General features: G+C 71.6%; 50 protein-coding genes and 1 pseudogene (1 of these 51 cut by a window edge). 23 read left to right on the top strand and 28 right to left on the bottom strand.

Annotation, left to right across the window (positions count from 1 at the left end; all coding sequences use genetic code 11):
- A protein-coding gene (locus tag ACFQPS_RS20375; protein ID WP_377361228.1) for a chorismate mutase crosses the window boundary here: on the bottom strand, positions 1–40 show its beginning. It extends 818 nt beyond the left edge of the window; only the first 40 of its 858 coding nucleotides appear in the window; its start codon is at positions 38–40; its stop codon lies off the left edge, out of view.
- Between the two features lie 145 nt (positions 41–185).
- Between ACFQPS_RS20375 and metX the strand changes: the two genes are divergently transcribed.
- The 3 genes from metX to ACFQPS_RS20360 all read left to right on the top strand — a co-directional run bounded on the left by metX (position 186) and on the right by ACFQPS_RS20360 (position 2982).
- Positions 186–1394 carry a homoserine O-acetyltransferase MetX gene (metX, locus tag ACFQPS_RS20370; protein WP_377361227.1) on the top strand — a complete coding sequence of 403 codons (1209 nt, stop codon included), beginning with the start codon at positions 186–188 and terminating at the stop codon, positions 1392–1394.
- 73 nt (positions 1395–1467) lie between these two features.
- Positions 1468–2115: a methionine biosynthesis protein MetW gene (gene metW, locus ACFQPS_RS20365; RefSeq protein ID WP_377361225.1), complete on the top strand. Its 648-nt coding sequence runs from the start codon at positions 1468–1470 to the stop codon at positions 2113–2115.
- Positions 2116–2244: 129 nt separating this feature from the next.
- Entirely contained in the window at positions 2245–2982 is a 738-nt protein-coding gene (locus ACFQPS_RS20360) for a PRC-barrel domain-containing protein (RefSeq protein WP_377361223.1), read from the top strand.
- 72 nt (positions 2983–3054) lie between these two features.
- On the opposite strand, the gene mdh is transcribed toward ACFQPS_RS20360, so the two are convergent.
- Complete coding sequence (gene mdh, locus ACFQPS_RS20355) at positions 3055–4014, bottom strand: malate dehydrogenase (protein ID WP_377361221.1); 960 nt, start codon at positions 4012–4014, stop codon at positions 3055–3057.
- Between the two features lie 302 nt (positions 4015–4316).
- Between mdh and ACFQPS_RS20350 the strand changes: the two genes are divergently transcribed.
- A complete protein-coding gene (locus ACFQPS_RS20350) occupies positions 4317–4796 on the top strand; it encodes a hypothetical protein (protein ID WP_377361219.1) in 480 nt (159 codons plus the stop codon).
- 18 nt (positions 4797–4814) lie between these two features.
- On the opposite strand, the gene ACFQPS_RS20345 is transcribed toward ACFQPS_RS20350, so the two are convergent.
- Positions 4815–6041 (bottom strand): DUF2336 domain-containing protein, encoded by a 1227-nt coding sequence (locus ACFQPS_RS20345; RefSeq protein WP_377361217.1) that lies wholly within the window; start codon positions 6039–6041, stop codon positions 4815–4817.
- 204 nt (positions 6042–6245) lie between these two features.
- On the opposite strand from ACFQPS_RS20345, the gene ACFQPS_RS20340 reads away from it, so the two are divergent.
- Together ACFQPS_RS20340 and ACFQPS_RS20335 are read left to right on the top strand one after the other, a co-directional pair.
- Positions 6246–7076 carry a substrate-binding periplasmic protein gene (locus tag ACFQPS_RS20340; RefSeq protein WP_377361215.1) on the top strand — a complete coding sequence of 277 codons (831 nt, stop codon included), beginning with the start codon at positions 6246–6248 and terminating at the stop codon, positions 7074–7076.
- Between the two features lie 138 nt (positions 7077–7214).
- Positions 7215–7976, top strand: a complete 762-nt coding sequence (locus ACFQPS_RS20335) for a substrate-binding periplasmic protein (RefSeq protein ID WP_377361213.1) — start codon at positions 7215–7217, stop codon at positions 7974–7976.
- A 75-nt stretch (positions 7977–8051) separates the two neighbouring features.
- Here the strand turns inward: ACFQPS_RS20335 and ACFQPS_RS20330 are convergent, their stop codons facing one another.
- Positions 8052–10175, bottom strand: coding sequence for a glycosyltransferase (locus ACFQPS_RS20330; protein WP_377361212.1), 2124 nt, complete (start codon positions 10173–10175; stop codon positions 8052–8054).
- Positions 10176–10376: 201 nt separating this feature from the next.
- On the opposite strand from ACFQPS_RS20330, the gene rfbC reads away from it, so the two are divergent.
- From rfbC to purT, 3 genes are all read left to right on the top strand, one after another.
- On the top strand, positions 10377–10952 hold the full coding sequence (rfbC, locus tag ACFQPS_RS20325; RefSeq protein ID WP_377361210.1) for a dTDP-4-dehydrorhamnose 3,5-epimerase: 576 nt from the start codon (positions 10377–10379) through the stop codon (positions 10950–10952).
- A 4-nt stretch (positions 10953–10956) separates the two neighbouring features.
- Entirely contained in the window at positions 10957–11871 is a 915-nt protein-coding gene (gene rfbD / locus ACFQPS_RS20320; RefSeq protein WP_377361209.1) for a dTDP-4-dehydrorhamnose reductase, read from the top strand.
- Between the two features lie 104 nt (positions 11872–11975).
- Positions 11976–13163, top strand: a complete 1188-nt coding sequence (gene purT / locus ACFQPS_RS20315) for a formate-dependent phosphoribosylglycinamide formyltransferase (protein WP_377361207.1) — start codon at positions 11976–11978, stop codon at positions 13161–13163.
- A gap of 32 nt (positions 13164–13195) precedes the next feature.
- Here the strand turns inward: purT and ACFQPS_RS20310 are convergent, their stop codons facing one another.
- From ACFQPS_RS20310 to ACFQPS_RS20265, 10 genes are all read right to left on the bottom strand, one after another.
- Positions 13196–13942 (bottom strand): HAD-IA family hydrolase, encoded by a 747-nt coding sequence (locus ACFQPS_RS20310; RefSeq protein WP_377361205.1) that lies wholly within the window; start codon positions 13940–13942, stop codon positions 13196–13198.
- 31 nt (positions 13943–13973) lie between these two features.
- Positions 13974–14678: a phosphoglycolate phosphatase gene (gene gph / locus ACFQPS_RS20305; protein ID WP_377361203.1), complete on the bottom strand. Its 705-nt coding sequence runs from the start codon at positions 14676–14678 to the stop codon at positions 13974–13976.
- Positions 14679–14692: 14 nt separating this feature from the next.
- On the bottom strand, positions 14693–15748 hold the full coding sequence (gene fba / locus ACFQPS_RS20300) for a class II fructose-bisphosphate aldolase (RefSeq protein ID WP_377361201.1): 1056 nt from the start codon (positions 15746–15748) through the stop codon (positions 14693–14695).
- Positions 15749–15804: 56 nt separating this feature from the next.
- A complete protein-coding gene (gene tkt / locus ACFQPS_RS20295; RefSeq protein WP_377361198.1) occupies positions 15805–17868 on the bottom strand; it encodes a transketolase in 2064 nt (687 codons plus the stop codon).
- A 55-nt stretch (positions 17869–17923) separates the two neighbouring features.
- Positions 17924–18799 (bottom strand): phosphoribulokinase, encoded by an 876-nt coding sequence (locus tag ACFQPS_RS20290; RefSeq protein WP_377361196.1) that lies wholly within the window; start codon positions 18797–18799, stop codon positions 17924–17926.
- A gap of 22 nt (positions 18800–18821) precedes the next feature.
- Positions 18822–19934 carry a class 1 fructose-bisphosphatase gene (locus tag ACFQPS_RS20285; RefSeq protein WP_377361194.1) on the bottom strand — a complete coding sequence of 371 codons (1113 nt, stop codon included), beginning with the start codon at positions 19932–19934 and terminating at the stop codon, positions 18822–18824.
- A gap of 74 nt (positions 19935–20008) precedes the next feature.
- A complete protein-coding gene (cbbX, locus tag ACFQPS_RS20280) occupies positions 20009–20935 on the bottom strand; it encodes a CbbX protein (protein WP_377361192.1) in 927 nt (308 codons plus the stop codon).
- The gene (rpe, locus tag ACFQPS_RS20275; RefSeq protein ID WP_377361190.1) at positions 20932–21663 is read right to left on the bottom strand and encodes a ribulose-phosphate 3-epimerase; all 732 of its coding nucleotides are present in this window, start codon (positions 21661–21663) and stop codon (positions 20932–20934) included. Before rpe ends, cbbX begins: the two co-directional genes overlap by 4 nt.
- Positions 21653–22093, bottom strand: a complete 441-nt coding sequence (locus tag ACFQPS_RS20270; protein WP_012569174.1) for a ribulose bisphosphate carboxylase small subunit — start codon at positions 22091–22093, stop codon at positions 21653–21655. Before ACFQPS_RS20270 ends, rpe begins: the two co-directional genes overlap by 11 nt.
- 31 nt (positions 22094–22124) lie before the next feature.
- Positions 22125–23588, bottom strand: a complete 1464-nt coding sequence (locus ACFQPS_RS20265) for a form I ribulose bisphosphate carboxylase large subunit (protein WP_012569173.1) — start codon at positions 23586–23588, stop codon at positions 22125–22127.
- Between the two features lie 129 nt (positions 23589–23717).
- On the opposite strand from ACFQPS_RS20265, the gene ACFQPS_RS20260 reads away from it, so the two are divergent.
- Positions 23718–24662: a LysR family transcriptional regulator gene (locus ACFQPS_RS20260; RefSeq protein ID WP_377361188.1), complete on the top strand. Its 945-nt coding sequence runs from the start codon at positions 23718–23720 to the stop codon at positions 24660–24662.
- Between the two features lie 51 nt (positions 24663–24713).
- Here the strand turns inward: ACFQPS_RS20260 and ACFQPS_RS20255 are convergent, their stop codons facing one another.
- From ACFQPS_RS20255 to ACFQPS_RS20245, 3 genes are all read right to left on the bottom strand, one after another.
- Positions 24714–26390, bottom strand: a complete 1677-nt coding sequence (locus tag ACFQPS_RS20255) for a methyl-accepting chemotaxis protein (RefSeq protein WP_377361186.1) — start codon at positions 26388–26390, stop codon at positions 24714–24716.
- 223 nt (positions 26391–26613) lie between these two features.
- Positions 26614–26982, bottom strand: coding sequence for a response regulator (locus ACFQPS_RS20250; RefSeq protein ID WP_377361184.1), 369 nt, complete (start codon positions 26980–26982; stop codon positions 26614–26616).
- A 71-nt stretch (positions 26983–27053) separates the two neighbouring features.
- A complete protein-coding gene (locus ACFQPS_RS20245; RefSeq protein ID WP_377361183.1) occupies positions 27054–29393 on the bottom strand; it encodes an ATP-binding protein in 2340 nt (779 codons plus the stop codon).
- Positions 29394–29569: 176 nt separating this feature from the next.
- On the opposite strand from ACFQPS_RS20245, the gene ACFQPS_RS20240 reads away from it, so the two are divergent.
- The 5 genes from ACFQPS_RS20240 to ACFQPS_RS20220 all read left to right on the top strand — a co-directional run bounded on the left by ACFQPS_RS20240 (position 29570) and on the right by ACFQPS_RS20220 (position 34507).
- Entirely contained in the window at positions 29570–29959 is a 390-nt protein-coding gene (locus ACFQPS_RS20240) for a response regulator (RefSeq protein ID WP_377361181.1), read from the top strand.
- Positions 29956–30975 carry an HD domain-containing phosphohydrolase gene (locus ACFQPS_RS20235; protein WP_377361179.1) on the top strand — a complete coding sequence of 340 codons (1020 nt, stop codon included), beginning with the start codon at positions 29956–29958 and terminating at the stop codon, positions 30973–30975. The genes ACFQPS_RS20240 and ACFQPS_RS20235 overlap by 4 nt, the downstream gene beginning before the upstream one ends.
- Positions 30976–31038: 63 nt before the next feature.
- Entirely contained in the window at positions 31039–31815 is a 777-nt protein-coding gene (locus ACFQPS_RS20230) for a response regulator transcription factor (RefSeq protein WP_377361177.1), read from the top strand.
- 183 nt (positions 31816–31998) lie between these two features.
- A complete protein-coding gene (locus ACFQPS_RS20225; protein ID WP_377361175.1) occupies positions 31999–33006 on the top strand; it encodes an alpha/beta hydrolase in 1008 nt (335 codons plus the stop codon).
- Between the two features lie 46 nt (positions 33007–33052).
- The gene (locus ACFQPS_RS20220) at positions 33053–34507 is read left to right on the top strand and encodes an FAD/NAD(P)-binding protein (RefSeq protein WP_377361173.1); all 1455 of its coding nucleotides are present in this window, start codon (positions 33053–33055) and stop codon (positions 34505–34507) included.
- Positions 34508–34532: 25 nt separating this feature from the next.
- Here ACFQPS_RS20220 and ACFQPS_RS20215 read toward each other — a convergent pair whose 3' ends face one another.
- From ACFQPS_RS20215 to ACFQPS_RS20205, 3 genes are read right to left on the bottom strand one after another with little or no spacing between them, the layout of a single operon-like run.
- Positions 34533–36056, bottom strand: a complete 1524-nt coding sequence (locus ACFQPS_RS20215; RefSeq protein WP_377361171.1) for a DHA2 family efflux MFS transporter permease subunit — start codon at positions 36054–36056, stop codon at positions 34533–34535.
- Between the two features lie 10 nt (positions 36057–36066).
- Positions 36067–37221: an HlyD family secretion protein gene (locus tag ACFQPS_RS20210; protein WP_377361169.1), complete on the bottom strand. Its 1155-nt coding sequence runs from the start codon at positions 37219–37221 to the stop codon at positions 36067–36069.
- 26 nt (positions 37222–37247) lie between these two features.
- The gene (locus ACFQPS_RS20205) at positions 37248–38678 is read right to left on the bottom strand and encodes an efflux transporter outer membrane subunit (RefSeq protein WP_377361167.1); all 1431 of its coding nucleotides are present in this window, start codon (positions 38676–38678) and stop codon (positions 37248–37250) included.
- A gap of 84 nt (positions 38679–38762) precedes the next feature.
- Here ACFQPS_RS20205 and ACFQPS_RS20200 point away from each other — a divergent pair, with 84 nt between their 5' ends.
- Entirely contained in the window at positions 38763–39425 is a 663-nt protein-coding gene (locus ACFQPS_RS20200) for a TetR/AcrR family transcriptional regulator C-terminal domain-containing protein (protein WP_377361165.1), read from the top strand.
- A 23-nt stretch (positions 39426–39448) separates the two neighbouring features.
- Here the strand turns inward: ACFQPS_RS20200 and ACFQPS_RS20195 are convergent, their stop codons facing one another.
- Complete coding sequence (locus ACFQPS_RS20195; RefSeq protein WP_377361163.1) at positions 39449–39745, bottom strand: DUF1330 domain-containing protein; 297 nt, start codon at positions 39743–39745, stop codon at positions 39449–39451.
- A gap of 54 nt (positions 39746–39799) precedes the next feature.
- Positions 39800–40252: a PaaI family thioesterase gene (locus ACFQPS_RS20190; protein WP_377361161.1), complete on the bottom strand. Its 453-nt coding sequence runs from the start codon at positions 40250–40252 to the stop codon at positions 39800–39802.
- A gap of 307 nt (positions 40253–40559) precedes the next feature.
- On the opposite strand from ACFQPS_RS20190, the gene ACFQPS_RS20185 reads away from it, so the two are divergent.
- From ACFQPS_RS20185 to ACFQPS_RS20175, 3 genes are all read left to right on the top strand, one after another.
- Complete coding sequence (locus ACFQPS_RS20185; RefSeq protein ID WP_377361159.1) at positions 40560–41042, top strand: glutathione peroxidase; 483 nt, start codon at positions 40560–40562, stop codon at positions 41040–41042.
- The gene (locus ACFQPS_RS20180; protein WP_377361158.1) at positions 41017–41505 is read left to right on the top strand and encodes a MarR family winged helix-turn-helix transcriptional regulator; all 489 of its coding nucleotides are present in this window, start codon (positions 41017–41019) and stop codon (positions 41503–41505) included. Before ACFQPS_RS20185 ends, ACFQPS_RS20180 begins: the two co-directional genes overlap by 26 nt.
- Before the next feature lie 76 nt (positions 41506–41581).
- Entirely contained in the window at positions 41582–41956 is a 375-nt protein-coding gene (locus ACFQPS_RS20175) for a hypothetical protein (RefSeq protein WP_377361157.1), read from the top strand.
- Positions 41957–42031: 75 nt separating this feature from the next.
- Here ACFQPS_RS20175 and ACFQPS_RS20170 read toward each other — a convergent pair whose 3' ends face one another.
- Together ACFQPS_RS20170 and ACFQPS_RS20165 are read right to left on the bottom strand one after the other, a co-directional pair.
- Positions 42032–44089 carry an alkaline phosphatase D family protein gene (locus ACFQPS_RS20170; RefSeq protein WP_377361155.1) on the bottom strand — a complete coding sequence of 686 codons (2058 nt, stop codon included), beginning with the start codon at positions 44087–44089 and terminating at the stop codon, positions 42032–42034.
- Between the two features lie 56 nt (positions 44090–44145).
- Positions 44146–46482 (bottom strand): TonB-dependent receptor, encoded by a 2337-nt coding sequence (locus ACFQPS_RS20165; protein ID WP_377361153.1) that lies wholly within the window; start codon positions 46480–46482, stop codon positions 44146–44148.
- Positions 46483–46715: 233 nt separating this feature from the next.
- Between ACFQPS_RS20165 and ACFQPS_RS20160 the strand changes: the two genes are divergently transcribed.
- Positions 46716–47972 (top strand): TetR family transcriptional regulator, encoded by a 1257-nt coding sequence (locus ACFQPS_RS20160; protein ID WP_377361152.1) that lies wholly within the window; start codon positions 46716–46718, stop codon positions 47970–47972.
- A 46-nt stretch (positions 47973–48018) separates the two neighbouring features.
- Here the strand turns inward: ACFQPS_RS20160 and cydC are convergent, their stop codons facing one another.
- Positions 48019–49707, bottom strand: coding sequence for a thiol reductant ABC exporter subunit CydC (cydC, locus tag ACFQPS_RS20155; protein ID WP_377361150.1), 1689 nt, complete (start codon positions 49705–49707; stop codon positions 48019–48021).
- A complete protein-coding gene (gene cydD / locus ACFQPS_RS20150; RefSeq protein ID WP_377361148.1) occupies positions 49704–51470 on the bottom strand; it encodes a thiol reductant ABC exporter subunit CydD in 1767 nt (588 codons plus the stop codon). The genes cydC and cydD overlap by 4 nt, the downstream gene beginning before the upstream one ends.
- A 324-nt stretch (positions 51471–51794) precedes the next feature.
- Between cydD and ACFQPS_RS20145 the strand changes: the two genes are divergently transcribed.
- From ACFQPS_RS20145 to cydX, 3 genes are read left to right on the top strand one after another with little or no spacing between them, the layout of a single operon-like run.
- Positions 51795–53366, top strand: a complete 1572-nt coding sequence (locus tag ACFQPS_RS20145; protein ID WP_377361146.1) for a cytochrome ubiquinol oxidase subunit I — start codon at positions 51795–51797, stop codon at positions 53364–53366.
- Positions 53367–53371: 5 nt separating this feature from the next.
- A complete protein-coding gene (gene cydB / locus ACFQPS_RS20140; RefSeq protein ID WP_377361144.1) occupies positions 53372–54526 on the top strand; it encodes a cytochrome d ubiquinol oxidase subunit II in 1155 nt (384 codons plus the stop codon).
- Positions 54527–54564: 38 nt separating this feature from the next.
- Positions 54565–54687: a cytochrome bd-I oxidase subunit CydX gene (gene cydX, locus ACFQPS_RS20135; protein ID WP_377361142.1), complete on the top strand. Its 123-nt coding sequence runs from the start codon at positions 54565–54567 to the stop codon at positions 54685–54687.
- 58 nt (positions 54688–54745) lie between these two features.
- On the opposite strand, the gene ACFQPS_RS20130 is transcribed toward cydX, so the two are convergent.
- Together ACFQPS_RS20130 and ACFQPS_RS20125 are read right to left on the bottom strand one after the other, a co-directional pair.
- Positions 54746–55249: a cupin domain-containing protein gene (locus ACFQPS_RS20130; RefSeq protein WP_377361141.1), complete on the bottom strand. Its 504-nt coding sequence runs from the start codon at positions 55247–55249 to the stop codon at positions 54746–54748.
- Positions 55250–55331: 82 nt separating this feature from the next.
- Positions 55332–55648: pseudogene (locus ACFQPS_RS20125) on the bottom strand (UDP-glucose 4-epimerase GalE); the annotation flags it as partial.

The following is a 55648-nucleotide window of genomic DNA, read 5'->3' as shown; positions in this document are numbered from 1 at the left end:
CGCTGCGCAACTCGTTCAACGTCTGGGAAGCGGGGACCATAGAATGCCGGGAGTCAAACGTGCGGGGAGGCTTAGTGTTAGTCGGCCCCCGGCCCAAAATCAAAGAAAACATTGACAGCCCATACCCCCCTCCCTAGCTGTAGCCATCCGACGAAACCGCCGGAACCGTCCCGCCGGGCTGCCGCATGACCCTGCCCTCCGTCCAGCCGTCCGCCGCCCCGCCGGCCAGCCCCGCGCTGCCCGGGCACCGGCTGCTGCTGGGCACGGCAGAGCCGATGCCGCTGGACAATGGCGGCACGCTGGGACCCTTCCACCTGGCCTACCAGACCTACGGCACGCTGAACGCCGACCGCTCGAACGCGGTGCTGGTCTGCCACGCCCTGACCGGCGATCAGTACGTGGCGGAGCGCCATCCGATCACCGGCAAGCCGGGCTGGTGGGACCTGATGGTCGGCCCCGGACGGCCGATCGACACCGACCGCTATTTCGTCATCTGCTCCAACGTCATCGGCGGCTGCATGGGCAGCGAGGGACCGAAGGAGACCGACCCGGCGACGGGACGCCCCTGGGGCCTGTCCTTCCCGGTCGTGACCATCGCGGACATGGTGCGGGCGCAGAAACTGCTGATCGACCATCTGGGCATCGACCAGCTTTTCTGCGTCATCGGCGGGTCCATGGGCGGGATGCAGGTGCTGGAGTGGGCCGCGGCCTATCCGGAGCGGGTCTTCGCCGCGGTCCCGATCGCCACCGCGGCCCGGCATTCGGCCCAGAACATCGCCTTCCACGAGGTCGGCCGGCAGTCGATCATGGCCGATCCGGACTGGCACGGCGGCGACTACCTGAACCGCGGCACGCGGCCGAAGCGCGGGCTGGCGGTGGCGCGCATGGCGGCGCACATCACCTATCTGTCGGAGCCGGCGCTGCACCGCAAGTTCGGCCGCAACCTCCAGGACCGCAGCCGGATCAGCTTCGGGTTCGACGCCGACTTCCAGGTGGAGAGCTATCTGCGCCACCAGGGCATCAGCTTCGTCGAGCGGTTCGACGCCAACTCCTATCTCTACATCACCCGCGCGATGGACTATTTCGACCTCGCGGCGGAGCATGGCGGCGTGCTGGCCAACGCCTTCCGCACGCCAGGGCCGAAGGGCGGGACGGCCACGCCGGTCCGCTTCTGCCTTGTCAGCTTCTCCAGCGACTGGCTGTTCCCGACCTGCGAGAGCCGGGCCGTGGTGCATGCGCTGAACGCCGTCGCGGCCAATGTCAGCTTCGTGGAGATCGAGAGCGACAAGGGCCACGACGCCTTCCTGCTGGACGAGCCGGAGTTCTACCAGGTTGTGCGCGGCTTCCTGGAGGGCTGCGCCGAACACCGCGGGCTGCCGCGGAGGGTGGGCTGAGATGCCGGACGGCAGCCGCTTCAGCGCCGGACGGCCGGCCGCTCCGCACGGACCCGGAACACAGGCACCGGCCATGCGGGAAGCGGACACGCGCACGGCCTCGGCCCGGAGTGCCGGCCGCATCCGCGCCGACCTGCGCCGCATCGCCGACTGGGTGGAGCCCGGGGCGCGGGTGCTGGACGTGGGCTGCGGCGATGGCGAGCTGCTGGGCTATCTGGTGCGGGAGAAGGGCGTGGACGGCCGCGGTCTGGAGCTGTCCATGGACGGGGTGCGCGCCGGCGTCGCCCGCGGCCTGCCGATCATCCAGGGCGACGCCGATACCGACCTGAAGGACTATCCCAGCGACAGCTTCGACTACGTGATCCTGTCGCAGACCCTCCAGGCCATGCGCCGGCCGCGCGAGGTGCTGGACCATCTGGTCCGCATCGGCCGGCACGCCATCGTCTCCGTCCCCAACTTCGCCTACTGGCGGGTGCGGCTCTATCTGATGTTCCGCGGCCGCATGCCGGTGACGGAGACGCTGGGCCATGCCTGGTGGGACACGCCCAACATCCATTTCTGCACCATCGCGGATTTCATCGACCTCTGCCGCGGGCTGGGCGTCGTCATCGAGCATGGCGAGATCCTGGGGGCGAAGGGCCGCCCGATCCCGGCGGCGCCGGACAGCCTGACCTCCAACCTGCTGGGCGAACAGGCCGTCTTCCTGCTGCGTCGGGGCTGACCCGGCCCGGCGACGGCCGGGAGATGGCCGGGAGCGCATGGCGGCGGACACCCGTCCGGCGGAAAGGGGCGGAACCGGCCGTGCTGGCGGTGCGTTTCCCGCACACACCCCAGAAACGGGACACGCCCCATGCGCAGCCTGCCCACCGTCGCCGCTCTGACGGCCGCGGTCGTCGCCCTGTCCCCGGCCGTCGCCCGGACGGCGCCCCAGGACGCCCCCCAGGACACCCCCCAGGGCGCCCCGACGGAAGACAGGCCGCCCGCCGCGCCGGCCGCCCCGCTGCGGACCGTTCCCGCACCGGCACCGGACACCGCCACGCCGCCCGTGCCGCCCCCCCGAACCGACGACCGGCCTGTGCAGGCCCCGCTGACCACCGGGGCGCGGGACGGCGACATCGCCACCACGACCCCGGTCCCGGTGCAGCCGGGTCCGGACGGGGATGCCCCCGACGCCGGCGCCCCCGCCCTGGCCGATGCCCTGCGCACCGCGCCGGCGCAGGGCGATCCCGAGATCGCCCTGACCCCCGGGGCGGCGGCCGGACTGGCCCGGCTGACGGCGCGCGAGGCGGAGGCCCTGATCGGCCGCGCCGCCGTGAGCCGGGAGGGCGAGCGCATCGGGACCGTGCGCGACTTCGTGGTGCAGGGCACGGATGCGCGGGTCGAGGCCGTGATCCTGGGCCGCGGCGGCGTGCTGGGGCTGGGCGAAGGGCTGCTGCGGGTGCCGGCGGAGGCGCTGAAGCTGGACCCCGCCGGTGCGGCCGACGGCAAGCGCCCGGTCACCCTGGACCTGCCGGCGGCGGAAGTGGAGCGGATGCCGGGCTTCACCTACGCCGACGGCGCCACCACCCTGTCGGGCCCGCGGCGGTAGGGAGCGCGTAATGAAAAACCCCGCGCCGGGGGGCCGGCGCGGGGTTCCGGAACGACGCCGGGCCGGCCGGCGTCAGCCGGCGACCTTGGCCGTGACCTCGACGAGGGTCTTCACGGCCGCGACCGACTTGTCGAACATGGCCTTCTCCTCGGCGTTCAGCTCGATCTCCACGATCTTCTCGACGCCGCCGGAACCGATCACCACCGGCACGCCGATATAGAGACCGTCCACGCCGTACTGGCCGGTCAGCCTGGCGGCGCAGGGCATGACGCGCTTCTTGTCCTTCAGGTAGCTCTCCGCCATGGCGATGGCCGAGGCCGCCGGGGCGTAGAAGGCGGAGCCGGTCTTCAGCAGGCCGACGATCTCCGCCCCGCCGTCACGGGTGCGCTGCACGATGCTGTCCAGCTTCTCCTGCGTGGTCCAGCCCATCTTCACGAGGTCCGGCAGCGGGATGCCGGCGACGGTGCTGTAGCGCACCGACGGCACCATGGTGTCGCCATGGCCGCCGAGCACGAAGGCGGTCACGTCCTCGACGCTGACCTTGAACTCCTCGGCCAGGAACCAGCGGAAGCGGGCGCTGTCCAGCACGCCGGCCATGCCGACCACCTTGGCCGGGTCGAAGCCGGTGACCTGCTGCATCAGGCCGACCATGGCGTCGAGCGGGTTGGTGATGACGATGACGAAGGCGTTCGGGGCATGGGTGCGGATGCCCTCACCCACCGCCTTGATGATCTTGGCGTTGATTCCGACCAGGTCATCGCGGCTCATGCCCGGCTTGCGCGGCACGCCCGCCGTGACGATCACGACGTCGGCGCCGGCAAGGTCGGCATAGTTCGAGGTGCCGGTGTAGCCCGCGTCGAAACCCTCGACCGGCGACGCCTCCGCGATGTCGAGGGCCTTGCCCTTGGCCACGCCCTCGGCGTCGGGAATGTCGAGCAGGACGATGTCGCCCAGCTCCTTCTGGCCGGCGAGCAAAGCCAGCGTGCCGCCGATCTGGCCGGCGCCGACGAGTGCGATCTTCTTGCGTGCCATGGGTTTGCGTCCTCGATTATGCCGTTCTGGGAACGGGTTGTGCGAAACGGAAGGACCCGTCGGGACGGACGCGCGTCCCCCGCGCGCTCCCGGCCGCAGCCGGACCCTGCCGGGGCACCGGGGCTGCGGCGATCTGTCCGCGGAGCCGGTGCTTAGCCTGATTCGCCCGCCGGGGCAAGCCGCCACCCGGTTAGGTCCCGGCGGGAACAGCCGGCCCGGATGCGGGGTTGCTTCTCCCGGAGGGTGGCCCGCCGACGGCAGGCCCCAGCGCCCAGGCCCCAGCGACGACGAGAGGACCCCCGATGCGCCATGCTGCCCGCCCCCGACCGGCCGGCCGACCGCCCCGCCTGTCCCCCGCCGGCCTTGCGGTCCTGCTGGCCGTGCCACTGACCCTGCCGGCCACCGCCGGCCCCGCCCGGGCGCAGGCGGACAGCTCAGGTCCGCGGGCGGAGCGGGAACTGCCGCAGACGGCGCCCGAGCCGCTGGGGGACTGCCGGCTGAACGCCAACCTGCTGGAGATCATGATCGACCCCGCGATGGAGTCGATCCCGCTCTGGGTCCGGCCCTTCACCTCCTGCTGCGGCCCGGCGCCGGAGCTGGTGGCCCTGCGCGAGCGCTGTGCGGTGGAGGAGTGGCGCCGCGTCCTGGTGGACTGGACCGGCCGCGGCCCCGGCGTCCGCCCCCGCGGCGAGGACAGCGACCGGCTGATCGAGAAGGAGCCCCGGCGCCCGGGCCTGGACGAGCCGGCCCCGGGCCGGACGGGTCCTGCGGGTCTGCGCTGACCCCCGGCCAGGGGTATCTCAGCCGGGAATGTCGAACAGCGCCAGCAGCGTCCGCATCTCCGCCTCCGTCAGGGGATAGTCGGTGCCGTGGCGGGCATTCAGGACGCTGCGCAGGGGAATGCGGGCCGCCTTCGCCTGCACGACCCGGGCAGCCCGCATGGAAAGCCCGGCTCGCCAGCACAGCGCCGTCACGCTCTTGGGCCGCTGTGTCTCCAGGATGCGGTGGACGACCTCCACCGCGATGCCGGCACGCAGGGCCAGCGCGATCTCCACGAAGGGACGGTCGCCCCAGGCGAGCGCGTCCAGCACCGCCGCCTCGTCCAGCGCGCCGTCCGCGTGCAGGCGGCGGGCGCGGACCTCCGGCGGCTCGCGCCGGGAATACTCGCGGGCCCAGTCGATACGCCGCCGCGCCGTGCCGGCGATGGCCTCCAGCGTCTCCGGATCGAACTCGCCCTGCTCCGCCAGCGCCTGGTGCAGGCTGTCCTGCACCGCCTCGGACAGACGCCCGGCCAGGGCCTCGGGCACGGCCGGGCGGACGGCCAGAACCTGCCCGGGCAGGGCCGGCGGCTGGGCGACGGGCTCCGGCGCGTCCGGCAGCGGGGTGGGTTCCGGCGCCGGGCCGGGAGGCGCCTCACCGACCGGGACGGCATCGCTGATCCCCGGACCGGTGGCCTGCCGGCGGGCGATGGCTTCGGCCACCCAGGGCTGGGGCTGCGCCTTCAGGATGGCGATCAGGTCCTCGTCGGACAGGGTGGCGCAGGTGCGCAGGATCGGCTCCGCCACCTCGCGGGCGACATCGCGGGCCAGCCGGGCGACAAGGCCGGGCGGGGCGCAGTCCACGTCCTTCAGCGCGCTGGCCACGGCCGCCCGCACCCGCACCACCTGATCGGCCGCCAGAAGCTCCAGCGCATGCTGGGCGACATCGCGCAGGGCGGCCTGCTCGGCCGCGGTCAGGCCCGGCAGGGCGCGGGCCAGCTTGCCCGCCAGCAGCACGCGCACGTCATCGTCGCGGTCGCGCGCCAGCCGGGCCGAGGCCCGCAACGGCGTGGCCGCGTTCGCCGCCACCGCCCGCCGCACCGCCGGGCTGTCGTCGTCGGCCAGATAATAGAGCAGCTCCGGCCGCGCGTCGGCGCGCGCCGCCAGCCCCGCCCGCACCGCCGGATCGGGATCGGCAGCCAGGGCCTTGGCCGTGTCGTAGTCCAGCGGCGGCAGCGCCGGTGGCGGACTCTCCGGAGGGCGGGTCATGGCACGGGGCGGAAACGGTCGGACATGCCGCCACCATCGCCGAACCGGCCCGGCACGGCAACGCCCGCCATCTTCCGGCGGCCGGATGTCCCGGGCCGGAGCGGGCCACCCCGACCGACCCGTGCCGCTGTCCCGATAGCTTCACTTTTCCCCAGGCCGGACAGGGTTATCCTGCCGGACGGACAGGTTCCTGGGAGGACTCGGATGCGGACGTGGCTGTTCACGCGGATGCGGTTTTCCGGACTGGTCGTGCTTCTGCTCGCCGGCGTGCCCGGCGCCCTGCCGGCGCGGGCGGAGACCATCACCCTGCGCGCCGACGCCTGGTGCCCGTACAACTGCGCCCCGGGCAGTGCCCGCCCGGGCTATGTGGTGGAGATCGCCCGCGAGGTCTTCGCCGCCCACGGCATCACGGTGGACTATGCCCTGATGCCCTGGGCCCGCGCCCTGGAATCGGTGCGGCAGGGCAAGGTCACCGGGGTCATCGGCGCCACCCGGCAGGAGGGCGAGGATCTGGTCTTCGGGCAGGAGGCCGTGGGCTTCTCCTCCGACGCACTGGCCGCCCGCCGGGGCTACGGCTTCACCTACCGGGGCGTCGGCAGCCTGGACGGCCAGCGGCTGGCCGCCGTGCGCGACTACAGCTACGAACCGGAGATCGACGCCTACATCGCCGCCCATGCCGAGGCGGGCGAGGCCGTCAGCCTTGCGTCCGGCGAGGACGTGACCGTGCAGAACCTGCGCAAGCTGCTGGCGGGCCGGGTCGATCTGGTGCTGGAGGACCGCAACGTACTGGACTACACGCTGGCCGCCGAAGGGCTGACGGGGCTGGCGGAGAGTCAGGCGATCAGCGCGCCGGAGGTGATCCACATCGCCTTCTCCCCCGCCGATCCGAAGGCGGCGGACCATGCGGCGATGCTGGATGCCGGCCTGCGCGAGATGCGCCGGAGCGGCCGGCTGGCGGAAATCCTGAGCCGCTACGGCCTGACGGACTGGACGGTCGGGCATGCCGCGGCCGTGGCGCCCCCGACCGGACCGTGACGGTCGGTCCCGCTCGCCGGTCCGGAAGGCCGGGCAGGACGGCTGCGAACCAGTAAGGGAACCGATGCGTCGCAATTTATCGTCAACACAGATCCGTTAGGATAGGGCGCACCACCACGGTTGCAGGACAGAACAACCATGCGCCACCTTGCGGTCTTTTTTCTCGGCCTGTGCCTGGCGTTGCCGGCGCGGGCGGAAACCATCACCCTGCGGGCTGATCTCTGGTGCCCCTACAACTGCGAGCCGGGGCAGGAGCCGGCCGGCTATCTGATCGATCTGGCGAAGGCCGTGTTCGAGCCGGCCGGCATCACCGTCGATTACCAGCTCATGGCCTATGAGGACGCCATCCAGGCGGTGCGGGCCGGAACGGTGACGGCCGTCGTGGGCGCGGCGAAGAAGGACGCACCCGACCTGATCTTCACCGGCACGGCGGAGGGCTATTCCTCCTATGCCTTCGCCTCGGCCAAGGGCAGCGGCTTCCGCTACAGCGGCCCGGACTCGCTCAAGGGCAAGCGGCTGGGGATGATCGCCGACTACACCTACGACGACGCGCTGGACGCCTACATCGCGGCGAACAAGGACACGCCGGCCGTGGTCGCCGTGTCCGGCGACGCCGCCACGCACGATCTGGTGATGCTGCTGGCCCAGGGGAAGGTGGACGTCATCATCGAGAGCGACGCCGTGCTGGAGTACACGATCGAGCAGATGAAGCTGTCCAACCTGTTCGAACTGAACGTCGCCAGCGAAGGCGCGCCGGTCTATGTCGCCTTCTCCCCGGCCGATCCCAAGGGGGCGGAGCATGCGAAGCGGCTGGAGGACGGCATCGCCGCCCTGCGCCAGAGCGGCCGGCTGGCGGATATCCTGAAGAAGTACGGGCTGAAGGACTGGGTGAAGAAGTAGCGGCCACCTCACGGCTGCCGCAGCCCCCCGCGCGCCGTCCGCACGACGGCGCGCGGGGGGGGGCATCCGCCGCCCTCAGTCCAGCAGGGCCGCGACGGCAGCGCGGAAGCGGTCGGGGCCGCAGTCCCGTGTCACCGCCGCCAGCGCCGCCGTCCGCACGGAGCGCCACAGCCCGTCATCGGTCAGGAGCCGCGTGCAGGCCAGGGCGATCTCGGCCGGGTTTTCGCCCGTCAGCAGCTCCTGGCCCGGCTCCCAGCCCAGTTGCCGGGCCAGGAGCGGCGTGCCGACGACCGGCAGGCCGTGCGCCGCCGCCTCATGGACCTTGTGCGGGATGCCGGCGGCGAAGCGGGTCGGGGCAATGAAGACCCGGTGCCGGTCGTAGAACGGCTCCAGCGCCGGCTGCCGCCCCGCCACCACGGCCCGGCCGCCCACGCGGGCGGCCAGCCGGGCACTGCCCGCCGAGCCGACCAGGGTGACGGCGGCCCGGTCCCGCACCGCCTCGGGCAGCAGCGGCAGTACCTCGTCCAGGAACCAGAGGACCCCGTCCACATTGGGGGACAGGTCGGCATCCATGTTGCCGACGAACAGCAGGCCCGAGCGCGCCTCCGGTCCGGCGGGCGTGGGCGCCGCATCAAGCGCATGGCCGATCACGCGCACATCGGCAACGCCGGCCCGGCGCATCGCGTCGGCGTCCAGCGGGCTGACGGCGATCACCGTGTCGGCCTGCCGCGCCAGCGCCATCTCGCGCGCCCGCAGGGCCGCCTCCCGCGCCGCCGGCAGGGGCCGGCCGGCCAGCGCCGCCTCTCCCGCCAGCCGGTCGGTGAAGATCGCCTCGGCATCGTAGACGAGCCGCGCAGAACCGATCCGGCGCCGGCCGCCGGCCGCCAGGAAGGCGCGCATGTTGTGCGGACGGCTGACCAGGACCAGGTCGAAACAGCCGCCCCGCCCGGCCAGGAAGCGCTCGGCCAGGAAACGGTCAAGGGAGGGACAGTCGTCGCCCTGCACCACCTCCACCTCCCAGGGGACATGGCGGCGGATCGCCTCCCAGCCATAGGTCTCGGGCGCCGTGGTGACCAGGGTGACGGCCGCGCCGGAGCCCTGGATCTGCCTGAGGATGGCGAGGGCGCGGGGGAACCCGGCGCCCAGCTCCGGGGCCGGCGGCCGGTCGTCCACGATCAGCACCCGGCGGACGGGCGGCGGCCAGACGCGGCCGGCAAGGTCCGCCCCCGGCGGCTGCCGCCGGGCCAGGGCGTCGCGGTGCTTCGCCGCGAACAGGCCGCGGTTGCGGCGTTGCAGCTCCAGCGCATGGTCGCGCTTCTCGGAACTGCCGAATTCCAGATGGTTGACCCGCACCCGCGGGTCGTAGACCACCGCCAGCCCGGCCGCCCAGAGGCGCAGGCAGAAATCCGTCTCCTCATAGTAGGCCGGGCTGAAGGCGGTGTCGAACCGGCCCAGCCGCTCGAACACCTCCCGGCGGAACAGCAGGAAGGCACCGGAGCAGTAGTCCACCGTCCGCCGGAACATGTAGGGACCGGCAAGCGGATGGCCGCCGCGGCCGTAGCCCTTGCAGGTGCCGTCGTTCCAGACGATGGAGCCGGCCTCCTGCAAGCTGCCGTCGGGCAGCACGATGCGCCCACCGACGGCGCCGACCGCCGGATCGGAAGCCGTCTCCAGGGCCAGCCGCACGGCGTCGGGGGCGAGGAAGGCATCGCTGTTCAGGAGCAGCAGGAAGCGGCCCCGCGCCACCTCCGCCGCCTGGTTGACGGCCTGGAGGAAGCCGAGATTGTCGCCGTTGCGGATGATCCGCGCCCCGGCGCAGCACTCCAGCAGCCGGCCGGTGTCGTCGGCGGAGGCGTTGTCGACGACGATCAGTTCCCAGGCCGGCAGATCGGCGGCGACCAGGTGGCGCAGACACTCGAAGCTCAGCTCCGCGTTGTTGAACAGGATCAGCACGACGCTGACCTCCGGCGCCGCGGCCGGGGGCACGGTGAAGCGCCCCTGCCCCGCCAGGAAATCCTCCATGCGCGCCCGCGCCTCGCGCCGGAACTCCTCGCGGCTGCGGGCGAAGGCATGGTCGGCGGTGGACCGCTGGCGGCCGGCCCGCAGCCGGCGCAGCCGGTGGACCCAGCCCTGGAGCCCCGGGATGGAGGCCAGGGACCGTTTCAGGGTGGCGAGGAAGGGTCTGCCCGCTGGGGTCACGCTCGGTCTCCGGGCCGTCGGTCTTGCGCCGCCGCGTCAGGTCGGCGGCGGCCGGTATCGGCGACGATCAGTACAGGGCCGCGCGGCCGGAAGGCAATCCCGGGCGGCGGGGAGGCTTTGCCGCGCCGGTGCCGCTGTGCTACCAGCGGGCGGTGACGCCGGAGGCCGGCGCGGACAAGGGCTAAGGACCGGGGGACCGGGATGCAGGTGGAGACGACTCCGATCGACGGCGTGCTGCTGATCACGCCGCGGCGGTTCTTCGACGACCGCGGCTATTTCGCGGAACTCTACCAGGAGGAGCGTTACCGCGCCGCCGGGGTGGAGGTGCGCTTCATGCAGGACAACAAGTCCCTGTCGCGCCCGGTCTACACCGTGCGCGGCCTGCACTTCCAGCGCCCCCCCGTCGCCCAGGCGAAGCTGGTCCAGGTGCTGCGCGGCAGCATCGTGGACGTGGCGGTGGACATCCGCCACGGCTCCCCGACCTTCGGCCGGCATGTCGCCGTCACCCTGTCGGCGGAGGCGGGCAACCAGCTCTATGTCCCCGCCGGCTTCGCCCACGGCTTCTGCACGCTCGAACCGGATACGGAGGTCCATTACAAGGTCTCTGCCCCCTACTCCCGGGAGCATGACGGCGGCATCCACTGGGCCGACCCGGCGCTGGGCATCGAGTGGCCGGCCGGCCCCGACCGAGCCGTCGTCTCCGACAAGGACCGCGTGCTCCCCCGTCTCGCCGATCTCGGCCCGCTGTTCCATTACGAGGGCGGAACGGATGTCTGAGCCGATGGCACGGCGCCGCCTGCTCCTGCTCGGCGGCACGGGGCAGGTGGGCACCGCCCTGCGCCGGCTGGCGCCTGAGCGCGACTGGTCCGTTTCGGCACCGGAACGGTCTGCGCTGGACCTGGCGACGGCGGACAGGGACAGTCTCCGGCAGGCGGTCGCGGCGGCGGATCTGGTGCTGAACGCCGCCGCCTACACCCGCGTGGACCAGGCGGAGACGGACCGCGACGCAGCCGTCGCCGCCAATGCGACAGGGCCGGGTCTGCTGGCCCGTGTCTGTGCGGAGGCGGAACGGCCGCTGCTGCACCTCTCCACCGACTATGTCTTCGACGGCAGCGGCACCCGGCCCTACCGGGAAGACGATCCGGTGGCCCCGCTGGGCGTCTATGGCGCCAGCAAGGCGGCCGGGGAGGCGGCGGTGCGGGCGGCGGGACCGCGGCATGTGATCCTGCGGACGGCCTGGGTCTTCTCCCCCGACGGCGCCAACTTCCTGCGCACCATGCTGCGCCTGGGGCGGGAGCGGCCGGAGGTGCGGGTGGTGGACGACCAGCGGGGCTGCCCCACCGCGGCGGACGACATCGCCGCCGCCTGCCTGGGCATCGCCGACAGGCTGGCCGCGGACGGGCGGACTGCGGACCGGCCGGACGACGCCTCCCCCCTGTGGGGCACCTTCCACTTCGCCGGCGCCCCGGCGACGACCTGGCACGGCTTCGCCGCCGCGATCTTTGCGGAAGCGGAACGTCGGGGCCTGCCGGTGCCGCGGCTGCTGCCGATCACGACGGCGGACTATCCCACCCCGACCCGCCGCCCGGCCTTCTCGGTGCTGGACTGTACCCGCATCGAAACGACCTACGGGATCGCAGCGCCGGACTGGCGGGCCGGGGTACGGCGCTGTCTGGACCGGCTGACGGCGCACTGACGCGGCCCTGGCGGCACGCGCGGCCCTTGCGCCCCGGCGGCGGCCGATGCACACATCCGCGACCGGCCGCCGTCGGGCCGGATCTTGAGACAAGGGGACTGCGCATGGCCTTCACCGCCCGGATTCTGCTGCTCGGCTCCGGCGAGCTGGGTCGGGAGTTCACCATCTCGGCCAAGCGGCTGGGCTGCCATGTCGTGGCCTGCGACAGCTATGCCGGCGCGCCCGCCATGCAGGTGGCCGACGCGGCGGAGGTCTTCCCCATGCTGGATGCTGACCGGCTGCGCGCCGCCATCGAGCGCCACCGGCCGGACTTCATCGTGCCGGAGGTGGAGGCGATCCGCACCGAGGTGTTGCAGGAGGTGGAGGCCCGGGGCTTCACCGTCGTGCCCTCCGCCCGCGCCACCTACATGACCATGAACCGCGACCGCATCCGCGAGGTCGCGGCGGTGGAACTGGGGCTGCGTACCTCCCGCTACCGCTATGCCGAGAGCCTGGAGGAGGTCGAGGCGGCCGCGGCCCACACCGGCCTGCCCTGCGTCATCAAGCCGGTGATGTCCTCCTCCGGCAAGGGCCAGAGCACGGTGGAGACGCCGGAAAAGCTGGCCGCCGCCTGGGAGTATGCCGTCGCCAACATGCGTGGCGACCGCCGCAAGGTGATCGTCGAGGAGTTCATCCGCTTCGAGTACGAGATCACCCTGCTGACCGTGCGGACGCGGCAGGGCGTGCTGTTCTGCGAGCCGATCGGCCACCGGCAGGAGCGCGGCGACTACCAGGAATCCTGGCAGCCCGTGGGCATGGCCCCCGCCCTGCTGGCCGCCGCGCAGGAGATGGCGCGCAAGGTGGTGGACAATCTGGGCGGCTACGGCATCTTCGGCGTGGAGTTCTTCGTCACGAAGGACGAGGTGATCTTCTCCGAACTGAGCCCGCGGCCGCACGACACCGGCATGGTGACGCTGCTGTCGCAGACCCTGTCGGAATTCGACCTGCACGCCCGCGCCATCCTGGGCCTGCCGATCCCCGCCATCGACCTGCGCGGGCCGACCGCCTCGGCCGTCATCCTGGCCGACCGCGATTCCGACCGCTTCGGCTTCGAGGGGCTGGCCGAGGCGCTGGCCGCGGGCCGCCCAGACCGGAAAGTGCCGGACCAGACGGTCGATGTGCGCCTGTTCGGCAAGCCGACGACGCGCCCCTACCGCCGCATGGGCGTGGCGCTCGCCACCGGGACGACCGCCGACGAGGCACGCCGCACCGCGACCGAGGCCGCGGCACGGGTGCGCATCCGCTACGAATAGGGGCCGGCGCTCCGACCGGAAGCCGGGGCGGATCAGTCCGCCAGCCAGCGCCGCAGCAGGTCGAGGGTGACCATACCCTCCCCCTCCCGGTCGCCGGCCAGACGGACGAAGGGGGCGTCCGGCTCGCCCAGGTCGCTCAGCACGCAGAGCACCCGCTCCGCCGGGCCGGGCTCGGTGAAGGCGGAACGGGTGATGACGGTGGGCAGGCCGGCCGCCAGGGCGGCCTCCGCCCCCGCCGCCGAATCCTCGATGGCGACGCAGTCCGCCGCCGCGCAGCCGAGCCGCTCCAGGGCGTAGTGATAGACGTCCGGCGCCGGCTTCTTGTTCGGCACCATGTCGCCGGCCGCGATGACGGCGACGGTATGGGCGACGTCCCGCCCCGCCGTCGCCAGCAGCGCCTCCACATTCTCCGGGCTGGTGGTGGTGGCGATGGCAACCGGGATGCCGGCCGCGTGCGCCTCCAGCATCAGCCGCGCCACGCCGGGCCGCAGCCGAGCCTCCCCCGCCGTGATCAGGTCGGCATAGGTCCGGGTCTTCGCCGCGTGCAGCTCCGCCAGCGACGCCTCGGCCCGCGCCGCGTCGGGCGGGTCATAGGCCGCGATGTAGTGGAGCAGCCGCTCCTTGCCACCGGCCACCGCCAGGAGATCGCGGTAGAGGGCGGGGTCCCAGTCCCAGTCCAGGCCGAACTCCCGGAAGGTCCGGTTGAAGGCCTGACGGTGCAGTTCCTCCGTCTCGGCCAGGGTGCCGTCCACGTCGAAGAGGATGGCCTTCGGGCGCATGGGTTCCCTTTCTGCGGGGATGGGTGCCGGGTCAGGCCCGCCGCGACGCCAGGGTGGCGAGCGCGCCGGGCAACGCGTCGAAGTGGTCGATCACATGGTCGGCCCCCAGTTCGGGGACCGGCACACGGGAATAGCCGTAGGTCACGGCGATGACGGGCACCCCGGCAGCGCGCGCCGTGGCGACATCGTTCTCGCTGTCGCCCACCATCAGGGCCCCGGCCGGCGATGCTCCCATGCCCGCGATCGCCGCCAGCAGCGGCTCCGGCGCCGGCTTGCGCTGGGGCAGCGTGTCGCCGCCGACGACGGCGGCCAGCAGCTCCAGCAGGCCGAGATCGCGCAGCAGCTCGCGCGTGATCGCCTCGGGCTTGTTGGTGCAGACGGCAAGGCTGTGCCCCGCCCCGGCCAGCGCCCGCAGGGTGTCCAGCACCCCGGGGAAGATGCAGGCCGGATCGGCGGGGATGGCGCCGTAGATGGCCATGAAGCGGTCGAGGGCGGCGTCCTGCGCCGCCGCGTCGGGCAGGCCGCCGGTCGCCTCCAGCCCGCGCTCCACCAGCCGGCGCACGCCGTCGCCGACGAAGCGCCGCACCTGGGCCGCCGACACGGTCGGCCGGCCCAGATCCGTCAGCGTGCGGTTCAGCGCCTGCCCGATGTCGGGGACGCTGTCCAGCAGGGTCCCGTCCAGATCGAAGACCAGGGCCGGGAAGGCCTGGACGGTCCGGTCCGGACGGGAGGTCATCGCCGTGCTCCCGCTCACGCCGCAGCGCGCCCGGAGGCGTAGAAGGCGGCCATCTTCTCCAGCGGCAGCGGCTTGATGCGCGAGGCCTGGCCGGCCGTGCCGAACTGCTCGAAGCGCTCCTGGCAGAGCGCCTTGGCGGCCTTGGTCGCCTCGGCCATGAACTTGCGCGGGTCGAACTCGTCCGGCTTCTTCGCCATCAGGCGGCGGATGGCGCCGGTCATCACCAGACGCACGTCGGTGTCGATGTTGACCTTGCGCACGCCGTAGCGGATGCCCTGCTGGATCTCCTCCACCGGCACGCCGTAGGTCTCCTTGATGGCCCCGCCGTTCTCCCGGATGATCTCCAGCCAGTCCTGCGGCACGGAGGAGGAGCCGTGCATCACGAGGTGGGTGTTCGGGATGCGCTCGTGGATCTCCTTCACCCGGCCGATGGCGAGGATGTCGCCCGACGGCTTGCGGGTGAACTTGTAGGCGCCGTGGCTGGTGCCGATGGCGATGGCCAGCGCGTCCACGCCGGTGGCGGCGACGAACTGGGCCGCCTGCTCCGGATCGGTCAGGAGCTGGTCGTGCGAGAGCACGCCCTCGGCGCCGGAGCCGTCCTCCTCACCCGCCTGCCCGCTCTCCAGCGAGCCGAGGCAGCCCAGCTCACCCTCGACCGAGACGCCGACGGCGTGGGCGAACTCCACCACCTTGGCCGTGACCGCGACATTGTACTCGTAGCTGGAGGGGGTCTTCATGTCCTCCTTCAGCGAGCCGTCCATCATCACGCTGGTGAAGCCGGAGCGGATCGACTGCTGGCAGACGGCCGGGCTGCCGCCATGGTCCTGGTGCATGCAGATCGGAATGTGCGGCCACATCTCCACCGCCGCCTCGACCATGCGGCGCAGGAACGGCTCGCCGGCGTACTTGCGGGCACCGGCGGAGGCCTGGAGGATCACCGGGCTGTCGCAGGCGTCGGCCGCCTGCATGATCGCGTGGATCTGTTCCATGTTGTTGATGTTGAACGCCGGCACCCCGTAGCCATGCTCGGCGGCATGGTCGAGGAGCTGACGGAGGGAGATCAAGGCCATCGGATTCCTCCAGATTCTGTCGTTGCGTCGGCGGCGGTCGCGCCGTCGTTCCCGGGTCAGACGCGGCCCAGCAGCCGTGCCGTGCGCTGCGCCACGGCATCGGCGGTGAGGCCGAAGAAACGGTAGAGGTCGCCGGCCGGGGCGGATTCGCCGAAGCGCGCGATGCCCACCACGTCGCCATCCAGGCCGACATATTTGCGCCAGAGGTCGGGCGCGCCGGCCTCCACCGCCACGCGCGGCACGCCGGCGGGCAGCACGGACGCCTTCCACGCCGCGTCCTGGCGGTCGAACAGCTCGCAGCAGGGCATGGAGACGACCCGCGCCGCGATGCCGCGCGCGGCCAGCGCGGTCCGCGCCTCCATCACCACCTGCACTTCCGAGCCGGTGGCGATCAGCACCACCTCGGGCTTGCCGCCGTCGGCCTCCGCCAGCACATAGCCGCCGCGGGCGGCGCCGTCGGCCCGGCCGGGGCCGGACTGCGCCGGCAGCCCCTGGCGGGACAGCAGCAGGCTGCTCGGGCCGGTGCGGCGCTCCACGGCGGTGCGCCAGGCGACCGCCGTCTCCAGCGCGTCGCAGGGCCGCCAGACATCCATGTTCGGCATCAGCCGCAGGCTGGCGGCATGCTCGATCGGCTGGTGGGTCGGCCCGTCCTCGCCCAGCCCGATGCTGTCGTGCGTCAGCACATGAACGACGCGCAGCCCCATCAGGGCCGCAAGCCGCAGGCCGTTGCGGGCATAGTCGGAGAAGACCAGGAAGGTGCCGCCGAACGGCAGGTAGCCACCATGCAGCGCCACGCCGTTCATCATCGCGGTCATGCCGAACTCGCGCACGCCGTAATGGACGTAGCTGCCGCCGCCGGTCATCTGAACCGAGGCGGACCCCTTCCAGTCCGTGAGGTTGGAGCCGGTCAGGTCGGCCGAGCCGCCCAGCATCTCCGGCAGCAGACCGGCCAGGGCCTGGATCGCCTGCTGCGAGGCCTTGCGGGTGGCGACGGTATCGGTGCGGGCCGCCGTCTCGGCGATCCAGGCGTCGGCCGCCCTGGCGAAGTCCGCCGGCAGCTCGCCGGAGACGCGGCGGGTGAACTCCGCCGCCAGATCGGGATGCGCCTCGGCATAGCGGCGGAACCGCTCCTGCCACGCCCCTTCCAGGGCGCCGCCGCGACCGCGGGCGTCCCAGCCGGCGCGCACGTCGTCGGGGATTTCGAACGGGGCCGCGGTCCAGCCCATCTCCGCCTTGGCGGCGGCGGACTCGGCGGCCCCCAGGGGCGCGCCGTGGACATCGTGGGTGCCGGCCTTGGCCGGGCTGCCCCAGCCGATCACGGTCTTGCAGCAGATCAGGGTGGGCTTGCCGCAGGGCGTCACCGCCTCGGCCAGCGCCCGGTCCAGCGCCGCCGCGTCGTGCCCGTCCACGTCGCGGATGACGCGCCAGCCATAGGCCTCGAACCGCTTCGGCGTGTCGTCGGCGAACCAGCCGACGACATGGCCGTCGATGGAGATGCCGTTGTCGTCATAGAGGACGACCAGCTTCTCCAGCCCCAGCGTGCCCGCGAGCGAGCAGACCTCGTGGCTGAGGCCCTCCATCAGGCAGCCGTCGCCGACGAAGCAGAAGGTGCGGTGATCGACGATGGTGTGGCCGGGCCGGTTGAACTCCGCCGCCAGCAGGCGCTCGGCCAGCGCCATGCCGACGGCATTGGCGATGCCCTGGCCGAGCGGGCCGGTCGTCGTCTCCACGCCCGGCGTGAGGCCGTGTTCCGGATGGCCCGGCGTCTTGGAGTGGAGCTGGCGGAACCGCTTCAGCTCCTCGATCGGCAGATCGTAGCCGGTGAGGTGCAGCAGGCCGTAGAGCAGCATCGAACCGTGACCGTTCGACAGCACGAAACGGTCGCGGTCGGGCCAGGCCGGATCGGCCGGGTTGTGGCGCAGGTGACGGCGCCACAGCGCCTCGGCGATGTCGGCCATGCCCATGGGCATGCCGGGGTGGCCGGACTTGGCCGCCTCCACCGCGTCGATCGCCAGCACCCGCAGCGCGTTGGCGAGGCGCCGACGCTCCGCCGCGGAGAGGGTGTCGGGCAGCGTCGGGGCAAGGGCTTCCTGTGCGCCGACTTCTACGGTCGCGGTCATGGCAAATCCTCCGGGTGGGTTCGGGCGACGTCGGGCCACCCTTGTGCTTGGAATTCTAGAACGCCTTCTTCTTGCGATCCATGAGCTGCCAGATCATGGGGGTGAAGATCAACTGCATGGCCAGCGCCATCTTATCGCCCGGGCAGACGATGGTGTTGGGCCGGGACATGAAGCTGTCCTTCAGCATCGCCAGCAGGTAGGGGAAGTCGATTCCCTTGGGGTTGGCGAAGCGGATCACCAGCATGCTCTCGTCGGAGCTGGGGATGTCGCGGGCGACGAAGGGGTTGCTGGTATCCACCGTCGGCACGCGCTGGAAGTTCACGTCCGTCAGGCTGAACTGCGGGCAGATGTACTTCACATAGTCCGGCATGCGGCGCAGGATCGTATCGACCACGGCCTCCTGCGAATAGCCGCGCATGTTGCGGTCGCGGTGGATCTTCTGGATCCACTCCAGGTTCACGATCGGCACGACGCCGATCCTGAGATCGACATGGCGGGACACGTCCACCCGCTCGGTCTTCACGCAGCCGTGCAGGCCCTCGTAGAACAGGATGTCGGTATCGTCCGGCAGGGTCTCCCAGTCGGTGAAGGTGCCGGGCTCCTGGCCGTAGGGCTCGGCCTCCTTGTCGTCGTGCAGGTACTTGCGGACACGGCCCTGGCCCGTCTCGCCATAGTGGCGGAACAGCTCCTCCAGCTCCTCGAACAGGTTCGCCTCGGGGCCGAAATGGCTGAAGTCGGGCTGATTGTTCTCCTGCGCCTCCTTCATCTTCGCCCGCATCTCCTTGCGGTCGTAGCGATGGAAGCTGTCGCCCTCGACGATGGCGGCGGTGACGCCCTCGCGGCGGAAGATCTGCTGGAAGGTGCGGGTGACGGTGGTCGTCCCGGCGCCGGACGAGCCGGTGATGGCGATGATGGGGTGCTTGACCGACATGGTAGCTCCTGCCCGTCCGGGCTCAGTCCTGGGTGGCGGAAACGGGGGTGATGAAGACCGAGCGGGTGCCGAACAGCGGCGCCTCGAACTTCAGGTCCTCCCCCCGGTCGTAGGCTGCATGGTAGCGGTCGAGCCGCTCCACCTCGGCCTTGGAGCCGAGGATCAGGGGCACGCGCTGGTGCAGGCTCTCCGGCTTGATGTCCAGGATGCGCTGGCGGCCGGTGCTGGCCGCCCCGCCGGCCTGCTCCACCACCATGGCGATGGGGTTGGCCTCATAGAGCAGGCGCAGACGGCCGGGCTTGCAGGACGGGCGGGTGTCGCGCGGATACATGAACAGGCCGCCGCGGATCAGGATGCGGTAGACCTCCGCCACCAGACTGGCGACCCAGCGCATGTTGAAGTCCTGCCCGCGCGGGCCGGTCTTGCCCTCGATGCACTCCTCCACGTAGCGGCGGACGGGCGGTTCCCAGAAACGCTCGTTCGAGGCGTTGATGGCGAACTCGCACGCCTTCTCGGGGATGCGCATGTTCGGATGCGTCAGGGTGTAGGCGCCGACCTCGCGGTCCAGCGTGAAGCCGTGGACACCGTCGCCGAAGGTGGTGACGATCATGTCCACCGGGCCGTAGAGGGCGAAACCGGCCGCCACCTGCTGCGTGCCCGGTTGCAGGAAATCCTCCACGGTCGGTTCGGTCACGCCCTCGGGCGCGCGCAGGATCGAGAAGATGGTGCCGACCGTGACGTTGACGTCCAGGTTGGAGGAACCGTCCAGCGGATCGAAGACCAGGAGGTAGCGGCCGCGCGGGAACTGGGCGGGGATGACGTAGGGCTCCTCCATCTCCTCCGAGGCCATGCCGCAGACCTGACCGCCGAATTCGCAGTTCCGCAGGAAGATCTCGTTGGCGATGAGGTCCAGCGGCTTCTGCATCTCGCCATGGACATTGACCCCGGGCGCCGCGACGGTTTCCACCCCGATGGGGGTGTAAGGCTGCTTGAGGGAGCCCCGGGCGACGGCCGTCGCAATGAACTTGCAGGCGGTCTGCACATCGTTCAGCAGCGCGGTCAGCTCGGCATCACCGCGACGGCGGCGCTGATCCTCGATTATGAAGCGACTGAACGTCGTTCGACGATGCGGCATCTGATTCCCCCGTTCTCAATCCTGCCGGCGGTTCATTCGCCAGCTTGTCGGTTTCACCGCCGGAAGGACGGCGCCTATTGCGCGAAAACCCGGCTCTTGCGGATGTCCTCACCCGTGATCGTCTGCAATGCCGCCAGGTCCAGCGGCGCTCCGCGCGCCTCGAACAGCCGGTTTGCCTGACGCAGACGGGCACGGTCCAGCGCGTTCCGGATGGAGCGCGCATTGGAGAAACGCGGTTGTGCCATCCGGCGCGTGATGTAGTCCCGCATCGCCGACTCCGCATCCGGCGAGAAGCGGTAGTTCATCCCGTCCATCATCAGCCGCGCGATCTGCATCAGCTCTTCCGGCTCATAGTCCGGGAAGTCGACATGATGGGCGATGCGCGAGGCCATGCCGGGGTTGGACTTGAAGAAGGTGTCCATCCGGTCCTTGTAGCCGGCCAGGATGACGACCAGATCGTCCCGGTTGTCCTCCATCACCTGCAACAGGATCTCGATGGCCTCCTGCCCGTAGTCGCGTTCGTTCTCCGGGCGGTACAGGTAGTAGGCCTCGTCGATGAACAGCACGCCGCCCATGGCGCGCTTCAGCACGTCCTTGGTCTTGGGCGCGGTGTGGCCGATGTACTGACCGACCAGATCGTCGCGGGTGACGCTGACGACATGGTCGCGCCGGATATAGCCGAGCCCGTGCAGGATGCCGGCCATCCGCCGGGCCACGGTGGTCTTGCCGGTGCCGGGATTGCCGGTAAAGCACATGTGCAGCGGCGGCGGGTCCGCCTGCATGCCCAGGGAGCGGCGCGCCCGCTCCACCAGCAGCAGGGCCGCGATCTCGCGGATGCGGGTCTTCACCGGCTTCAGGCCGACCAGCTCGCGGTCCATCTGCTCCAGCATCGTGCCGATGCCGGACTCATGGTACAGCGCGTCCAGATCCACCGTCCGGGGCGTGCCTGCCGCCTCCGCGCCACCCGCCTCCGCCGCGGGACCGTCCATGGGCGTGCTCATGCCGACCTCCCGCCGGTGCTGGCCGGCGCATCCTCCAGCGCGGCGCGCAGGGCGCGCACCACCTCATGGTAGCCGCCATCGGCATCGCGGGCGCCGAAGATGGCGGACCCGGCGACGAAGGTGTCCGCCCCGGCATCCGCCACCGCGCGGATGTTGGACGGCTTGATGCCGCCATCCACCTCCAGCCAGATCTCCGCCCCCGTGCGTTCGGTGTGGGCGTCGATGCGGCGGCGGATGGCGGCGATCTTGTCGAGCGCCGACGGAATGAAGGACTGCCCGCCGAAGCCGGGATTGACCGACATCACCAGGATCAGGTCCAGCCGGTCCATCACATGGTCGAGATGATGGAGCGGCGTCGCCGGGTTGAGAACCAACCCGGCGCGGCAGCCCTGGTCGCGGATCAGCGCCAGGGTGCGGTCCACATGATCCGACGCTTCCGGATGGAAGCTGATGATGTCGGCGCCGGCCTTGGCGAACATGGGCACCAGGGCGTCCACCGGGCGCACCATCAGGTGCACGTCGATGGGCGCCTTGGTGCAGGGCCGGATCGCCTCGCAGACCAGCGGGCCGATCGTGAGGTTGGGCACGTAATGGTTGTCCATCACGTCGAAATGGATGACGTCGCACCCGGCCTCCACGACCCGCTGCACCTCCTCCCCCAGCCGCGCGAAGTCGGCCGAGAGGATGGAGGGGGCGAGGCGATGACGCCGCGGGGGCCTATCGGCCATTTCCCGTCCCCGCCTGATAACGCCGCCCCGCGGGGCTGGACGTGGCGTAGCTGCGGATCGTGTAGTGGACCTGCCGGCCCGCGCCCTCGTCGCGCACCAGCTCGAAGCCGGGCTCCTCGGCGGGGCGGTTGACGATGAACGACATGCGCACGGACTCGAACCCTTCCGAGCTGTCGAAGGCCAGCACCTTGACATACATGTCCGGGTGGGCCTTGCGGCAGGCGTCGATCTCCATCACGACACCCTTGGCGTCGCGGAGGTCGAACATGGGCGTGCCCCACATATGCCAGTAGTAGTTGCGCGGGTGCGGATCGTCCGTGTACTCGACCGCCACCGCCCAGCCCTGCTCAAGGGCGTACTGCACCTGCTTGGAGATCTCCGCGTCGGTCAGGTCCGGCAGGAAGGAGAATTGGCCTTGGGTCAACCGCATGGGTCTGGTCCTCTTCTGCAATCCGCCGCGATCAGGCGGGCGTGGGGGTGGGAACGAAATCGACGCTGTCGGTGGAGGCGTAGTCGAAGGTGACGTCCTTCCACGTCTCCAGCGCGGCGCGCAGCGGGCCGCACCAGCGGGCGGCGTCCTGAAGGATCTGCGGCCCCTCGTTCCAGATGTCGCGGCCCTCGTTGCGGGCCTTCACCATCGCCTCCAGCGCCACGCGGTTCGCCGTCGCGCCGGCCTGGATGCCCTCCGGATGGCCGATCGTGCCGCCGCCGAACTGCAACACCACGTCTTCGCCCAGATAGGTCAGGAGCTGGTGCATCTGGCCGGCATGGATGCCGCCCGAGGCCACCGGCATCAGCTTCTTCAGGCTGGCCCAGGGCTGGTCGAAGAAGATGCCGTGCTGGAGATTCTGCGGCACATGCGTCTCGCGGCAGGTGTCGTAGACGCCGCGGATGACATTGGGGTCACCCTCCAGCTTGCCGACGACGGTGCCGGCATGGATGTGATCGACGCCGGCCATGCGCATCCACTTGGCGATGACACGGAACGACACGCCGTGCGACTTCTGCCGGGTGTAGGTCGAGTGGCCCGCCCGGTGCAGGTGCAGGATCATGTCGTTCTTGCGGGCCCACTTCGCCATGGACTGGATGGCGGTGTAGCCGATCACCAGATCGATCATGATGATGACGCTGCCCAGCTCCTTGGCGAACTCGGCGCGCTCGTACATGTCCTCCATGGTGGCGGCGGTGACGTTCAGGTAGGTGCCCTTCACCTCCCCCGTCTCCGCCATGGCGCGGTTGACGCCTTCCATGCAGTAGAGGAAGCGGTCGCGCCAGTGCATGAAGGGCTGCGAGTTGATGTTCTCGTCGTCCTTCGTGAAGTCGAGACCGCCCTTCAACGCCTCATAGACGACGCGGCCGTAGTTGCGGCCCGAGAGGCCCAGCTTCGGCTTCATCGTGGCGCCCAGCAGCGGGCGGCCATAGACGTTCAGGCGCTCGCGCTCCACCACGATGCCGGTCGCCGGACCCTGGAAGGTCTTCAGATAGGCGACGGGGATGCGCATGTCTTCAAGGCGCAGGGCCTTCAGCGGCTTGAAGCCGAAGACGTTGCCGATGATCGAGGCGGTCAGGTTGGCGATCGAGCCTTCCTCGAACAGGTCGAGGTCATAGGCGATGTACGCGAAATACTGGCCCGGCGAGCCCGGGACGGGATCGACGCGGTAGGCCTTGGCCCGGTAATGGTCGCAGTTGGTCAGGCGGTCGGTCCAGACCACCGTCCAGGTGGCGGTGGAGGACTCGCCAGCGACAGCCGCCGCGGCCTCCTCGGCATCCACGCCGTCCTGCGGCGTGATGCGGAAGACGGCGAGGACGTCCGTGTCCTTAGGTTCGTAGTCGGGGACCCAGTACCCCATCTGCCGGTACTTCAACACGCCCGGCTTGTAGCGGGCCTTTGCGTCCAGCTGATCACCGGAAACACGGGTATCCATGGCGACTACCCCTATTGGTTGCTGAGGCATTTCCTCGATGGCCGCACCCTAGCTGGGGATTTTATCGAGGACAATTCAAATGGACTGGCGGTATCGTTGAGGGATCCCTAAACGATCTCGGGGTCGGCCATGTCCATCCGCAACGCCACGATCCGGCAGCTCCAGATCTTCGCGGCGGCCGCGCGCACGCTGTCCTTCGCCCGGGTGGCCGAGCAGTTCCGCCTGACGCCGGGCGCGATCTCCTTCCAGATCAAGCAGATAGAGGGGCTGTGCGGATTCCCGCTGTTCGAGCGGGTCGGCCGCAGCGTGGTGCTGACCGATGCCGGGGCGGCACTGCTGGACCATGCCACGGTGATCCTGAAGGAGCTGAACGACGCCGACCAGCAGATGGAGGCGCTGCGCGGCAGCACCGGCGGCAGTGTGACGCTGGGGCTGGTCAGCACGGCCAAGTACATTGTGCCGCACCTGCTGTCGCGCTTCCAGGCGGAGCGGCCGGGCGTGACCATCACCTTGCAGGACGGCAACCGCCGCAAGATTCATGCGGCCGTCATCAAGGGCGACGTGGACATCGCCATCATGGGCCGGCCCTCGGCCGAGGTGGTCGAGTCGGTGGCCTTCGCCAACCACCCCTCGACCATCATCGCCGCCCCCAACCATCCGCTGACCAGGGGCGGGCGGCTGCGGCTGCACGATCTGGAGAGCGAGCGCTTCATCGTGCGCGAGGAGGGGTCGGGCACCCGGGCGCTGATGGACGGCTTCTTCCGCAGCCAGGGCCTGACGCCGCGGATCGCCATGACCACCAGCAGCAACGAGATGATCAAGCAGGCGGTGATGGCCGGCATCGGCATCGCCCTGATCTCGCGCCACACCATCCAGCTTGAGCTGGGCATCGGCCTCCTGCGCGAGCTGGACATCGAGGGGCTGCCGCTGATGCGCGCCTGGTACGTGGTCCACCGTCGCAGCCTGCCGCTGCTGCCGGTCCACAGCCAGTTCCGCCAGTTCATGCAGGAGCGCGGCCAGTCCATCATCGACGACCTGGCCCGCCGGCACACCGGCCGTCAGCCGACGGCCTGAGCCGGCGCGGAGGGCCCATACCCCACCGCGCCGCCCTCCCCTGTGCCGCCCCTATGCCGCCCGGATCGCCGTCAGGAAGTCGGCGACCTGACGGCGCAGGGCCTCGGCATCGCGGGACAGGTCGTGGGACGCGCTGAGGAAGCGGCCGGCGGCGGCCCCCGTCTGCACCGCGGCCTCCTTCACCTGCACGATGTTCTCCGTGACCTCCTGGGTGCCCTGGGCCGCCTGCTGCACGTTGCGGGTGATCTCGGACGTGGTGGCGTTCTGTTCCTCGATGGCCGAGGCGATGGAGGAGGCGATCTGGTTCATGCTGGTGATCGTCGCCCCGATCCGTCCGATGGCGGCGACCGTGCCGTCGGTCGCGCTCTGCACGCTGGAGATCTGGGCCGAGATATCCTCGGTCGCGCTCGCCGTCTGGTTGGCCAGGGCCTTCACTTCGCTGGCCACGATGGCGAAGCCCTTGCCGGCATCGCCGGCCCGCGCCGCCTCGATCGTCGCATTCAACGCCAGCAGGTTGGTCTGGCTGGCGATGTCCTGGATCAGCCGGACCACGTCACCGATGCGGGCCGCCGCCTCGGCCAGATTCTGGACCGTGGCCATGGTCTGCTCCGCCTCCTCGGCCGCCTGCGCGGCGACGCTGTTGGAGCGGGCCATCTGGCGGCTGATCTCCTGGATGGAGGCCGTCATCTCCTCCGCCGCGGAGGCGACGGTCTGCACGTTGGCCGAGGTCTGCTCGGCCGCCGCGGCGGAAGCGCCGGCCTGCTGGTTGGTCTGGTCCGCCAGACTGGCCATGCCGTCGGCCGTGCGGCTGAGGTCCGTCGCGGACCCGCCGACGCGGTCGAGGACGCCGCCCACGGCCTGGTCGAACTGCCGGACCAGACGCTCGATCTCCGCGGCCCGGGCCTGTCTGGCCGCCTGTTCCTGCCGCTGCGCGGCCTCCAGCCGGCGCTGTTCGAGCGCACCCTGCTTGAACACCTCCAGCGCCTTGGCCATCATCCCGACCTCGTCGCCACGGTCGCTGCCGTCCACGGTCCGGTCGAGATTGCCGGCCGCCAGATCGCGCATGGCGGCGGCAAGGCCCAGGAGAGGGCCGGCAATGCCGCGCCGGGAGATGATCTGGGCCGCCACGGCCGCCGCCACGACGCCGACCAGCGTGATCGCGGCCAGCAGCCGGATCGCCGCCCAGGACCCCTCGGTCGCCGCTGCGGAGGCCTCGGCCATCCGTCGCTTCAGATCATCGGTCAGGGCGATGGTCGCATCCCGCACCCTGTCGAGGGCCGGATCGAACTTCTCGGCCATCAACCCGTTGGCGGCGGCCACATCGCCCCGGTCCAGCGCCGCATGGATGGCCGGAACATGGGCCATCATGCCGTCGAACAGACGTTGCAGCTCGGCCGCATCCCCCGCCAGCGACGGCATGATGCTGACCAGCGTCGCCACCCGCTGGGCGAAGGCGTCGCTCAGCTCCTTCGTCGACTGCGCGACCGTCGCCCGCTCGCCCTTGTCGGTCACGGCGATGGCCTTGTACATGTTGCGCCCGACCCGCATGGTCGTGACCGTCAGACGGGGCCCCCAGGTCGCGGCCTCTACTTCGCTGGCAATAAGGCTGGCGTAGCGCGCATCAATCGAGCGCAGTTTCATACCGGAGAATGCAGAAATCACCACGCAGATCAGAAGCATGAGCGCGACCACGCCCATGATCTTCACGGAGATCTTGAGATTCTTCATCGGCCCACCCCAGCATTTCTGACGAGCCCCGATCTGCGTCGGATTTCATCGCCCCGGAACGCGCAAGGTTAGGACACCAGGAGTTACTGCCCCGTTAACCGGTCTTGTCTTTCTGGACTCTGGAAATTTCCCAAGGCCATCGCCCGCCGGACACGGAAGACATGAACCGGACAGGGCTTTCTTATGCCACCTCTTTCCCATCACCAGAAGGATGCCGGGTTTCCTATCGAGGGAGATGCGCCTGGAGGATGGCGTCGATCATGGCGGCGTCGAACGGCTTGGGCAGGGTGGCGCGGGCACCCAGGCTGAGGGCGAGCTGGAACTGGTCGATCCCGTCATGATGACTGTCCCCACTCATCACGATGACGGCCAGACCCGCCCGGCGCGGGTCGAGGGCGTGCAGCAGGTCGATGCCGGTGCCCCCGGCCATGAAGATGTCGGTGAACAGGAGGTCGGGCGGGCTGTCCCGGACGGCGGCCACCCCTTCACCGCCGCTGGCGGCTTCCCGGACGGACCAGCCGCGCTGATGCAGAAGCCGGCGGAGCAGCCGGCGGATATCGGGATCGTCGTCCACCACGAGGGCGGCTGGCATGGAGATGGCTTTCCTGATGCGGCAGCGCAGGAGCCATCATGCACGATCCCGGTGTCGCCGGAATGGACGGCTCATGTCGGATTGTGTCGGATTGTTTCCTGCGGCATCACCCCGGCGCGGATGAGCGCGTCCGCCAGACTGGCCAGGGCCAGCGGCTTGCGCACGAAGACGTCCGCCCCGATCTGCCCGGCTTCGACCCCCAGGTCGAAGCCGCTCATCTGGATGACACGGGGAACGCCGGCAGCGCGGGCCGCAGCGATCAACTGGCGCACGGACCCGCCGGGCATCGAGTGGTCGGTCAGCAGCAGGTCGGGCGGCAGGCCCCGGCGGTCCAGATCCGCCAGCGCCTCGCCGATGTCCGCCGCGGCCGCGACCTCCAGCCCCAGCCGGCGCAGCAGGCGGCAGGCGACGATGCGGACATCGGGATCGTCGTCCACCACCAGGGCGGCACCGCGGAAGGCAGGGGTCGTGCCCTCCTCCCCCGCCACGGTGGCGGTCCCGTCATCACCGGCCAGGGGCAGGTGGACGGTGAAGGTCGTGCCCTCCCCCGGGACCGAGCGCACCGCGATGTCGCCGCCCCAGGCGGAAGCGATCCCATAGGCGACCGAAAGGCCGAGGCCGGTGCCGCGGCCCGCCGGCTTGGTGGTGAAGAACGGCTCGAAGACCCGGCTGCGCACGGACTCGGGCATGCCGGGACCGTCATCCGCGACGCTGATCGCGGCGCAGCGGCGCTCGCCCGCCACCCCGTCCGCCACCCCGTCCGCCGTCCCGGCCTCGGGGCGGAGGACGATGCCGACCGTCACGGCAATGTGCCCGCCCTGCTCCTGCAAGGCGTCGGCGGCATTCTTGATCAGATTGACCAGCACCTGTTGCAGACGGCCGGCATCCCCCCGGACCCGCAGATCCGGCGGCACCGGCGCGACCGTCAGCCGGACGGTCGAAGGCAGGCTGGAGCGCAGGAGCTTCACGCTTTCCGCCACCGCCTCGGCCACCGGCACGGGGCCCAGCGCCTCGCTCCCGGGGCGGCTGAAGGCCAGCATCTGGGCGACGATGTCGCGCGCCCGCCGGGCCGCCCGGTGGATCACCTCGACATCCTCGCGGTCCTGCGAGCCCTCCGGCAGGCTGGACAGCAGCAGGTCGGCATAGCCCAGGATGGGCGTGAGCACGTTGTTGAAGTCGTGTGCGATGCCGCCGGCCAGCGTACCGACCGTGCGCAGCTTGTCGGCCTGCTGCAACTGCCCGCGCAGGGCCGCCTCGCGCTCCTCCCCGGCCCGGCGCAGGGTCAGATCGCGCAGCATGGCGATGTGGACGGGACGGCCGCCCAGCCGCGCCGCGGTGACGGTCAGATCGACCGGGAACGGGGTGCCGTTGCGGCGGCGCCCCTCCAGCTCGCGCGGCAGCCGGCGGACACCGCCGCCCGCCCGCAGCAGATCGTCGGGCGGGGGGCCCGCCTCCCCGGCATCCTCCGCCGGCCCGCCGGCGATCAGGACGGAGAAGGGCTGACCGTCCAGCGCAGCCGCATCCCAGCCGAACATGGTTTCCGTGGCGCGGTTCGCCGAGGTGATCCGCCCCTCCTGGTCCAGGGTCAGGATCGCGTCCGGCACGGTATCCAGGATGGCGGCGTTGCGCGACTTCTCGTCGGCAATGTCCTGCGACTGGCGGGCGGATTCCGACAGGAGCCGTGTCTCCACCTGCTCCGACGCGGCGGTGTTGCGGCGCACGAGGCCGACCATCGGACGGAAGACGGCCACGGCCAGGACCAGCAGCAGGACAAGGGTCACGAGCCAGACCGCCAGTTCGACCTGCCGCACCACGGCCAGATTGCGCTCCGCCTCGTCCTCGTAGAGCTGAACGGCTGCCTCCAGCGCCTCCAGCAGCGGCCCCGTGCCGGTCTGTCGCAAATCCTCCCAGGCCGGATCGTCGGGTCCCACGGACCCGGCCGGAAGATCCAGCAGCGCCCTGGCCCTGTCGATGTAACCGTGCAGACGGAGGTCCAGGGCGTGCGGCGGCTGCCGGTACAGCCTCTCCAGATCCGTGCTCGGCTCGACCAACGGAGCCAGCGGCAGCGACAGCCCCAGCAGCCGGTCATGGGCGGCCAGCATGCGGTCGATCAGGTCCTCGACGGCGGCCCGCCGGTCGCTGCGGGTCGCCTCGTCCGGCGCATCCAGATAGTCGTGGACCAGGACCAGCAGGCGCTGGCTCTTCATGCGCTGGCGGCCGGCGCTGTTGATCACCTCCGCGAAGATCTCCTGCGCCTCGACCACAAGGCTGGTGGTGATGAACTTGGTGGAGGCCAGCAGCGCCAGCAGAACCAGCGCCGGCACGTAGAGCAGGGTCAGGCGCCGGGCCAGGGCCGCCGATGACAGGCGGACCTCTTCGAGGCCGGTCGGGCTGGACGGGATGGCCGACATGGCATCCGGGCTCTGTGCGTAACCGGACCGGAGCGTAACACGCGCGCGCGCCGGACAACAACCCACACGCGCGCCGCGCACTCGGGACACACACCGACACATTGCGACACCCGCCGTCCATCGGGGCGACATGCGCGCCGGGCACTCTGGACCCATTCGAAGCACCGGGGACGACGATGGGCACCGCGCTGATTGCCGAGGACGACAGCCAGATCCGCGATCTGGTGAGCCGGTGGCTGGAAGGCAGCGGCTGGCGGGTGGTGGCCGTCGATGACGGCCGCGATGCCATCCAGCTTCTGGCGGAGACGCCGGTGGATCTGGTCGTGGCCGACCTGTTCCTGAAGGGCGACTGCGGGCTGGGGTTGCTGCGCCGGGTCAATCCGCACCTGACCGGCATGCCCGTCATCATCCTGGGCCAGGGCGGCGACGACAGCGCCCTCGACTACGGCCGCATCGCCACCCTGCTGGGGGCGGCCGGCGTGCTGCCCAGGCCCTTCGGCCGGAGCGAGTTTCTCCACACCCTTGCCGCGGCCCTGGAGCCGCGGGCCCCAGGAGGCCAGCCATGAGCACGACCGCGACCGCTCCGCAGGAGCCTGTGACCCTGGTGGTGGTGGACGACGATGCGGAGGTCCGCACCCTGCTGTCCCGCGGGCTGTCGCGGGCCGGCTTCTCCGTGCTGACGGCCGCGGACGGGTTCGCCGGACTGTCGCTGCTGGCCCGCCGCCCGGACGTCCGCGGCGTGCTGGCCGACGTGCTGATGCCGGGACTGGACGGGCCGGGCTTCGTCAGCATGGCGCGCAGCCAGGGGCTGGGCACCGCCGCCAGCTATTATCTGATGTCCGGCGCTCCCGGACTGGTGGACCGCGGCCTCGTGGCGGAGCTGGCGATCACCGGAACCATTCCGAAGCCCTTCTCCCTGGCCGAGCTGGCACAGCGGATCGACGCCGACCTGCGCCGCACGCCCCCGGCGGAGCCGGCGGAGGAGCCGCCCGCCCCCTGGGTCTCGGCCGGGATCGGCTGGATGCTGCGGGCGCTGGACTGGAAGGACCACGAGACCGGCGCCCACTGCCGCCGTGTCGCCGTCTATGCCGGTCTGGTCGCGGCGGCCATGGGCCTGCCGCCGGCGCTGGCGGAGGACATCCGGCGCGCGGCTCCCCTGCACGACATCGGCAAGATCGGCGTGCCCGACGCCATCCTGGGCAAGCCCGGCCCGCTCGATCCCGGCGAGGTCGCGCTGATCCGTCGGCACACCGTGATCGGGCACGCCATCCTGGCCTCGGAGGCGCACCCGCTGGCCACGCTGGCGGCACAGATCGCCCTGCACCACCACGACCGCTTCGACGGCAGCGGCTATGCGCCGCTCGCCGGCCACGCGATCCCGCTGCCGGCGCGGATCGTGGCCCTGGCCGACACCTACGACGCGCTGCGCTCGCCGCGGCCCTACAAGGCGGCCCTGTCCCACCAGGAGGCGGTGCGCGCCATCACCGTGGGCGACGCGCGCACCGTGCCGGCACACTTCGACCCCGCTGTCCTGGAGGCGTTCGAAAAATGCCTGCCCCAGGTGGCGGCCGTGCCGCGCTGAAGTACCTCTGGATGCGCCCCGGCGGTGCGGCTACTCTCTGCCCCGATGGATTGGGGTGCGGGAATGCCGATCGCACGCATTCTGCTGGTCGAAGACGATGACGATATCCGGGCCCTGGTGATCCGGGTGCTTTCCGGCGCCGGCTTCGCGGTCGAGGAGGCCCCGTCCGGCGCCCGGGCGATGGAGGCGGCCGCGGACACCCGGCCCGATCTGGCGATCGTCGATCTGGGCCTGCCCGACATGGACGGGCTGGCCGTGGTGCGGGAACTGCGTCAGCACCTGCGCTGCGGGGTCATCATCCTGAGCGGCCGCTCCGACCCGATGGAGCGGATCATCGGCCTGGAAGTGGGGGCGGACGACTATGTCCCGAAACCCTTCGAACCGCGCGAGCTGCTGGCCCGGGTGAAGAGCGTGCTGCGCCGGCTGGAACCGGCCGGACCCGACCGGCCCGCGGCGCCGACGGCCGCGGCCCCGCCCCCGGGGAGCGCACCGGCAACGGCCGCCGCTCCCGACGGCGGCGGGCCCGTCTACCACTTCGACGGCTGGACGCTGGACAGCCGCGCCCACATCCTGATCCGCCCGGACGGCGGGCACGAGGATCTGACGACGGGCGAGTTCACCCTGCTGCTGGCCCTGGTGGAACGGGCCGGGCGGGTGCTGAGCCGGGACCAGCTGCTGGACGCCACGCACGGCCACAACACACCGGCCTTCGACCGCAGCGTCGATGTCCAGATCGCCCGGCTGCGCCGCAAGATCCAGCGCGACCCCGACGCGCCGCCCGTGATCCGCACCGTCCGCAACGCCGGCTACCTGTTCGCCGCCCGCGTCACCCGGGGCTGAGCGGAAGCCGCGGCAGTGCGGGTGGCGGGGAGGATCAAAATACAAAAATGTACTGTATATACATGAACCTTAAATCCCATTGACACGATAGGAATTCGTGACCAGCATCGGTGCTGTCATCGCCCGCTATCACCGCCCGGCGGACGGGGACAGGGGGCGCCAGTCCGCAGGAAGGGACCGAGCATGGCCACGTCGCTGCACCCGTCGTCGTCCCATCGTCCCGCCACCTTCGTGGCCCCGGACCTGCCGGAGCCGGTGGCGCGGGTGGTGCGGCTGGTCGCCGACAGTCCCCCGCCGGCCAGCGATCTGACCGCCGTCCGGCGCCATTTCTCGGCCCTGCGCCGCTCCCTGGGGCCGGAGCCGCCGGACCTCGCCTCGGTCCGCGACGAGGAGATCCGGGGGCCGGGCGGGCCGCTCCGGCTCCGCCTCTACCGTCCCTCCTTCACCTGGAAGCCGCAGCCGGCCCTGCTCTATCTGCACGGCGGCGGCTGGACCTTCGGCGACCTGGAAAGCCACGACACGCTGTGCCGCCAGCTCGCCCGGGCGACGGGCCACACCATCGTCGCCGTGGATTACCGGCTGGCGCCCGAACACCCCTTCCCGGCACCGCTGGAGGATGCCTGGGCAGCCCTGTCCTGGCTGGTGGAGAATGCCCGGCTGCTGGCGATCGACCCGCTGGCGATCGGCGTCGCCGGCGACAGCGCCGGCGGCAATCTGGCGGCCGTGCTGGCCCTGAAGGCGCGGGATGCCGGCAGCCCGCACCTGAAATGCCAGGTCCTGATCTATCCCTGCCTGGACCTGGTCGCCTACCACCCCTCGCACCGGCTGCGCGAGACCGGCTACCTGCTGACCCGGGCGCAGTATCTCTGGTACGTCGGCAACTATCTGGGCCAGGGGACGAGCGCGCTCGACTGGCGGGTGTCGCCGCTGCGGGCGCAGGATCTGTCCGGCCTGCCGCCGACCGTGCTGGTCACGGCCGGGTTCGACCCGCTGCTGGACGAGGGGCGGGCCTTCGCCGGACGGCTGGCGGAAACCGGCGTGCCGGTCCTGCATTCCTGCCACCGCGACATGGTCCACGGATTCATCACCATGGGCGGCGCCCTGGCCGCCGCCAATCAGGCGATCGCGGAGATCGCCCGCGGGCTGGCGTCCTTCGATATCTACGGGCTGACCGACGGCGCCGGCATCTGACCCGCCCGCCCGCAGGTCCGCCCCCGCAGGTCTGCCCTGGAAACCCTTGCCATCACATGAGGCCGGCCATGGCGAATGGAATGGAGCGTTCCCGTCCCCCCTGTCCGGCCCGCTGAGCATGGTCCGGCCGACGGTCGCCATCGTGGGCGCCGGGGCGAGCGGCGCCCTGACGGCCCTGCACCTGCTGTCGGACCCCGACGGCCCCCGCCTGTTCCTGATCGAGCGGCGAGAGGGCTTCGGCCCGGGGACCGCCTATTCCACCGGCAACCCCGAGCATCTGCTGAATGTCCGCGCCGGCAACATGAGCGCCTTCCCTGACCGGCCCGGCCATTTCCTGGCCTGGATGGCGGAGAAGGGACCGGGACCGGTGGGCCCCGGAGATTTCGTGCCGCGCGGCGTCTACGGCGCCTATCTGCAATCCCTGCTGCGCGAGGCGGCGACCACCGCCAGCGCCGTCGGCCGGCTGATGCTGGTGAACGACGAGGCGGTGGGGGTGGAACCGGGCAGCCGGCCGCGCCTGCGCCTTGCCATGGGGCGGGACTTCCGCATCGACGCCCTGGTGATCGCCACCGGCAATCCGCAGCCGGAACCTCCGGCAGTGTCCGACAGCGGCCTCTACGCCTCCGACCTCTATGTGGCGGACCCCTGGCGGGCCGGGGCGCTGGACCGGTTCCGCCCGGACGATCCGGTGCTGCTGCTGGGCACCGGCCTGACCATGGTGGACGTCGTGCTGTCCCTGGAGAAGCAGGGTCATCACGGCACCCGCATCGCCCTGTCCCGCCGGGGCCTGCTGCCGCACCGGCACGCCCCGCCGCCGCCGATCCCGCCCGGCCCGTTGCCAGCGCTGCCGGAACGGCTGTCCGAGGCGCTGCATCTGGTGCGGCGGCTGGCCCGCGGCCCCAAGGACGCCTTCGGCCGCGGCGACGACTGGCGCAGCGTGATCGACGCGCTGCGTCCGGTCACCACCGGACTCTGGCAGGCGATGGACCTGGAGACGAAACGGCGCTTCCTGCGCCACCTGCGGCCCTGGTGGGACATCCACCGGCACCGGCTGGCCCCGCAGGTGGCCGACCGCATCCTGTCCCTCCGCGACCGGGGCAAGCTGCGGGTGGTGGCCGGACGGCTGCGCTCCTTCGTGCTGGAGACGGACGGCTCCGGCCGCACGGTCGCCGCCTACTGGCAGCCGCGCGGCGGCGACGGTCTGCACTGCGCGCGGGTGGCGCGGGTGATCAACTGCACCGGGCCGGGCGGCGACCTGTCGCGCGGCGGCCCGCCGATCATCCGCGATCTGCTGGGCCAGGGGCTGGCGCGGGCCGATCCGCTGACCCTGGGCCTGGACATCGATGCGGACGGACGGCTGGTCGGGGCGGACGGGGTGGCCGGGCGCTTCTATGCCGTGGGTCCGCCGACCCGCGGCGCCTTCTGGGAGACGACGGCGATTCCCGACATCCGGGTGCAGGCGGCCCGGGTGGCACGGACCGTTCTCCGCGACCTCGGCTGACGACCACCCCCTGCCCGCCCCCCGCTCAGTGTGCCGGCCCGGCCTCCACCCTGCGCGGGCGCGGCGCCAGCCAGATCACCATGGCGGAGAAGGCGAACAGCAGGGCAGCCGACAGGAAGATATCGGTGGTGGAGAGCGTCACGCTCTCCTGCTGCACCAGCCGCTCGATCTGGCCGCGCGCCTGCTCCAGCGTGAAGCCGGCGCCTTGCAGGGTCTGGATCGCTTGGTCGGGCTGGTTCAGCACGCCCACCAGATCGGAGCGGGCGACCCGCGCCTGGTCGTCCCACGCGGTCGTGGCGATGGAGGTGCCGACGGCGCCGGCCATGGTGCGCAGGAAGTTCATCAGGCCGGCGGCCGACGCCATCTCCTGCGGCAGGACCGCGCCCAGGGCGAGCGTCGTCAGCGGCACGAAGAAGAAGGGCATGCCGAACCCCTGCATGAGCTGCGGCAGGGCCAGGGTCCAGAAATCCGCCCCGGTGTTCCAGAAGGCCCGCAGCAGCGAGGTGGCGCCCAGCCAGAGGATGCCAAAGCAGATCAGGGCGCGCGGATCGACCCGTGTCGTGAGCTGCGCCACGATGGGCGACATCAGCACGGCCAGCACGCCGGTGAAGGCGGTGACATGGCCGGCATCCGTCGCCGTGTAGCCGAGATAGCCCTGAAGCCACTGCGGAATGATGACAACGGTGGCGAAGAAGGCGCCGAAGGCGAACGACAGCGCCGTCACCGCCACCGCGAAACCGCGGTGGCGCATGATCCGGAGATCGACGGCTGGATTCTCCTCCGTCAGCTCCCAGGCGATGAAGACGGCGAAGCCGATGGCGGCCACGATGGCGAGCGCCACCACCTCGGTGGAGGCGAACCAGTCGTGCTCGCGGCCGATGTCCAGCATGATCTGCAAGGCGCCTACGGACACCACCAGAAGCGCCAGCCCGACCTTGTCGATGCCGCGGTTCTCCGTCGGCGTCTCGGCCGGCCGCAGCAGCCCGATCCCGGCGACGACACAGACCGCGGCGATCGGCAGATTGATGAAGAAGACCCAGGGCCACGACCAGTTGTCGCTGATGACACCGCCCAGGATCGGCCCGGCGATGGGCGCCACGACCGTGGTCATCGCCCACAGGCCCATGGCGGCGGCATGTTTCTCCCGCGGGAAGATGCGCAGCAGCAGGGTCTGCGACAGCGGCATCAGCGGCCCGCCGCAGAGCCCCTGGCCGACACGGAACGCCACCAGCATGCCGAGGCTCTCGGCCAGACCGCAGAGCATCGAGAAGGCGGCGAAGCCGATCATCGCCATCACGAAGCTGCGCACCGCGCCGAACCGCTGCGCCAGCCACCCGGTCAGCGGCACCGTGATCGCCTCGGCCACGGCGTAGGAGGTGATGACCCAGGTGCCCTGGCTGGAGGAGATGCCCAGGCTGCCGGCGATGTGGGGTACGGAGACATTGGCGATGGTGGTGTCCAGCACCACCATGAAATTGCTGACGGCGAGGATCATCCCGGCGAACAGGAGCCGGGGACCGCTCATCGGGACGGCGCTGTCGCTGGCCATGGCGGGAGCCTCAGTCCGCGTCCGAGAGGTCGATCTCGGCATCCATGGACAGGCCGACGCGCAGCGGATGCGCCTTCAGCTCGTCGGGGTCCAGGGTGACGCGCACCGGCAGGCGCTGCACCACCTTGATCCAGTTGCCCGTCGCGTTCTGCGCCGGGATCAGGGCGAAGGCGGCGCCGGTGCCGCCGGCAAGCCCGGCGACACGGCCGTGATAGACGACATCCGGACCGTAGAGGTCGGAGACGAGCGTCACCTTCTGGCCGACCCGGACACGGGTGAGCTGGCCTTCCTTGAAGTTGGCGTCCACATAGAGCTGATCCACGGGCACGATGGTCATGACCGGCGCGCCGGCCGCCACGCGCTGGCCGACCTGCACCTGCCGGCGGGTGACGATGCCGTCCACCGGCGCGCGGATCACGGTGCGCTCCTGGTCCAGGCGGGCCTGGTCCAGCCGCGCCCGGGCCGCCACCACCGCCGGATCGGTGTCCACGGTGGAACCGGCGACCAGGGCCTCGTTGGCGGACAGGTCACCCTTCGCGGCGGCCAGAGCCGCTTCCGCCTGGGTCACGCCGGCCCGTGCCAGGGTCAGGTTCGCCTGCGCCGCGGTGAAGGCGTTCGTCGCCGTCGTCAGCTCCTCCGCCGACACCGCGCCGCCCTTCGCAAGGTTGCGCCGCCGCTCCAGGTCGATCTTCGCCTTGTCGAAGTTCGCCTGCGCCACGACGAGCTGGGCACGGGCGCGGTCGATCTCCGCCTCGCGGGCGGCCACCTGCCCGGCCAGGGCGGCGCTGGTGGCGACCGTGCGCTCGAACTGCCGGCGGGCCTGCTGCAACTCGGCTTCGGCCCGGGCCAGGGCGATCCGGGTGTCGGCGTCGTCCAGCTCCACCAGCACGTCGCCCCGGGCCACGCGCTGGGTGTCGCTGACAGGGACGGCCTTCACCGGGGCGCTGATCAGCGGCGTGATCTGGGCCGAGTCCGCACCGACATAGGCGTTGTCGGTGCCGACATGGGTGGCGCCGACCAGCATGTACCAGCCGCCATAGCCGGCGGCCGCGGCCAGCACGATGGCGGCGATGCCGGCGAGAAGGCGCTTGCGCAGGAGATGGCGGTCGGGTGCGGGCCGCGGCGGCTCGACCGGCACGGGGCGGAGAGGTTGGGCGTTCGTCATGATCGGGTCGTCCTGCGGAAGGTCGCTCAGCTCGGGGAGAAGCCGCCGCCGAGTGCGCGCACCAGCGCCACGTCGAGCGTGAAGGCACGGGCCTCCAGGTCGGCGACGAGACGACGCCGGCTGATCAGCCCCTCTTCGGTGGAAAGCACGTCGAGATAGGTGGAAAGCCCGCCCTCGTACCGCTGCCGGGCGATGGCGTAGGCGGCCTCGGACTCCTCAAGGGCGGCGCGGGCCTCACGCAGCCGCGTCGTCAGGGCGGTCTGGCTGGTGGCGGCGTCCGCCACCTCGCGCAGGGCCCGGGTCAGGGTGGCGTCGTACTCCGCCACGGCGGCGTCATAGCCGGCCCGCGCCTGCCGGTAGCCGCCGCTGAGGCGGCCGCCTTCGAACACCGGCAGGCTCAGCGCCGGACCGATGCTGCCGTAGGAGGAGCCGCTCTCCGTCAGGTCGGAGAGCCCCAGCGACTGCACGCCGATCAGGGCGGTCAGGTTGACGTCCGGATAGAAGTCGGCGCGCGCGACCTTGATACGCGACGCCGCGGCCTCGGCCCGCAGCCGCGCCGCGACGATGTCCGGCCGGCGCCCGACCAGATCCAGCGGCAGGCGGCCCGGCAGCCCGACGGCGTGCAGCCGCGCGATCTCCGGCCGCTCGATGGCGAGGCCGCGGTCGGGCCCGGCCCCCAGCAGGGCGGCAATCCGGTTGCGGGTCAGGGCGATGGATTCGTCGATGGCGGCCAGCTCGGCCCGCGCGGCGGGCACCGCGGCCGCGGCCTGCCGCGCGGCGGCCCGGTTCTCCAGCCCGTTGCTCAGCCGGTCCTCGACCAGCCGCAGGCTGTCACTGCGGATGCGCACTGCGGACGCGGCCACGTCGCGGTCGGCATGGAGCTGCGCCAGATCGGCGTAGGCGGCGGCGATCTCCGTCGTCAGGGCGAGGCGGGCGGCCTCCAGCTCGACGCGCGCGGCCTCCGCTTCCGAGGTGGCGGCCGCCAGCGCGGCCCGGTTGCGGCCCCAGAAATCCAGGTCGATGCCGACGGTCAGCCCGGCCTTGCCGCTCTCGTTCCAGCCGCGCGGGATGGCCTGCGGCGGGGCACCGGTATTGTAGCTCTGCTTCGCCTCGGTGACGCTGGCGTCCGCCGTGGCGGAGGGCAGCAGGGCGGCCCCGGCCTGTTCCGCCAGCGCCTCGGCCGAGCGCAGCCGGGCCGCGGCAGCGGCCAGATCGGGGGCGGCGGCGACCGCCTCCTCCATCAGCCGGGCGAGCTGCGGATCGCCGTACTGCGCCCACCAGACGCGGTCGGGCCAGTCCGCGGCGGGAGCCGCGAGGCTGCGCGCGCTGTCCAGCGTGGCGGCGTCGCGCGGGGCGGGCGGCGTGCCGAGATCGGGCACGGCCGCGCATCCGGCGAGCGCGAGTGAGCACAGGGCCGGCAGCCACAGGGGCGCGGCGCGGAGGGGGAAGGGGCGCATGGGGAACCGTACTGCTTGGTACGTTGCACCATTGCGCCGCCCACCCTTCCTTGTCAATCGGGAACGATACTGTATAGTACGCTCATGACGCAGAGCTCCCATGAAGCCCGGCGACGCCACCGCCGCGAGGCGATCCTTGAAATCGCCCGGACCTCCTTCTTCGAGCATGGCTATGCCGGCACCTCCATGTCCTCGATCGCGGCCAGCCTGGGCGGATCGAAGACGACCCTCTGGTCGTGTTTCCCGTCCAAGGAGGATCTGTTCGCCGCCGTGCTGGAGGGCGAGACCGGCCGTTTCCGCATCGGCGTGCTGGAGGCGCTGGACCAGGACGGCCCGCTGATCGACTCGCTACGGCGCTTCTGCCGGGCCTTCCTGCGCAAGCTGCTGTCGCCGGACGTCCTGCGTCTGAACCGGCTGGTCATCGCCGAGGCGGAACGCTTCCCGGAGGTGGGCCGCATCTTCTTCGAGCACGGCCCGAAGGAGACCGGCCAGCGGCTGTCAGAATATCTCCACCGTGCCATGGAGCGCGGCCTGCTGCGGAAGGCGGACCCGCTGCTGGCGGCGCAGCACCTCACCTCGCTGTGCCAGGCCCGCAGCCACATGCGCTGCCTCTGGAATGTCGGCACGCCGCCGCGGGCGGAGGAGATCGACGCCGATGTCGAGACGGCCCTGGACATCTTCCTGCGCGCTTACCTGATCACCCCGGAGACGGCGGCCCCGGAGACAGCGGCCCCGGAGGCGGCATAGCGGCCGCGGCGGGGAGCCCCGCGTCAGCCAGCATCGATGCCGCGAACCAGCAGTACCGTGGCGCGACTGCCGGCCAGCCTGTCCTCGGAGATGCGGCGGTACTCCGGCGACCCGGCCCAGGCATGGAAGGCCGCCGTGTCCGCGAAGGAGAGCAGGACCGCCTTCTGGTGCGGCCAGTCGCCCTCCACCGTCTCCGGCGCCTCGTCCGCGGCCAGCAGCCGGCCGCCATACTGCATCAGCACGGGCATGAATGCCTGGACATAGCGGTCGTAGCGGGCGCGGTCATGGATACTGACCTGGGCGATGGCATAGACGGTCATGGGGGTATCTCTCCCGGGTGTTCTGCTTTCACGGATGCCGTCAGCACCGACGGATCAGTCGGGCCGGCCGCGCAGGCAGATCAGCGTCTGCTGTCCCACGGCGACGGGGCTGACGCTGTCTCCCTGGTGGGCATTGACCTCCAACTGGCAGACGGTCAGGGTCCGCCCGCTCTTGACCACCCGGCCCACCGCTTCCAGGAACTCGCCCCGGCCCGGATTCAGCAGGTTGATCTTGTACTCGACGGACAGCACCGCGCTGTCCTCCGGGAACAGGGTGAAGGCCGCGAAGCCGCCGGCGGTGTCCGCGATGGCGCCGGTGGCGCCGGCGTGAAAATAGCCGTGCTGCTGCGTCAGCTCGGGCCGGAAGGGCAGACGGACGACGACCAGACCGGCGCGCACCTCGTGCAGCGTCGCGCCCAGATGGGCCATCAGCCCCTGTCGGGCGAAGCTGTCCTGCACGCGCCGGACCACGCGGTCGTCGAGGGGGGAGCCGATCTCTGAAGCCATGCCTGGGGTCCCGTGACGGTGGGCGGCGATCGTAGCACCGCCCTTCACCGGCCTGCCGCAGGAGAAAGCCCCCGCCGCCGCCCCGCCGGGTCCGGCGTCCGCATGGCGGTGGCGGCCGGTCGGCCGCGAAGCCGAGCCCGCCGTGAACGGGGCTACTGTGAACAGGCCTACTGTGAACAGGCCTACTGTGAACAGGATTGACAGCCGCTCGCCCCTCGGACATATCGATCGCGCGCGATCCTATCGCCCACGATCATCCTAACAGCCCCGTCGGCGCGCGGCCGACGCAACGGAAGGGAACCCGGCCATGAGCGAATTCCATTCCCTGCACGCCCGCTCGCTGCGCGGGCAGGACGTCGCCCTGTCCCGGTTCGCGGGCCAGGTCGTGCTGGTCGTGAACACCGCCAGCAAATGCGGCTTCACCCCCCAGTATGCGGGGCTGGAGGCGCTCTACCGGAAATATGCCGACCAGGGCTTCGTCGTGCTGGGCTTCCCGTGCAACCAGTTCGGCAACCAGGAGCCGGGCGACGCGGCGACCATCGAGGGGAGCTGTCTGGTCAACTACGGGGTCAGCTTCCCCATGTTCGAGAAGGTGGACGTGAACGGCCCGCAGGCGCATCCGGTGTTCCGCTGGCTGACCGCCCGGCTTCCCGGCATGTTCGGACAGGGGATCAAATGGAACTTCACGAAGTTCCTGATCGGCCGCGACGGGCGCCCGCTGCGCCGCTTCGCCCCGATGACGAAGCCCGAGGCCATCGAGGCGCATGTCCGCACCGCCCTGGGGCAGTGACATGGCCGGAACGGCCGATGCCGGGCCGCCCCCCGACGACGACCTGCTGCGCCTGGACCGGCAGCTCTGCTTCCGGCTCTACGCCGCCTCCCGGCTGGTGACGCGGCTCTACCAGCCGGTCCTGGAGCCGCTGGGCCTGACCTATCCGCAGTACATCGTGCTGATGATCCTGTGGGAGGACGCGCCCTGCACGGTGGGCCATATCGGCGCGCGCGCCCGGCTGAACAGCAACACCCTGACCCCGCTGCTGAAACGGCTGGAGCAGCTCGGCTTCGTCCGGCGCAGCCGCGGCGCGGCGGACGAGCGGGTCGTGGAGATCGGCCTGACCGAAGCCGGGGCCGGGCTGAAATCCCGCTGCCGCTGCATTCCCGCGGAGCTGGCGCAGCGGAGCGGTGTCCCGCCGGAGAAGATCGCGGCACTGACGGGGCTTCTCGACGAGCTGCTGGGGCACCTGGAGACTTGATCGCCGCGCACACCGCAGCTTAGTGGTGGCGTACCCCTTTGACATTCCCTGACGATCCGAACCGAGGATTATGCCGATGACCGTCAAGATTCCCCTTTTCAGCGTCCGTATCCTGGGGCTGGTGGCCCTGGTCCTGGGGCTGGGCTACTTCTGGGGCTGGGCCGTGCCGCTGCATGCCCACATGGGCGTGGGCGGGCTGATGGTGCTGGGCCTCTGGGCCCTGGCCCTGGTCGCCTGGGGGAAGGCGCGGACCCTCGCCCTGGTCGCGCTGGCGGTCGGTGCCGCGGTGCCGGTGGTCGGCCTGGGGCAGCTCCACTGGTCGGTGGGCGAGGTCCGCTGGCCGATCCAGGCGGCGCACGTCGCCCTCGCCCTGGGAGCCATGGGCGTGGCGGAGATGCTGGCCCGCCGCCTGAAGGACACCGCGGCGGCCCCGCTGGCCGCGAACGGCTGAGACAGGGCCGGGGGCACGGACCCGGTCCCGGATACGGCGGGAGCGGCGGGCCGCCGTCTCCCGCCGCCCCACTTTTCAGAGGTCCCGGTAGGCCGAGGCCGGGAACAGGGCCTCGCCCTCCAGGGCGGTGACCCGGAGCTGCGGCGCCCCGCCCGGCCGCCAGGCATCCGCCCGCAGGGCCATGCGGCGGCGCACCCGGGCGTCCGGCGAGGGCACGCCCGGCGTCACGGTGACATAGCGGGCATCGACCCCGTCGGCCGCGAAGGTGAAGACCGCGAAGCCGTTCGCCGCCGAATCGATGAAGCGGAGATGCCGGTTCTGCGCGGGGTTGCGGGCCTTGAGGCCGGCCTCCTCCGACCCGGCGGCGGCCGTCGCCGCCACCGACGCGACGCCGTACATCATGGTCATGTTGAACGCGTCCGTGCGCGGCGCCGGCGAGTCGACGGGCCTGTCGAAGGCGATCAGGGGCCGGAACGGACTGTCGGTCGGCACCGCCTTGTGGAACGAGACCTGGGCCGGCTGGGAGCTGATGCCGGCCACCGCGAACTCCACCATCACCGGGTCGCCCCGGTAGTTGTCCGCCAGCGCCAGCCCGGCGAAATGCATGTGGTGGTCGCCCGTGAGCGACACCACGTTCGTCACGCCGTCGGCGAGCAGACGCCCGAGAATCCGGTCGCGCTCGGACGGGTAGCCGTCCCAGGCGTCCAGGCTGAGGGCCAGCGGTTCCGGCGTGCGGCCCACCGCGTCCAGGTCGAAGCGCAGCGGCGTCAGCGGCACGGAGTTGCCCCAGACCTTCCAGACGGCGCGCGAGGTCTTCAGCGCCGAGAGGAACCAGTCGCGCTGGACCGTCCCCAGCATGCTGCCCGGCTCCGCCGCAGCCCGTGGGTTGGGCACGCGGCGACCGTCGGGCAGCGGCAGTTCGGCCGGAGGCTGCCCACCCATGGCCGTGCGGCCCGCATCCATCAGGGAGACGAGGCCAAGCGGCTGCAACCCGCGCGGCACGGCGCCGTAGGCGATGGCGAGCTGGTCGGGCACCGCGTGCGCCGAGCGGTAGGAGCGCGTGTCGGTGACGATCAGGTCCAGCATCCGGCCCCACTGGAAGGCACGGTAGATGGTCAGCGAGCCGATGGCGCGGGCATTGTTCGGCTCGGGCGCCGCCGAGCCCAGCGGCGCCTGCTCGAACGGGACGTCCGCCACCGTGGCGGGCGCGAAATCGGCGGCATGCCGCTCCGCACCGGGCACGGCCGGCGCATCCGACAGCAGGGCCGGGATGAACTCGAACCAGGCCCGGTTGGCGGCCAGCCGGCGCGTCTGCGCCGGGCTCCCGCCGATCTCGTAGGTCGCCTGACTCTGCCAGCAGTCGTTGGAGAATTCGTGGTCGTCCCAGGTGCAGACGAAGGGGAAGCGCGCCCGCGCCGCGATCAGGTCGGGGTCCGACAGATAGGTCCGGTAGAGGTGGCGGTAGTCCTCCAGCGTCACGGCATGGTGGCGCAGGCCGCCGTCATAGGCATGCCCGCCGCTGGGGAACGGCGGCACCCGGCGCGCCGTGCCGTAGCCGATCGCCTCGTAGATGAAGTCGCCCAGATGCAGCACGACGTCGATCCGCGCCTCGGGCGCGGCGGCCTCGTCTTCCTCCACCAGCACCCGCCAGGATTCGTAGGTTCCCTGTTCGTAGTTCTGGCAGGAGACGGCAGCGATCCGCACCGGCCGGTCGGAGTCCGGCGCCGGGGCCGTGCGCGTCCGGCCGAGCGGTTCCGACACCGTGCCGCCCGCGATGAAGCGGTAGAAGTAGGTCTGGTCGGGCGCAAGGTCGGTGGCGATGACGCGCACCGTGTAGTCCGCCTCCGGCCGGGCTTCGGCGGCGGCGCGCAGGACGACGTCCTTGAAGCGGGCGTCGCGCGCCACCTCCACCTGGAGCGCGACCGGCCCCTGATGGCCGTCGGCCGGCTCCGCCCGGGTCCAGAGCGCGACCGCGGTCGGCGTCGGGTCGCCCGAGGCGACGCCCTGGGGGAAGCGGACCGCCGGTCCGGAGGCGGACGCCCGCGGCGCCAGCGGGGACAGGGCGGAAACCAGGGTGAGGCCGAGGCCGGCGGCCCCGAACGACAGGAAGGCGCGGCGGGTGGTCTGCGGCATGGCGGCGCTCCGCGGCTGGAGGGAGGTCAGGGGATGTGCGGGGGAGGTTGCGGCGGTCAGAACCGGGCGCCGAATTCGACGCCGATCACGCGCGGATGGCCCGGCACCCAGGTCGGGATGCCGAAGGAGCGGCCGGTGTTGCCCACGTCGGCCAGATACTCCACGTCGAACAGGTTCTCCGCGTAGAGCGTGACGGTCATGCCCTCCTCCGGCGTCGCCAGGACCAGGTTGGCATTGACCAGGGTGAAGGCGTCCTGGCTCTCCAGCGCGGTGTTCTCGTCCGAGTAGTACTGCCGGCTGCGGTAGCTGGCGTAGCCGTTCGCCGTCAGCGTCCAGCCGGCGGGAAGCTCGATGTCGGCCTGGGCGCCCAGCGTGAACCGGACCTTCGGCGAACGGGTCATGGTGTTGCCCGTGAAGTCCTGGCCGCCGGAGACGAAGCTGTCATATTCGGCCTGCATCAGGTTCAGGTTGCCGAACAGGCGCAGGGCCTTCGTCAGGTCGAAATCCCCCTCCAGCTCGAAGCCGAACGCGCTGGCCTCACCCGCCGCGGCGCTGACGGGAAGGTTGGTTTCGGGGTCCGTCACCTGGGTCTGGAAGTCCGTCCAGTCGTAATAGTAGAGCGAGCCGTTGAGGCGCAGGCGGCCGTCCAGCCAGGTGGTGCGGGCGCCGGTCTCGTAGCTGATGACGTATTCCGGATCGGTGACCGGATCGCTGTTCGTCCGCCCGGCCTCGGGGATGACGCCCGAGCGGTAGCCGGTGGTGACGCTGGCATACACCTTCGCATCCTCGTCGATCCGGTAATCGAGGACGACGCGCGGCTGGAAGGCGTCGAAGTCGGCCGAGCGGGTGCGCCGGGCGCCGGTGGAGGTCGGAATGAAGAGGCCGAGATTGCTGGTCGGACGGGTCGTCGCCAGCGACTTGTCGTCGAAGGTGTAGCGCAGACCCGCGGAGAGGCCGAGGCTGTCGGTGATCCGGTACGAACCGTCCAGATAGACGGAGTAGCTGGTCGTGTCGCTCTCGGTCAGGCCCTCCTCCCCGACCCGCGCGGGAAAGCCCAGCGGCAGGACGGGGTTGAGCGCGCCGTTCGCCGCCACCGGCAGCCGGTAGAAGGGCGAGCTGGCGAGCACCAGCGTCGCCACGCGGTTGGGATCGTAGTCGAGCGCGATGCGGTAGTCGGTGGATTCCCGGAACAGGCTGAGGCCGGCCACGCCGGTCAGCCGGCCGCCGCCGTCATAGGCGGCACGCAGTTCGGTCGAATACTGGTCGAGGTCCGTGTCCTCCAGCCCGTTGACGATGTAGAGGTAGGAGCCGTCGACGTCGAAATAGTCGTCGCTCTTGAGATAGCGGTAACCGGAGATGGAGCTGAGGGTGATGTCGCCGAGCTGCGCGTCGACCAGCAGCGTCGCCCCGGCAACGTCGCGGCGCAGGTAGGACGCATCGCCCAGGTCGGACTGCATCGGGGAGAACGGGTCGGTGCGGAAGGGCAGCCGGTTCCAGGGCGTGTTGTCGCCCGAACCGCTGAAGCCGCCACCCCGGGTCGGTATGGTGACCGCCTTGAAGACGTTGGAATTGCCGCGGTCGCGCTGGCCGTTGAGGATCAGCGTCGCCTCGACCGCATCGCTGAGGCGCACCGTGCCGCTGATCCGGCCAGCCGTCATGTCCGTGCCGCCGGTCGGTTCGCCGTTCTCAAGGTTCTTGATGAAGCCGTCGCGGTAGTGGCGCGTCGCCGCCACCCGGAGCGCCGCCCGGTCATTGACCGGCACGTTGAGCATGGCGCCGGCCGTCCAGCCGTCGAACTCCTCGATCCCGGCCGAGACCGACCCGTAGGTCCCGTCGAAGTCCGGCCGGGCGGAGGCGACGGCGATGGCGCCGGCGGTGGAACCGCGCCCGTACAGCGTGCCCTGGGGTCCCTTCAGCACCTCCACCTGGCCGACGTCGAAAAGCTCCTGGAGCGCGCCCTGCGCCCGGCTGATGGAGATGCCGTCCTGGAAGACGGAGATGCGGTTCTCGATGTTCGCGGCGCTGCCGCCGGAGCTGACCCCACGCACGACGATGGTCGGGTTCTGCACCGTCTGCTCCAGCACCTCCAGGCCCGGGGCCAGATCGGCCAGCCCCTCGAAGTCGTCGATCCGGACATCCCTGAGGAAGCTGCCGGTGAAGGCGTTGATCGGCATCGGCACGTCCTGCAACGGCTGTGCGCGGAGCTGGGCCGTGACCACGATCTCCTCGATCTCCCGGTCGTCGGCGCCGGCCGGACCGGGGGAATCCGGCCCGGAGGACCTCGCCTGGGCGGCGGTCGGCTGGGCGGCGGTCGGCTGGGCGGCGGCGGGTGCTGCCAGTGCCAGCAGCAGCGCCAGGGTGGACACGGATGCCGGGAAACGGGAACGGGACATGGAAACCCCCTCATGCGGCCGGAGACGGGACTGCCCCTGCATAGACTTCGAACGTATGTTTTTCGTGTTGGAAGCATGAAACTTTTCTTTAGGTCTCCACGAACATCACAACAATTCATTGCTTTTCCTTGATTTCCCTCTGTCGGAATGACCAGGGCGGCGAAGATCCGGAAAGCACCCTGAACAGTCGTTTTCAGATTCCCGCTGCCCCCGGGAGCGGGTAGAAAGGCGCCATGACCGATGCCCTGACCGATGCGGGCCGCCCCGCCCCCAGCCTGCGCGCCCAGCTTCTGGAGACGGCGGGGGACCTGATCGCCCGGGTCGGGCTGCGCGGCACCACCGCCCGCGCCGTCTCCGGCGCCGCCGATGTCAGCGCCGCGCTGCTCTGCTACCATTTCGGGGGGCGGGACGGTCTGGTGCTGGCCGCCTTCGAGCAGGCGGCGACCAACGCCGCGGCCGGGCTGGCCGCGGAGGCCGAGGCCCTGGCCGGGCTGGCGCCCGGCCCGGCGGATTTCGAGGACTGGTTCGCCGTCTGGGTCCTGCACCGCGGGGAGCGCCAGCGCCGGTCCTGCCTGATCCGGCGGGAGCTGTTCCTCCAGGCCGACCGCGACGAGCGCCTACAGGCGGCCGCCCGGGCCTGGTACGAGAGCGACCGGCGCTTCGTCCGCACCGTGCTGGAGCGGTTCCGGCTGGCGCCCGCACAGGCCGGCCTGGTCCTGGAAGCGGTCCAGGCCCTGGGCGACATCTTCCTTGTCGACAGCGGCACGATCATCGCCGGCGCCACCGCGGCGTCCGCCGCCCGGCACTTCGCCCGCCGGCTAGCGGGACTGCCGCCGCCCGAGCCGGCCAGCGACTGGCGCACCCTGCGCACGCCGGACCCCGCCTCGCTGGCGCCGACACCCCGCACGGCGACGGAGGCGCGCATCCTGGCCGCGGCGGTGGCCCTGGTCGCGCGCGACGGGGCCGCCCGCTTCACCCACCGCAGTCTGGCGGCGGAGCTGGGCACGGCCACGTCGGTGGCCGTCAACCGCTTCGGCACCCGGGCCGAGATCCTGCGCGCCGCGTTCGAGCATGCGCAGCATGCCCTGCTGGCCCGCAACGACCTGCTGGATCAGGTGCGCGCGGGCGGAACGATTCCCCGCGCCACCGCCGTGGAAAGCTATGTCGATACCCTGCTGGACGGGTCGGGCGGGCTGCGCCCGGAGATCGTGGCGGTGGACGAGCTGCTGGCGGCAGCCCGGCACGATCCCAGCCTGTCGGGTCTGGCCGGGCCGCTGGTGCTGGGCCGCGGCGCGCACTCTTTCCACCTGCTGCGGGCGCTGGACGACGCGCCGGAGGGGCTCCGGCGCATGGACGGCTTCCTGCTGACGGTCTGCGGCATCGCCGCCCTGAGCGAGATCCGACTGCTGGCGCCGGCGGCCCGGCGGGAGGCGGTGGCACGCCGCGCATGGCAGCGGCTGGCGCTGCTCGCCCCGCCTCCGGCCCGCTGACCGCCCGCCCGGAAGCCGGAAGCGGCCCCCGGGTGGACGCTGCGCCTCAGTCCGGACGCAGCCGGTCCAGGGCGGCGTCGAAGCCGGGATCGCCGCGCCGCACCTCGTCCAGCCGGCCGTCGGCATCCAGCAGGAGCAGACGGTCGACCAGTTCCGCCTCGCGCCGGAGATGCGTCACCAGCACCAGGGTCCGACCGGCGGCGGCATCCGCCAGCCGGGCCAGGACCGCGCGCGCCGTGCCGCCGTCCAGCCCCTCGGTCGGTTCGTCCAGGAGCCAGAGCGGCGCCCCGCGCAGGATCAGCCGGGCCAGCGCCAGCCGGCGGCCCTGCCCCTGCGACAGGCCGGTGCCACCCTCGCCCAGCATCGTGTCCAGCCCGGCCGGCAGGGCGCGGACCCAGCCGTCCAGCCCGGCCTGGGCCAGGGCATGCCACAGCGTCTCCTCGTCCGCGTCCGGGGCGGCCAGCAGCAGATTGCCGCGCAGGCTGTCGCGGAACAGGTCGGTGCGCTGGCCGAGCACGGTGCGCGGTAGGGCCAGGACATAGCCGTCCTGCGGTATCCGCTCGCCGGCCATGAGGTCCAGCAGGGTGGACTTGCCCGCCCCGCTGGGCCCGACGACGGCCACCCGCTCGCCCGCCGCCACCGTCAGCGAGACGCCCCGGAACAGCGGTGCGGGGGCACCGGCATGGCGGAACCCGACATCGCGCAGAACCAGCGCCGATCCGTCCGGCGGGGGCGGCAGGTCGGGCGCCGGGGGCGGCGGCGACCACCAGTCGCGCAGGCGGCGGGCGGCCCAGCGGGTCCGGCCCAGCTCCAGCACGCCGCGGCGCAGGGCGCCGAAGGGCTCCAGCACGGCCAGGGCGAGCAGCACCACCATCGCCGCCTGCGGCACCGTCAGCGCCCCCTGTGCCAGCAGGGCCGCAACCGCGACCAGGGCCGCGGCGGGCAGCAGGGCACCGATGGCGCCGACGGCCAGGGCCGCGCGCAGGTCCAGCCGGTCCAGCCGGTCGTCGGCGGCGGCCAGCGTCGCCTCCGCGGCCAGCACCGACTGCCGCTGGGCGTCCAGCCGGCCGGTCATCAGCAGGTCGGTCTGGCCGGCCATCAGGTCGATGGCCCTCAGACGCAGGAGTTCCAGCGCCGCCGCCCGCGACCGGGCCGCCCGCTCCGCCGCCCCGCGCAGGGCCAGCGGCACGCCGACCCCGACGACGACACAGGCCAGCACCAGCCCCAGGCCCAGGCGCCCGTCCAGCAGCGCCAGCCCGCCGCCCACCACCAGGACGGTCAGCAGCGCCGCCGCGGCCGGCGCCAGCAGGCGCAGATAGAGGCTGTCCAGCGCATCCACGTCCACGGTCAGGCGGAACAGCAGCCGGGCCGGCCGTGCCATCAGGGCACGCGCCGCTTCCGGCCGGGCGAGGCCGCGGAACAGCCGTTCCCGCAGCGCCGCCAGCAGGGCCAGCGTCGCCTCGTGCCCGACCACGCGCTCGCCGTAACGTCCGCCGGTGCGCAGCACGGCCAGGAAACGGATCGCCGCGGCGGGCCGGAAGACGTCGAGGCCGGCCAGACCGAGCCCCGCCGCCCCGGCCAGCGCCGTCGCGGTGATGAACCAGCCCGAGATGCCCAGCAGCGCGACCCCGGCCAGCACGGTCAGTCCGGCCAGCAGCGCCGCCGCCAGCAGGGTGCCGCGCCGTTCGCGCCAGTAGAGGGCGATCAGGGCGGCAAGCGGTCCGGGGCGCGTCATGGCACGATCCTGACGATACGGTCGAGCCGCGCGGCGAGGCGCGGATCATGGGTGGCGACAAGCAGGGTCCGGCCCTCGGCCGCGGCCAGCAGGGCGTCGGCCACGTCGTCGGCGGTGCCGGCGTCCAGATGCGCGGTCGGTTCGTCGGCCAGGATCAGGCCGGCATCGGGATCGGCGACGGCGCGCGCCAGCGCCAGCCGCAGCGCCTCGCCCCCCGACAGACCGACTCCGCCCTCGCCCACACGGCGGGCCGGATCGACCCCCGGCAGCAGCCGGGCCAGGGCCGCGTCCGCCAGCGTGCCCGGGCGGCCGAAGGCGGCGTTGGCATGCAGGCTGACGGCGCGGAAATGCGGCCGGTGCCCGACCCAGGCGATGTGGTGGCGCAGCGCCGGGGCGCTGGCCGGGGTCATCGGCAACCCGTCGATCCGGATCTCGCCCGCTTCCGGGCGCAGCAGCCCTGCGATCAGGGCCAGCAGGGTGGACTTGCCGCTGCCGCTCGGCCCCAGCAGGGCGACCCGCTCGCCCGGTGCGACCGCGAGATCAAACCCGTCGAAGACGGACCCCACGCCGCCGGGATGGGCGAAGCGCAGCGCGCGGACCTCCAACGCCGGCGGCTGGCCGGCCGCGCCGGCGGGGGCCGCCGGGGTCGCCTCGTCCGCCGGGGCCGCGGCCGCCGATCCGGCGGCACTCGCGTCGCCGAGCTTCTGCAAGGCCGCCAGGGCGGCCTCGCCCGAGGCACGGTCGTGCCAGAGCGTCGCCAGTTCGCGCAGCGGCTCGAACCAGGCCGGGGCCAACAGCAGGATGAACAGCCCCTGCTCCAGTCCCAGCTCGCCGCCCCAGGTGCCGAAATGCAGCTCGCCCAGCAGGTGGAAGCCGACATAGACGGCCACCATCGCCACCCCCAGGGCGGAGAACAGCTCCAGCACCGTGGAGGAGAGGAAGGCGATGCGCAGCACCGCCATGGTGCGCCGGCGCACCGTGTCCGACAGGGAGCGCAGGCGCAGCGCCGCCGCCTCCACCGCCCCCAGGGCGCGGATCGTCGGCAGGCCGCGCAGCCGGTCCAGCAGCAGGCCGTGCATGTCCGCGACCTCGGCCAGACGGGCCTCGCTGGCCGCCTTCGCCCGCCAGCCGATCAGGGCCATGAACAGGAAGATCAGCGGCGCCGTCAGCAGCAGCAGCAGGGCCGCGAGCCAGGAGACCCAGCCCACCGCCAGCAGGATGAAGGGTCCGACCAGGACGACGCGCAGCTTGGCCGGCCGGAAGCGGTGCCAGTAGGCCAGCACGGCTTCGGCCTGTTCGGTCACCAGCGCCGCGGCGGCACCCGCGGCCGGGCGGCCGGGGTCCAGCGGCGGCAGTCCGGCCAGCGCGGCCACGGCACGGGCGCGGTCGCGGCCCAGCCGGTCCCGCGCCGAGCGGAAGGCCAGCCGGCCGCCGTAGATGTCGAGCACGGCCCGCACGAGACCGAGGAGCAGGATAAGGCCTGCCTCACCGGCCACGGCCTCCACGCCTGTGCCGCCGGCGACCAGGGTGCCGAGCGCGCGCGCCAGGAGCCAGGCCTGCGGCAGCCAGAGCAGGGCGGCCCCCGCCTGGAGCCAGGCGGCCCGGCGCAGGGCGGGCTCGGCGGCCCAGGCCGGCCGGCGGGGCCTGGAGGCCCTGGACGCCGGTGCCGGAGCGGCTGTGCTGTCCGTACCGGGTCCGCCGGGTGCCGGCGACGACTCGGGCTGCCGCGGACCACCGTCGCGCGGGATGTGGGAGCGGGGCATGTCAGCGCTCACGGACAACGGGATTTCCAGCGCCCCGGCAGGGCAGCCATGCGATAGTTTCGTATCTTCAGAACTAACAAGGTTTCCCGCCCCCGTCTCCAGACCCCTGGCCCATGCTGCACTGCGGCGCCTTGACAATCCGCAAGGAACGGGCGCCCGATCTCCCGGTCCATTCGGACGGGGCACCAGGTGCCCGGCCGCCGTTCACCGCCGGCACTATGCCTGCGGAACGGCGTCCAGGGAACGGCCAGCGGTGCGCCGGACCCGTCCAGGGGACGGGACCCCACGCTTTCAGGGAGGCCGGGCTTCTCCGGCTGCACCGCCATGGAATTCGACATCGTCTCCCTGTCCCGGCTGCAATTCGCCGCGACCGCACTCTATCACTTCCTGTTCGTTCCGCTGACACTCGGTCTGTCGGTCCTGCTCGCCGTCATGGAGACGGTATACGTCCTCACCGGGCGGGCCATCTGGCGCCGGATGACGCAGTTCTGGGGAACGCTCTTCGGGATCAACTTCGTCGTCGGCGTGGCGACGGGGATCACCATGGAGTTCCAGTTCGGCATGAACTGGAGCTATTACAGCCATTATGTGGGTGACATCTTCGGGGCGCCGCTGGCGATCGAGGGCCTGATGGCCTTCTTCCTGGAGGCCACCTTCGTCGGCCTGTTCTTCTTCGGCTGGGACCGCATGACGCGGGTCCAGCATCTGGCCGCCACCTGGGCGGTGGCGATCGGCTCCAACCTGTCGGCGCTCTGGATTCTGATCGCCAACGGCTGGATGCAGAACCCGGTGGGCGCCGTCTTCAACCCCGAGACCATGCGCATGGAGGTGGAGAGCTTCACCGCCGTGCTGTTCAACCCGGTGGCCCAGGCCAAGTTCGTCCACACCGTCTCGGCCGGCTATGTCACCGCCTCGGTCTTCGTCCTCGGCGTCTCGGCCTGGTATCTGCTGCAGGGCCGCCATGTCGCCCTGGCCCGCCGCTCCATGGCGGTGGCGGCGTCCTTCGGCCTGCTCTCCTCCTTCTCCGTCGTCGTGCTGGGGGATGAGAGCGGCTATGTCGCCACCGAGCACCAGCGGATGAAGCTGGCGGCGATCGAGGGTATCTGGGAGACGGAGACGCCGCCGGCCCCCCTGACGATCATCGGGTTCCCCGACCAGGAGTCGCGGACGACCGACCATCTGGTGGAGGTGCCGGCCGCACTGGGGCTGATCGCCACCCGCTCGCTGGATACCGAGGTGCCGGGCATCGCCGATCTGGTGGCGCACGGCCGGACCCGGATCGAGAACGGCATCCTGGCCTATGACGCGCTCCAGTCGATCCGGGCCGCCGGCGGACCGCAGGCCGCCGATCCGGCGGTGCGCGAGGCCTTCGCCGCCAATGCCGCCAATCTCGGCTATGCGCTGCTGCTGCTCCAGTATGTCGACGATCCCCGGCAGGCGACCCCCGAACAGATCGAAGCCGCGGCCTGGGATCTGGTGCCGCCGGTCGCCACGCTGTTCTGGAGCTTCCGCATCATGGTCGGACTCGGCTTCTTCTTCATCGTCCTGATGGCGGCCTTCTTCTGGCAGATGGTGCGCAACCGGCTGGGCTCGCCGCGCTGGCTGCTGTGGGTCGCCGTCTTCGCCATCCCGCTGCCCTGGATCGCGGCGGAACTGGGCTGGATCGTCGCCGAAGTGGGCCGCCAGCCCTGGATCATCGAAGGCGTGCTGCCGACGGCCGTGGCCGTGTCCTCCCTGGGCGTCGGCGAGGTGATGCTGACACTGGCGGGCTTCACCCTGCTGTACGGGACCCTGTTCGTGATCGAGATCACGCTGATGCTGCGCGCCATCCGCACCGGCCCGGCGGAGGAACCGCCGCGCGTCCGGTCCTGGCAGTCGGCAGCGGCGGGGGAGTGACGACCATGGAACTCCATACCCTCATCGACTACACGACCCTGCGCCTGATCTGGTGGGTGCTGCTGGGCGTGCTCCTGATCGGCTTCGCCGCCACCGACGGGTTCGACATGGGCGTCGGCATGCTGCTGCCCTTCGTCGCCCGCAACGACCTGGAACGGCGGGTCGCCATCAATTCCGTCGGCCCCGTCTGGGAAGGCAACCAGGTCTGGTTCATCCTGGGCGGCGGCGCCATCTTCGCCGCGTGGCCGCCGCTCTATGCCGTGTCCTTCTCCGGCTTCTACCTCGCCATGTACGTGGTGCTGGCGGCGCTGATCCTGCGGCCGGTCGGGTTCAAGTACCGCTCCAAGCGCCCGGACCCGCGCTGGCGGGAGGGCTGGGACTGGGCGCTGTTCATCGGCGGCTTCGTGCCGGTGCTGGTGTTCGGGGTGGCCGTCGGCAACGTGCTCCAGGGCGTGCCGTTCCGTCTGGATGCCGACCTGCGGGCGTTCTACGAGGGCGGCTTCTTCGGTCTGTTGAACCCCTTCGCCCTGCTCTGCGGCCTTGTCTCCGTGGCGATGCTGGCCATGCACGGCGGCGCCTGGCTGGCGCTCAAGACGGATGGCTGCGTCGCCCGCCGCGCCCGCGACTACGGCACCGTCGCCGCCCTGGCCACGGCGGGGCTGTTCGCGCTGGGCGGGCTCGCGTTGTGGCTCTGGATCGACGGCTACCGCCTTGTCGGCACGGCGGTCACCGACGGGCCGTCGAACCCCCTGCTGAAGGAGGTGGCGCACGATGCCGGCGCCTGGTTCGCCAACTACGCCGCCCGGCCCTGGCTGGCGGTGGTGCCGGCGTTGGGGATCGCGGGGGCGCTGGCCGCCGCGGCGGGGCTGCGGGCCCGGCTGGAAGGGCTGACCCTGCTGGCCTCCGGTCTCTCGATCTTCGGCATCATCACGACGGTCGGCATCACCCTGTTCCCGTTCGTGCTGCCCTCCTCGCTGGACCCGCGCTCCAGCCTGACCGTCTGGGACAGCTCGTCCTCGCACCGGACGCTGTTCATCATGCTGGTGGCGACGGCGATCTTCCTGCCGCTGATCCTGGCCTACACGGCCTGGGTCTACCGGGTGCTCCGCGGCAAGGTGGACGAGGGGGCCATCCTGCGCGAGGACGGGCACCACTACTGAGCCGCGCGCCCGCGGCCCCTGACCGGATGGAGGAAACGATGTGGTATTTCGCCTGGCTCCTCGGCCTGCCCCTGGCCGTCGTCTTCGCCGTGCAGAACGGACTCTGGTTCGAGATGCGGGAGGACGCCGCCCGCGGCGGGCCGGACCCGGACGCCCTGTAGGGCGGAGCGGGCGCCGACAAGAACGCCCAGAAAGGACGGGGAGGACGGATGTCGCCGGCTACGCCTCCCCGTCCCAGTAATCGACGCCGGTGCCGTGGCGGTGGATGGCCTCGAACGGGTGCTGCGTGGCAAGGCCGGCCTCCGCCATGAACTTGCCGGAGTCCGGGTACTCGCAGATCTCCGGGTCCTCCTGGGTGCTGACGGAGAGGTATTTCAGCGGCGCGTCGGAGGTGTTGAGGATCTGGTGCGGATACTCCGCACCGGGCGGAATGAAGATCACGTCGCCCGCCTTCAGCGGGATCATCTCCCCCGCCACCCGCAGGGTGCCGCTGCCGGCGAGGATCACGAACATCTCCTCCTGCGCGTGGTGGAGATGGTAGGGGCAGGAGAGCTTGCCCGGCGGCACGATGTCTACCGTGGCGCCGAGCTTGCGGGCCGCCGTCCCCTCCGCCAGCCGGGCCCACAGACTTTCGACCTGCGTCCCGCGCATCCGGTGCGCCTTGGGGATGTCGTCCAGATTGCGGATCAGGCGGTCGCGGAGCGATGGGTCGGCGGCGGTCATGGACGTTCTCCCCGTGTCGGAAACGCGCGTGAACCCCTTGATCGTATCCCCTCCGGCAGCGGTCGCCATCGGCGCAAAGGCGTCAGCCCGGATCGCCCGGGCCGGAGCGGCCGTCTGACGGCGCGGCGTCGAGGGTGCGCTCCCAGTCGAGGGCGGCACGGACGATGGTGTCGAGATCGTCATGGCGGGGCCGCCAGCCATAGCGGTCGCGCAACAGGCTGGCGTCGGCGACAAGGCATGCGGCGTCGCCCGGGCGCCGCCCGGCCTCGCGCACGGGCAGCGGCCACCCGGCCGCCCGCTCCACCGCCCGCACCACCTCGCGCACCGAGAAACCCCGCCCGTAGCCCACGTTCAGCAGATGCCGGCCGCCGTGGCCGCGCAGATGCTCCAGCAGCAGAA

This window comes from Rhodocista pekingensis (genome assembly GCF_042665545.1).
Lineage (GTDB): Bacteria > Pseudomonadota > Alphaproteobacteria > Azospirillales > Azospirillaceae > Rhodocista > Rhodocista pekingensis.
This window is presented reverse-complemented; position numbering and strand designations above follow the sequence as displayed.

Coding starts and splice junctions, on each gene's coding strand:
- metX (WP_377361227.1), top strand. CDS start 186: ATGACCCTGCCCTCCGTCCAGCCGTCCGCCGCCCCGCCGGCCAGCCCC.
- metW (WP_377361225.1), top strand. CDS start 1,468: ATGCGGGAAGCGGACACGCGCACGGCCTCGGCCCGGAGTGCCGGCCGC.
- ACFQPS_RS20360 (WP_377361223.1), top strand. CDS start 2,245: ATGCGCAGCCTGCCCACCGTCGCCGCTCTGACGGCCGCGGTCGTCGCC.
- mdh (WP_377361221.1), bottom strand. CDS start 4,014: ATGGCACGCAAGAAGATCGCACTCGTCGGCGCCGGCCAGATCGGCGGC.
- ACFQPS_RS20350 (WP_377361219.1), top strand. CDS start 4,317: ATGCGCCATGCTGCCCGCCCCCGACCGGCCGGCCGACCGCCCCGCCTG.
- ACFQPS_RS20345 (WP_377361217.1), bottom strand. CDS start 6,041: ATGACCCGCCCTCCGGAGAGTCCGCCACCGGCGCTGCCGCCGCTGGAC.
- ACFQPS_RS20340 (WP_377361215.1), top strand. CDS start 6,246: ATGCGGACGTGGCTGTTCACGCGGATGCGGTTTTCCGGACTGGTCGTG.
- ACFQPS_RS20335 (WP_377361213.1), top strand. CDS start 7,215: ATGCGCCACCTTGCGGTCTTTTTTCTCGGCCTGTGCCTGGCGTTGCCG.
- rfbC (WP_377361210.1), top strand. CDS start 10,377: ATGCAGGTGGAGACGACTCCGATCGACGGCGTGCTGCTGATCACGCCG.
- rfbD (WP_377361209.1), top strand. CDS start 10,957: ATGGCACGGCGCCGCCTGCTCCTGCTCGGCGGCACGGGGCAGGTGGGC.
- purT (WP_377361207.1), top strand. CDS start 11,976: ATGGCCTTCACCGCCCGGATTCTGCTGCTCGGCTCCGGCGAGCTGGGT.
- ACFQPS_RS20310 (WP_377361205.1), bottom strand. CDS start 13,942: ATGCGCCCGAAGGCCATCCTCTTCGACGTGGACGGCACCCTGGCCGAG.
- gph (WP_377361203.1), bottom strand. CDS start 14,678: ATGACCTCCCGTCCGGACCGGACCGTCCAGGCCTTCCCGGCCCTGGTC.
- fba (WP_377361201.1), bottom strand. CDS start 15,748: ATGGCCTTGATCTCCCTCCGTCAGCTCCTCGACCATGCCGCCGAGCAT.
- tkt (WP_377361198.1), bottom strand. CDS start 17,868: ATGACCGCGACCGTAGAAGTCGGCGCACAGGAAGCCCTTGCCCCGACG.
- ACFQPS_RS20290 (WP_377361196.1), bottom strand. CDS start 18,799: ATGTCGGTCAAGCACCCCATCATCGCCATCACCGGCTCGTCCGGCGCC.
- ACFQPS_RS20285 (WP_377361194.1), bottom strand. CDS start 19,934: ATGCCGCATCGTCGAACGACGTTCAGTCGCTTCATAATCGAGGATCAG.
- cbbX (WP_377361192.1), bottom strand. CDS start 20,935: ATGAGCACGCCCATGGACGGTCCCGCGGCGGAGGCGGGTGGCGCGGAG.
- rpe (WP_377361190.1), bottom strand. CDS start 21,663: ATGGCCGATAGGCCCCCGCGGCGTCATCGCCTCGCCCCCTCCATCCTC.
- ACFQPS_RS20270 (WP_012569174.1), bottom strand. CDS start 22,093: ATGCGGTTGACCCAAGGCCAATTCTCCTTCCTGCCGGACCTGACCGAC.
- ACFQPS_RS20265 (WP_012569173.1), bottom strand. CDS start 23,588: ATGGATACCCGTGTTTCCGGTGATCAGCTGGACGCAAAGGCCCGCTAC.
- ACFQPS_RS20260 (WP_377361188.1), top strand. CDS start 23,718: ATGTCCATCCGCAACGCCACGATCCGGCAGCTCCAGATCTTCGCGGCG.
- ACFQPS_RS20255 (WP_377361186.1), bottom strand. CDS start 26,390: ATGAAGAATCTCAAGATCTCCGTGAAGATCATGGGCGTGGTCGCGCTC.
- ACFQPS_RS20250 (WP_377361184.1), bottom strand. CDS start 26,982: ATGCCAGCCGCCCTCGTGGTGGACGACGATCCCGATATCCGCCGGCTG.
- ACFQPS_RS20245 (WP_377361183.1), bottom strand. CDS start 29,393: ATGTCGGCCATCCCGTCCAGCCCGACCGGCCTCGAAGAGGTCCGCCTG.
- ACFQPS_RS20240 (WP_377361181.1), top strand. CDS start 29,570: ATGGGCACCGCGCTGATTGCCGAGGACGACAGCCAGATCCGCGATCTG.
- ACFQPS_RS20235 (WP_377361179.1), top strand. CDS start 29,956: ATGAGCACGACCGCGACCGCTCCGCAGGAGCCTGTGACCCTGGTGGTG.
- ACFQPS_RS20230 (WP_377361177.1), top strand. CDS start 31,039: ATGCCGATCGCACGCATTCTGCTGGTCGAAGACGATGACGATATCCGG.
- ACFQPS_RS20225 (WP_377361175.1), top strand. CDS start 31,999: ATGGCCACGTCGCTGCACCCGTCGTCGTCCCATCGTCCCGCCACCTTC.
- ACFQPS_RS20215 (WP_377361171.1), bottom strand. CDS start 36,056: ATGGCCAGCGACAGCGCCGTCCCGATGAGCGGTCCCCGGCTCCTGTTC.
- ACFQPS_RS20210 (WP_377361169.1), bottom strand. CDS start 37,221: ATGACGAACGCCCAACCTCTCCGCCCCGTGCCGGTCGAGCCGCCGCGG.
- ACFQPS_RS20205 (WP_377361167.1), bottom strand. CDS start 38,678: ATGCGCCCCTTCCCCCTCCGCGCCGCGCCCCTGTGGCTGCCGGCCCTG.
- ACFQPS_RS20200 (WP_377361165.1), top strand. CDS start 38,763: ATGACGCAGAGCTCCCATGAAGCCCGGCGACGCCACCGCCGCGAGGCG.
- ACFQPS_RS20195 (WP_377361163.1), bottom strand. CDS start 39,745: ATGACCGTCTATGCCATCGCCCAGGTCAGTATCCATGACCGCGCCCGC.
- ACFQPS_RS20190 (WP_377361161.1), bottom strand. CDS start 40,252: ATGGCTTCAGAGATCGGCTCCCCCCTCGACGACCGCGTGGTCCGGCGC.
- ACFQPS_RS20185 (WP_377361159.1), top strand. CDS start 40,560: ATGAGCGAATTCCATTCCCTGCACGCCCGCTCGCTGCGCGGGCAGGAC.
- ACFQPS_RS20180 (WP_377361158.1), top strand. CDS start 41,017: ATGTCCGCACCGCCCTGGGGCAGTGACATGGCCGGAACGGCCGATGCC.
- ACFQPS_RS20175 (WP_377361157.1), top strand. CDS start 41,582: ATGACCGTCAAGATTCCCCTTTTCAGCGTCCGTATCCTGGGGCTGGTG.
- ACFQPS_RS20170 (WP_377361155.1), bottom strand. CDS start 44,089: ATGCCGCAGACCACCCGCCGCGCCTTCCTGTCGTTCGGGGCCGCCGGC.
- ACFQPS_RS20165 (WP_377361153.1), bottom strand. CDS start 46,482: ATGTCCCGTTCCCGTTTCCCGGCATCCGTGTCCACCCTGGCGCTGCTG.
- ACFQPS_RS20160 (WP_377361152.1), top strand. CDS start 46,716: ATGACCGATGCCCTGACCGATGCGGGCCGCCCCGCCCCCAGCCTGCGC.
- cydC (WP_377361150.1), bottom strand. CDS start 49,707: ATGACGCGCCCCGGACCGCTTGCCGCCCTGATCGCCCTCTACTGGCGC.
- cydD (WP_377361148.1), bottom strand. CDS start 51,470: ATGCCCCGCTCCCACATCCCGCGCGACGGTGGTCCGCGGCAGCCCGAG.
- ACFQPS_RS20145 (WP_377361146.1), top strand. CDS start 51,795: ATGGAATTCGACATCGTCTCCCTGTCCCGGCTGCAATTCGCCGCGACC.
- cydB (WP_377361144.1), top strand. CDS start 53,372: ATGGAACTCCATACCCTCATCGACTACACGACCCTGCGCCTGATCTGG.
- cydX (WP_377361142.1), top strand. CDS start 54,565: ATGTGGTATTTCGCCTGGCTCCTCGGCCTGCCCCTGGCCGTCGTCTTC.
- ACFQPS_RS20130 (WP_377361141.1), bottom strand. CDS start 55,249: ATGACCGCCGCCGACCCATCGCTCCGCGACCGCCTGATCCGCAATCTG.